The 57671-nt window shown below is 35.4% G+C and carries 63 protein-coding genes (2 of these 63 cut by a window edge); 40 read left to right on the top strand and 23 right to left on the bottom strand.

What is annotated here, in order from left to right; translation table 11 throughout:
* Positions 1-1068, top strand: the 3' portion of a protein-coding gene (locus tag PXC01_RS01040; protein ID WP_276470522.1) for a Do family serine endopeptidase. 447 nt of this gene lie to the left of the window's left edge; the window shows 1068 of its 1515 coding nt (coding positions 448-1515); the start codon falls outside the window, past its left edge; it ends in the stop codon at positions 1066-1068.
* Between the two features lie 78 nt (positions 1069-1146).
* Positions 1147-1920, top strand: coding sequence for a patatin-like phospholipase family protein (locus PXC01_RS01035; RefSeq protein WP_276470521.1), 774 nt, complete (start codon positions 1147-1149; stop codon positions 1918-1920).
* Between the two features lie 4 nt (positions 1921-1924).
* Here the strand turns inward: PXC01_RS01035 and PXC01_RS01030 are convergent, their stop codons facing one another.
* Both PXC01_RS01030 and PXC01_RS01025 read right to left on the bottom strand, forming a co-directional pair.
* Positions 1925-3772, bottom strand: a complete 1848-nt coding sequence (locus tag PXC01_RS01030; RefSeq protein ID WP_276470520.1) for an SLC13 family permease — start codon at positions 3770-3772, stop codon at positions 1925-1927.
* Positions 3773-3931: 159 nt separating this feature from the next.
* On the bottom strand, positions 3932-4981 hold the full coding sequence (locus tag PXC01_RS01025) for a ferredoxin--NADP reductase (RefSeq protein WP_276470519.1): 1050 nt from the start codon (positions 4979-4981) through the stop codon (positions 3932-3934).
* A gap of 455 nt (positions 4982-5436) precedes the next feature.
* On the opposite strand from PXC01_RS01025, the gene PXC01_RS01020 reads away from it, so the two are divergent.
* The 27 genes from PXC01_RS01020 (at position 5437) to PXC01_RS00895 (ending at position 29083) form a co-directional block, all read left to right on the top strand.
* Positions 5437-5775: a PadR family transcriptional regulator gene (locus PXC01_RS01020; RefSeq protein ID WP_276470518.1), complete on the top strand. Its 339-nt coding sequence runs from the start codon at positions 5437-5439 to the stop codon at positions 5773-5775.
* A 5-nt stretch (positions 5776-5780) separates the two neighbouring features.
* Complete coding sequence (locus PXC01_RS01015; RefSeq protein ID WP_276470517.1) at positions 5781-6422, top strand: hypothetical protein; 642 nt, start codon at positions 5781-5783, stop codon at positions 6420-6422.
* A gap of 246 nt (positions 6423-6668) precedes the next feature.
* Positions 6669-8138, top strand: coding sequence for a DUF5687 family protein (locus PXC01_RS01010; protein WP_276470516.1), 1470 nt, complete (start codon positions 6669-6671; stop codon positions 8136-8138).
* Between the two features lie 216 nt (positions 8139-8354).
* The gene (locus tag PXC01_RS01005) at positions 8355-9074 is read left to right on the top strand and encodes an ABC transporter ATP-binding protein (protein WP_276470515.1); all 720 of its coding nucleotides are present in this window, start codon (positions 8355-8357) and stop codon (positions 9072-9074) included.
* A 410-nt stretch (positions 9075-9484) separates the two neighbouring features.
* Entirely contained in the window at positions 9485-11995 is a 2511-nt protein-coding gene (porW, locus tag PXC01_RS01000; protein ID WP_420828578.1) for a type IX secretion system periplasmic lipoprotein PorW/SprE, read from the top strand.
* Between the two features lie 3 nt (positions 11996-11998).
* Entirely contained in the window at positions 11999-12415 is a 417-nt protein-coding gene (locus PXC01_RS00995) for a bactofilin family protein (RefSeq protein ID WP_276470513.1), read from the top strand.
* Positions 12393-12620 carry an AtpZ/AtpI family protein gene (locus PXC01_RS00990; RefSeq protein WP_276470512.1) on the top strand — a complete coding sequence of 76 codons (228 nt, stop codon included), beginning with the start codon at positions 12393-12395 and terminating at the stop codon, positions 12618-12620. Before PXC01_RS00995 ends, PXC01_RS00990 begins: the two co-directional genes overlap by 23 nt.
* A 3-nt stretch (positions 12621-12623) precedes the next feature.
* Positions 12624-13016 carry a DUF6168 family protein gene (locus tag PXC01_RS18440; RefSeq protein WP_420828574.1) on the top strand — a complete coding sequence of 131 codons (393 nt, stop codon included), beginning with the start codon at positions 12624-12626 and terminating at the stop codon, positions 13014-13016.
* Between the two features lie 93 nt (positions 13017-13109).
* The gene (gene atpB / locus PXC01_RS00985) at positions 13110-14285 is read left to right on the top strand and encodes a F0F1 ATP synthase subunit A (protein ID WP_276471244.1); all 1176 of its coding nucleotides are present in this window, start codon (positions 13110-13112) and stop codon (positions 14283-14285) included.
* 38 nt (positions 14286-14323) lie between these two features.
* Positions 14324-14518, top strand: coding sequence for an ATP synthase F0 subunit C (atpE, locus tag PXC01_RS00980; protein WP_027065438.1), 195 nt, complete (start codon positions 14324-14326; stop codon positions 14516-14518).
* Positions 14519-14607: 89 nt separating this feature from the next.
* On the top strand, positions 14608-15108 hold the full coding sequence (locus PXC01_RS00975; protein WP_276470511.1) for a F0F1 ATP synthase subunit B: 501 nt from the start codon (positions 14608-14610) through the stop codon (positions 15106-15108).
* An 8-nt stretch (positions 15109-15116) separates the two neighbouring features.
* On the top strand, positions 15117-15656 hold the full coding sequence (gene atpH, locus PXC01_RS00970) for an ATP synthase F1 subunit delta (RefSeq protein WP_276470510.1): 540 nt from the start codon (positions 15117-15119) through the stop codon (positions 15654-15656).
* A gap of 1 nt (position 15657) precedes the next feature.
* Complete coding sequence (locus tag PXC01_RS00965; RefSeq protein WP_276470509.1) at positions 15658-16467, top strand: hypothetical protein; 810 nt, start codon at positions 15658-15660, stop codon at positions 16465-16467.
* Positions 16468-16496: 29 nt separating this feature from the next.
* Positions 16497-18074: a F0F1 ATP synthase subunit alpha gene (atpA, locus tag PXC01_RS00960; RefSeq protein ID WP_276470508.1), complete on the top strand. Its 1578-nt coding sequence runs from the start codon at positions 16497-16499 to the stop codon at positions 18072-18074.
* Positions 18075-18149: 75 nt separating this feature from the next.
* Complete coding sequence (atpG, locus tag PXC01_RS00955) at positions 18150-19010, top strand: ATP synthase F1 subunit gamma (protein WP_276470507.1); 861 nt, start codon at positions 18150-18152, stop codon at positions 19008-19010.
* A 137-nt stretch (positions 19011-19147) separates the two neighbouring features.
* Positions 19148-20368: a TCR/Tet family MFS transporter gene (locus PXC01_RS00950; protein WP_276470506.1), complete on the top strand. Its 1221-nt coding sequence runs from the start codon at positions 19148-19150 to the stop codon at positions 20366-20368.
* A gap of 74 nt (positions 20369-20442) precedes the next feature.
* Positions 20443-21285 carry an alpha/beta fold hydrolase gene (locus PXC01_RS00945; protein WP_276470505.1) on the top strand — a complete coding sequence of 281 codons (843 nt, stop codon included), beginning with the start codon at positions 20443-20445 and terminating at the stop codon, positions 21283-21285.
* A complete protein-coding gene (locus PXC01_RS00940) occupies positions 21285-21779 on the top strand; it encodes an RNA polymerase sigma factor (RefSeq protein ID WP_276470504.1) in 495 nt (164 codons plus the stop codon). Before PXC01_RS00945 ends, PXC01_RS00940 begins: the two co-directional genes overlap by 1 nt.
* Positions 21772-22332, top strand: coding sequence for a hypothetical protein (locus PXC01_RS00935; protein ID WP_276470503.1), 561 nt, complete (start codon positions 21772-21774; stop codon positions 22330-22332). The genes PXC01_RS00940 and PXC01_RS00935 overlap by 8 nt, the downstream gene beginning before the upstream one ends.
* 79 nt (positions 22333-22411) lie before the next feature.
* Entirely contained in the window at positions 22412-22789 is a 378-nt protein-coding gene (locus PXC01_RS00930) for a hypothetical protein (protein WP_276470502.1), read from the top strand.
* A gap of 114 nt (positions 22790-22903) precedes the next feature.
* Entirely contained in the window at positions 22904-24361 is a 1458-nt protein-coding gene (locus PXC01_RS00925) for a lipopolysaccharide biosynthesis protein (protein ID WP_276470501.1), read from the top strand.
* Complete coding sequence (gene dut, locus PXC01_RS00920; protein ID WP_276470500.1) at positions 24358-24792, top strand: dUTP diphosphatase; 435 nt, start codon at positions 24358-24360, stop codon at positions 24790-24792. Before PXC01_RS00925 ends, dut begins: the two co-directional genes overlap by 4 nt.
* A 15-nt stretch (positions 24793-24807) precedes the next feature.
* Entirely contained in the window at positions 24808-25740 is a 933-nt protein-coding gene (locus PXC01_RS00915; RefSeq protein WP_276470499.1) for a tetratricopeptide repeat protein, read from the top strand.
* 30 nt (positions 25741-25770) lie between these two features.
* On the top strand, positions 25771-26535 hold the full coding sequence (lolB1, locus tag PXC01_RS00910; protein ID WP_276470498.1) for a lipoprotein insertase outer membrane protein LolB1: 765 nt from the start codon (positions 25771-25773) through the stop codon (positions 26533-26535).
* A gap of 4 nt (positions 26536-26539) precedes the next feature.
* Positions 26540-27763 carry a murein hydrolase activator EnvC family protein gene (locus PXC01_RS00905; RefSeq protein WP_276470497.1) on the top strand — a complete coding sequence of 408 codons (1224 nt, stop codon included), beginning with the start codon at positions 26540-26542 and terminating at the stop codon, positions 27761-27763.
* An 11-nt stretch (positions 27764-27774) separates the two neighbouring features.
* Positions 27775-28620 (top strand): aldo/keto reductase, encoded by an 846-nt coding sequence (locus PXC01_RS00900; protein ID WP_276470496.1) that lies wholly within the window; start codon positions 27775-27777, stop codon positions 28618-28620.
* 151 nt (positions 28621-28771) lie between these two features.
* The gene (locus tag PXC01_RS00895) at positions 28772-29083 is read left to right on the top strand and encodes a hypothetical protein (protein WP_276470495.1); all 312 of its coding nucleotides are present in this window, start codon (positions 28772-28774) and stop codon (positions 29081-29083) included.
* A 63-nt stretch (positions 29084-29146) separates the two neighbouring features.
* Here PXC01_RS00895 and PXC01_RS00890 read toward each other — a convergent pair whose 3' ends face one another.
* The 4 genes from PXC01_RS00890 to PXC01_RS00875 form a co-directional block, all read right to left on the bottom strand.
* A complete protein-coding gene (locus PXC01_RS00890; RefSeq protein ID WP_276470494.1) occupies positions 29147-30070 on the bottom strand; it encodes a hypothetical protein in 924 nt (307 codons plus the stop codon).
* 105 nt (positions 30071-30175) lie between these two features.
* Entirely contained in the window at positions 30176-31009 is an 834-nt protein-coding gene (gene lgt, locus PXC01_RS00885; RefSeq protein ID WP_276470493.1) for a prolipoprotein diacylglyceryl transferase, read from the bottom strand.
* A 167-nt stretch (positions 31010-31176) separates the two neighbouring features.
* The gene (locus tag PXC01_RS00880) at positions 31177-31689 is read right to left on the bottom strand and encodes an acyl-CoA thioesterase (protein ID WP_276470492.1); all 513 of its coding nucleotides are present in this window, start codon (positions 31687-31689) and stop codon (positions 31177-31179) included.
* A gap of 60 nt (positions 31690-31749) precedes the next feature.
* Entirely contained in the window at positions 31750-32721 is a 972-nt protein-coding gene (locus PXC01_RS00875) for an HU domain-containing protein (protein ID WP_276470491.1), read from the bottom strand.
* Positions 32722-32813: 92 nt separating this feature from the next.
* Between PXC01_RS00875 and dprA the strand changes: the two genes are divergently transcribed.
* Positions 32814-33938 (top strand): DNA-processing protein DprA, encoded by a 1125-nt coding sequence (dprA, locus tag PXC01_RS00870; RefSeq protein ID WP_276470490.1) that lies wholly within the window; start codon positions 32814-32816, stop codon positions 33936-33938.
* 181 nt (positions 33939-34119) lie between these two features.
* Here dprA and trpS read toward each other — a convergent pair whose 3' ends face one another.
* Complete coding sequence (trpS, locus tag PXC01_RS00865) at positions 34120-35088, bottom strand: tryptophan--tRNA ligase (RefSeq protein ID WP_276470489.1); 969 nt, start codon at positions 35086-35088, stop codon at positions 34120-34122.
* 71 nt (positions 35089-35159) lie between these two features.
* Between trpS and PXC01_RS00860 the strand changes: the two genes are divergently transcribed.
* Positions 35160-35900 (top strand): lysophospholipid acyltransferase family protein, encoded by a 741-nt coding sequence (locus tag PXC01_RS00860; protein ID WP_276470488.1) that lies wholly within the window; start codon positions 35160-35162, stop codon positions 35898-35900.
* Here PXC01_RS00860 and PXC01_RS00855 read toward each other — a convergent pair.
* The 5 genes from PXC01_RS00855 to recA form a co-directional block, all read right to left on the bottom strand.
* Positions 35897-36451: a DUF3575 domain-containing protein gene (locus PXC01_RS00855; protein ID WP_276470487.1), complete on the bottom strand. Its 555-nt coding sequence runs from the start codon at positions 36449-36451 to the stop codon at positions 35897-35899. The genes PXC01_RS00860 and PXC01_RS00855 overlap by 4 nt on opposite strands.
* Before the next feature lie 9 nt (positions 36452-36460).
* Positions 36461-37981 (bottom strand): porin family protein, encoded by a 1521-nt coding sequence (locus PXC01_RS00850; RefSeq protein ID WP_276470486.1) that lies wholly within the window; start codon positions 37979-37981, stop codon positions 36461-36463.
* Positions 37982-38013: 32 nt separating this feature from the next.
* Positions 38014-38580, bottom strand: a complete 567-nt coding sequence (locus tag PXC01_RS00845; protein ID WP_276470485.1) for an RNA polymerase sigma factor — start codon at positions 38578-38580, stop codon at positions 38014-38016.
* Between the two features lie 15 nt (positions 38581-38595).
* Positions 38596-39021, bottom strand: coding sequence for a hypothetical protein (locus PXC01_RS00840; protein ID WP_276470484.1), 426 nt, complete (start codon positions 39019-39021; stop codon positions 38596-38598).
* A 78-nt stretch (positions 39022-39099) separates the two neighbouring features.
* Positions 39100-40107 (bottom strand): recombinase RecA, encoded by a 1008-nt coding sequence (gene recA, locus PXC01_RS00835; protein ID WP_036151063.1) that lies wholly within the window; start codon positions 40105-40107, stop codon positions 39100-39102.
* A gap of 373 nt (positions 40108-40480) precedes the next feature.
* Here recA and trhO point away from each other — a divergent pair, with 373 nt between their 5' ends.
* From trhO to PXC01_RS00790, 9 genes are all read left to right on the top strand, one after another.
* Positions 40481-41512 (top strand): oxygen-dependent tRNA uridine(34) hydroxylase TrhO, encoded by a 1032-nt coding sequence (gene trhO / locus PXC01_RS00830; protein ID WP_276470483.1) that lies wholly within the window; start codon positions 40481-40483, stop codon positions 41510-41512.
* 243 nt (positions 41513-41755) lie between these two features.
* A complete protein-coding gene (locus tag PXC01_RS00825) occupies positions 41756-42952 on the top strand; it encodes a PSP1 domain-containing protein (RefSeq protein WP_276470482.1) in 1197 nt (398 codons plus the stop codon).
* Positions 42945-43430 (top strand): gliding motility lipoprotein GldH, encoded by a 486-nt coding sequence (locus PXC01_RS00820; RefSeq protein ID WP_276470481.1) that lies wholly within the window; start codon positions 42945-42947, stop codon positions 43428-43430. The genes PXC01_RS00825 and PXC01_RS00820 overlap by 8 nt, the downstream gene beginning before the upstream one ends.
* Positions 43431-43433: 3 nt before the next feature.
* Positions 43434-45779 carry a transglycosylase domain-containing protein gene (locus PXC01_RS00815; protein ID WP_276470480.1) on the top strand — a complete coding sequence of 782 codons (2346 nt, stop codon included), beginning with the start codon at positions 43434-43436 and terminating at the stop codon, positions 45777-45779.
* Positions 45780-45884: 105 nt separating this feature from the next.
* On the top strand, positions 45885-46583 hold the full coding sequence (locus tag PXC01_RS00810) for a CoA transferase subunit A (protein ID WP_276470479.1): 699 nt from the start codon (positions 45885-45887) through the stop codon (positions 46581-46583).
* A gap of 4 nt (positions 46584-46587) precedes the next feature.
* The gene (locus tag PXC01_RS00805; protein WP_276470478.1) at positions 46588-47241 is read left to right on the top strand and encodes a CoA transferase subunit B; all 654 of its coding nucleotides are present in this window, start codon (positions 46588-46590) and stop codon (positions 47239-47241) included.
* 493 nt (positions 47242-47734) lie between these two features.
* A complete protein-coding gene (locus tag PXC01_RS00800) occupies positions 47735-48103 on the top strand; it encodes a hypothetical protein (protein ID WP_276470477.1) in 369 nt (122 codons plus the stop codon).
* A 144-nt stretch (positions 48104-48247) separates the two neighbouring features.
* On the top strand, positions 48248-48772 hold the full coding sequence (locus PXC01_RS00795) for a GNAT family N-acetyltransferase (RefSeq protein WP_276470476.1): 525 nt from the start codon (positions 48248-48250) through the stop codon (positions 48770-48772).
* Between the two features lie 16 nt (positions 48773-48788).
* The gene (locus PXC01_RS00790; RefSeq protein ID WP_276470475.1) at positions 48789-49937 is read left to right on the top strand and encodes a serine hydrolase domain-containing protein; all 1149 of its coding nucleotides are present in this window, start codon (positions 48789-48791) and stop codon (positions 49935-49937) included.
* 9 nt (positions 49938-49946) lie between these two features.
* On the opposite strand, the gene PXC01_RS18395 is transcribed toward PXC01_RS00790, so the two are convergent.
* The 11 genes from PXC01_RS18395 to PXC01_RS00740 form a co-directional block, all read right to left on the bottom strand.
* A complete protein-coding gene (locus PXC01_RS18395) occupies positions 49947-50492 on the bottom strand; it encodes an aminotransferase class I/II-fold pyridoxal phosphate-dependent enzyme (RefSeq protein WP_338089433.1) in 546 nt (181 codons plus the stop codon).
* The gene (locus tag PXC01_RS18390; protein ID WP_338089431.1) at positions 50473-51105 is read right to left on the bottom strand and encodes an aminotransferase class I/II-fold pyridoxal phosphate-dependent enzyme; all 633 of its coding nucleotides are present in this window, start codon (positions 51103-51105) and stop codon (positions 50473-50475) included. The genes PXC01_RS18395 and PXC01_RS18390 overlap by 20 nt, the downstream gene beginning before the upstream one ends.
* A gap of 84 nt (positions 51106-51189) precedes the next feature.
* Positions 51190-51735 carry a type 1 glutamine amidotransferase domain-containing protein gene (locus PXC01_RS00780; RefSeq protein ID WP_276470474.1) on the bottom strand — a complete coding sequence of 182 codons (546 nt, stop codon included), beginning with the start codon at positions 51733-51735 and terminating at the stop codon, positions 51190-51192.
* A gap of 131 nt (positions 51736-51866) precedes the next feature.
* Positions 51867-52349, bottom strand: coding sequence for a very short patch repair endonuclease (locus tag PXC01_RS00775; protein WP_276470473.1), 483 nt, complete (start codon positions 52347-52349; stop codon positions 51867-51869).
* Between the two features lie 65 nt (positions 52350-52414).
* Positions 52415-53161, bottom strand: coding sequence for a succinate dehydrogenase/fumarate reductase iron-sulfur subunit (locus PXC01_RS00770; protein ID WP_276470472.1), 747 nt, complete (start codon positions 53159-53161; stop codon positions 52415-52417).
* 10 nt (positions 53162-53171) lie between these two features.
* Positions 53172-55172 (bottom strand): fumarate reductase/succinate dehydrogenase flavoprotein subunit, encoded by a 2001-nt coding sequence (locus tag PXC01_RS00765; RefSeq protein WP_276470471.1) that lies wholly within the window; start codon positions 55170-55172, stop codon positions 53172-53174.
* A gap of 12 nt (positions 55173-55184) precedes the next feature.
* Positions 55185-55865, bottom strand: coding sequence for a succinate dehydrogenase cytochrome b subunit (locus PXC01_RS00760; protein ID WP_276470470.1), 681 nt, complete (start codon positions 55863-55865; stop codon positions 55185-55187).
* 180 nt (positions 55866-56045) lie between these two features.
* Entirely contained in the window at positions 56046-56465 is a 420-nt protein-coding gene (locus tag PXC01_RS00755) for a hypothetical protein (RefSeq protein WP_276470469.1), read from the bottom strand.
* 109 nt (positions 56466-56574) lie between these two features.
* Positions 56575-56964, bottom strand: a complete 390-nt coding sequence (locus PXC01_RS00750) for a DUF2721 domain-containing protein (RefSeq protein WP_276470468.1) — start codon at positions 56962-56964, stop codon at positions 56575-56577.
* Between the two features lie 12 nt (positions 56965-56976).
* Entirely contained in the window at positions 56977-57315 is a 339-nt protein-coding gene (locus tag PXC01_RS00745) for a cupin domain-containing protein (protein WP_276470467.1), read from the bottom strand.
* A 4-nt stretch (positions 57316-57319) separates the two neighbouring features.
* Positions 57320-57671 carry the final stretch of a WD40/YVTN/BNR-like repeat-containing protein gene (locus PXC01_RS00740; RefSeq protein ID WP_276470466.1) on the bottom strand. The gene runs 2495 nt beyond the window's last position, so only the last 352 of its 2847 coding nucleotides appear in the window; its start codon lies off the right edge, out of view — the gene reads right to left on this strand; it ends in the stop codon at positions 57320-57322.

The raw sequence follows: 57671 nt of genomic DNA, 5'->3' as shown, positions 1-57671 counted from the left end.
GATGAAGTTGAGGTAACCCTGTATAATAATCAATCGTACAAGGCAACGGTAATAGGTACGGATCCTACTACAGATTTGGCGCTATTACAGATCAAAGCAGATAATTTAAAAACCATGTCTTTGGTAAATTCCGATGATGTTGAAGTAGGTGAGTGGGTATTGGCCGTTGGTAATCCTTTAGGGTTGAACTCTACGGTTACTGCAGGTATCGTTAGTGCCAAAGCAAGAAGTATACATATAAATACCGATAAGTTTGCGGTAGAGAGTTTTATTCAGACAGATGCTGCCATTAACCCAGGCAACAGTGGGGGTGCATTAGTAAATTTAGACGGAAACCTAGTAGGGATCAATACGGCCATTGCAAGTACTACGGGTACGTATACAGGATACGGATTTGCAGTCCCTAGTAATATTGTTACCAAAGTAGTAGAAGACCTGTTAAAATTCGGTAATGTGCAACGTGGTATGTTAGGGGTAACCATTAGAACTATGGATAGCAACTTGGCAAAAGAAAAAGATGTTGATTTTACCAAAGGTGTTTGGGTAGAGCAAGTTGGTGAGGATAGTGGTGCAGATTTGGCAGGAATGGAATCTGGTGATATTATCGTAAGCGTTGACGGAAAGGAAACGGCAACATCACCTAGACTTCAAGAAATTATTGCCGGTAAAAGACCAGGTGATAAGGTTACAATAGTGGTAAATAGAAACGGAAAGGAAAAGGAGTTTGAGGTTGAGTTACATAATTCTCAAGGTGGGACCAATTTTATCAAGAAAGAAAAGAAAGAGGTATTTAACCTTTTAGGAGCGGATTTTGAGAATGTGGATAAGGAAATCGCTAAAAAACTGAAAATAGATGGCGGTGTTAAGGTTTCTAAACTTTACCCGGGTAAAATTAAGAAGGAAACACAAATGCGAGAAGGGTTTATCATAACACATATAGACGGTAAGCGTGTCAATGATATTGAAGATGTAGCCACTGTTTTGGAAAACAAAAAAGGCGGAGTAATGTTAGAGGGCGTTTATGAAGACGGAAGTAAATATTATTATGCCTTCGGATTGGATTCTTAGTCCGTATTTATGATTAATTTTATGCCAAGCGAATAATAGTATTCGCTTGGCATTTTTTTTGAAATTAATTTTAGATAGATGCAAATAGGTTCTAAGTCCATAGGTTTGGTACTTTCGGGCGGAGGTATTAGAGGCATGGCGCATATAGGTGTGATCAAGGCAATGCAAGAATTCGGTCTTGAGGCTAATGTGGTTTCAGGTAGTAGTATAGGTGCCTTGGTAGGTGCTTTGTATGCTGCGGATAAGCCCGTAGAAGACATGCTTCGGTTTTTTAAGGAAACGCCACTCTTTAAGTATAATTACTTTGCGGTTGCCAAACCCGGTTTGCTCAATAGTGAAAGTTATATTACTTCTTTTAAACAGTACTTTCCAGATGATAGTTTTGCGGCCTTAAATAGGGAACTACATGTAGTAGCAACCAATTTACAGAAAGGTGAAGAGTTGTTTATTCATGAAGGGGAGCTTATAAAGCCCTTATTGGCCTCCGCTGCATTACCACCTGTTTTCAGTCCTGTGGAATATAATGGAGAATTATATGCAGATGGTGGGATCATGAACAACTTTCCTTCTGAACCGGTTTTGCCCAAGGTAGATTTTGTTATTGGAAGTAATGTATCCGTCGTATCTCAATTGGAGAAAAAGCACTTAAACAACTCATTTCAATTAACGGGCAGGGTTACCGGTTTGATGATTTACGCCATTAACCGACAAAAGATCAATAATTGTCATTTGGTGCTTGAATCTAAAGAATTGGAACATATTGGCTTGTTAGATAGAAGGGGTATAGAAAAAGCCTACGCCATTGGCTATGAAGCTGCTGTTAAAAAGTTCGAGGAGGTATTTACCAAATAGTTGATTACAACATTGCACTTAAAAGTAAGGTGCCCACGATCCAAAGCACTACGGATATAACCCCGCCGATTACTAAAAAGTGTTTGAATTTATAAATTCCCATACTGTAGATAAGCGCATTTGTTTGATATCCTAAGGGAGTAAAGAAACTGAAATTTGCCGCAAACATTACACAAAGAATAAATGGCTTGGGATCAAGACTTAATCCGCTGGCCAATGAAATCCCAATAGGTGCCATTATAATTGCCGTAGCATTGTTTGATACTACACTACTTAGTATCATGGTCGTTAAAAACAACAATCCGATAATGAATATAGGTTGCTCACCGGACATTAATGCCAACAGTTCTTCCGTGATCCATGTATCTGCCTTGGCATTGCTCATTGCTATACCTAGTGGTATCATACCTGCCAATAAGAAAATAATTTGCCAATTGATCTTCTCATAAATACGATTTAACTCTACGCACTTAAAAAGGAGCATAGCTAAGGTTCCTGTAATTACACTTGTCATTACTTCAAAAACTCCGGTAGCTGCCATGGCAATGGTGGCAATTAATATAAGGATGGATAAGTTTCTTTTAAACGGCGTGGCAGGTGCACGACCTTCATATTGGTTTAATACCGCTAGATTATTGCTGTTTTCAAAATTAGATACGTACTCGGGCTTGGTTTGTATCAATAATCGATCTCCTACATGAAGCTTTGTAAACTCATGATTGCTTTGATGTAAGCGGTTCTGAAGAATACGTAGCTTCTTTCGCTTGTTTACCGCTAAAGGGATTGCCCTTGGTATCAACATGGTTTTTAATTCAGATAAGTTTCTGCCTAAAAATTTAGAACCGGGTAACAGCAATAATTCTAACAAAAGGCTTTCATCATCTTCCTCATTATTTTCATCATTCTTTACTTGGGCATCACTAACTTTTTTGATTTGGGTATTTTTAGTGGATGTAAAATGGTCTTTGTCTTCCGAATCCACTTCAAAATAACCTTCGGCACGCATTTTTTGAAGGTTTTCCAAACTACAGTGCAGAAGAATTACATCATTAGGTTGAATTAACAAATCATGATTCAATAAGTTTTGGTCAAAGCCTTTTCGTGTTAGTCGCAAAACGGTAATGTCAATTTCTTTGAACATGAAACTTTCACCTATTGGTTTATTTACCAAAGGAGAATCACTTTCTACCGTCACCGTCAAGAGATATCGATCAAGGTCATAATTATCTGAAAGTTTACCAGTGTCTTTTGGCAAAAACCGATAAAAAAGGGCAATAATTCCCATTGAAATTCCTAAAAAAACAATGCCGGTCAATGTAAATTCAAAGAAACCCAATTTTTCACCGGTATACCTTGCGGCTATATTGCTTACCAAAAGGTTGGTAGATGTTCCCATTAGGGTACAACTGCCCCCTAAAATACTTGCAAAAGAAATAGGTAATAACAATTTGCCTGGGGGTAACTGATATTTTTCGCGCAGTTCTGCAACAATTTTAATAAACACAATGACCACGGCAGTAGAGCTTACAAAGGCAGAAATACTTCCCGCAATCAGCATAATAGCGACCATGGCCAGGACAACCGGCCAGTTCTTAAGCACCTTTAAGCCTTTTGCGAGATAAGATATGGCTCCATTTTCTTCAAGTCCGATTGCTAAGATCATTAGACAAAGAATGGTGATTACGGCTTTGTTAGAAAATCCGCTGACGGCTTCTTGGGGTGAAACCAAGCCGGTCAATAGTAATGCGGCAATAATGCAGAAAGCGATTTTATCCATCGGAAAAACCTCAAAAGCAAATAAAATTATAACTACCGCAATGATGATAAAAACACCAATGATTTCTATAGACATACCTTTAGCGAATTGAAAATACTATTAAAGATATTTCAACCCCTTAAAAACAATAACGCAATCCAATTTAATTTTGCCTTTGAAAAGGTAGACCGGGAAATAAAAAAACGCCATTACTATATTATAATAATGGCGTTTTATAATTATACTAATATAGATTTATACATCATCAAAATCTACCTTTATTGTAGGTGTGGTGGCATGCGCTTGACAGGTTAAAATAAATCCGTCCGCAATTTCTTTATCGGTCAAAATTTGGTTCATGACCATTTCAGCATTTCCTTCGGTTACTTTGGCTATACAGCTGCTACATACTCCGCCTTGGCAAGAATATGGTGCATCAATATTTTCTTTAAGAACAGCATCAAGAATTATGGTTTTTTTGTCCATCGTAAACTGAAATTCTTCATCATCAACAAGTACGGTAACTGCTGTTTGACCATCGGCCTGTATAGGTAGTTCCTCTTTTATTTCAGTGGGTGTAAAAAGTTCAAAACGGATTTTATCCTTATCAACTTCATTATCTATTAAAGTATCTTGTACCAAACGGATCATCTCCTCTGGTCCACATAAATAGTATCCATCAAAATCAACGTCCTTATGCTTGTTCAATAGTGCATAATTTACGGTTGAGGTATCTATTCTACCAAATAAAGCCTTGTCTTCACGAGTTTGACTATTGGTAAAGTACACAAAAAACCGATTGGCATATTCTAATTCCAATTTCACCAAATCTGTATAGAACATAGTCTCTTCGTAAGATTTGTTTCCGTAAACCAAAACAAATGTATTCTTTGGGTTACTGTCTAAAACAGACTTTACAATACTCATAATAGGGGTTATACCACTACCTGCTGCAAATGCGGCAATGTTCTGTACCTCTTTTGTTCTTTTAAAAACAAAACGACCTTCTGGTTCCATAACCTCTAAAGTATCGCCTACCTTTAATTGTGAGTTGGCGTAATTGGAGAATCCGCCATTGTCTACTTTTTTAATTCCAATGGTGATACCATCCTTGTCCGTAGATGAACTAATAGAATATGCTCTTCTAAGTTCTTTGCCCTTTATTTCTTTTTTTATGGTGATATACTGACCCGCCGTAAAGGTGAAAGTCTGTGCCAATTCTTTAGGAATTGAAAATGTAACGGCAACAGATGTTGGCGTTAATTTCTTAATATGTTTTACCGTTAATGGGTGAAATTGCGACATATGTTCATTTCTTTAAATCGATCTACAAAATTAAGCATGCTTTTGCGATATCATATGACATTTGTCAAAAAAGTAGGTTTTGTTAATTTTTGTTTAACTTTTAAGATTATATAATTGGTTTTATTTTGCTAGTGCTCGTCTGTGACGAGTACCGTACCAATTAAGTACAAGTATACAATATCAATAAAATATAATTTCCACACTGAACCCATTCTAGCGTTAACTAACTAATGACATACAGTGGAGGTCAGTAGTTCCAAACTGAAGGGAGTGGGGATAAAGAACTAGCAATTTCTTTTTTAGATAAAGCACTTTTAGAAACTTCAAATACCTTAGAAAGGATTTTTTTGACGGGTAAGAAAGATACTTTTTTCTAAAAAACAAATAGAATACTTATATATAATATTCTTATGCATAAGAAAATTATGTATATTTCTGCTTTAGTTTAAACAACAATGGCAAATTCCAAATTATATAAAGGCAGTTTAAATACCATCATTCTTAAATTATTAGATGAAGGCGAAAAAATGTATGGTTACGAAATTACCCAAAAGGTAAAAGAGATAACAAAAGGGGAATTAAAAATTACCGAAGGTGCTCTTTATCCTGCACTGCACAAATTAGAAGCAGAAGGTTTATTAGATGTTGAGGTTAAAAAGGTTGATAATAGGTTGCGCAAGTATTACAAACTTACGGATCAAGGTGTTAGAGAAAAGACCAATCGATTAGCAGAACTTGAAGAGTTCATTAGAAATATGGAACAATTAGTCAACCCTAAATGGAGTATTAATTAATTTTTATGAAGTTAGCACAAGAACAATTGGACTTTATTAGTAGTTACTTATGTAAAAAAGAATTGGTTCAAATTGATTTAAAAATGGAGGTTTTAGATCATATGGCTAATTCAATTGAAAAAAGAATTGAAACATATGGCGATACTTTTTCGGATGCTTTTAACGCTGAGGCTCTAATTTGGGAAAGAGAACTTTCAAATAGTACTAATCCAATCATCGGTTTTTTATACTCTGGACCAAAAATGTTGATTGATAAATGTGCAAGAAAACTTAAGTTTTTTTATTTATATACTTCTGTAGTAGCCTTATTCTTTACAATATTTTTTGGTTTTATTCTAAAGGACTTAAATTCAAATATTGTTTTTGAGTTTTTAAGATATTTATATGGATGTGTTTTCACCATAATATTATCCGTTATTGTTATTATCCATTTCGCAATAAAAAAAACGCAAATTAAATCCTCATTTAGTTTTTTATACAAAACTCAAGCTGTGGGGTTTGCTTTTTTTTACTTGATATATAATCCTCTTTTTTTAGATATACTTGGTCTATTTAAGAATGGAAATTTTACATATATTTCGTTTTTGATTTACAATGCAATGCTATTTTTTCTCCTATTTATTTCTTTATTTATAAGGAACATTTAAGAGTATTAGAAAAATTTAGCCACCTTAAAATTGCAGATTTATAGATAAATCCATCATGCATTTAGGTAGCTCTAAAATTTCATCGGCATAAGATTTAGTACATTACTATTAAGTATTTCTATCTAATTTTATAATAAAAAGACAATATTTCTTATGGAATTTAAATAGTTTAAGAATATATGTAAAACATCTTGTAACAAATTCAAGATTTTTCTTACTTATATCCTGAATCCTAAAACCAACCGAATGTTTAAACGATTTTCTTCCTTACAATGGAAATCTTTTTTTAGATCCTCTAATCTTGGTAAAAGTCTAGGAATAAAAATAGTAATGGGATTTTTCGGAGTTTACATGCTACTTTCACTCGCTGTTGCCGGTGGTGGAATGTACTTTCTTTTAAAAGAAATATTCCCAGATCAAAGCCCTATGTGGACTATAAGCCAGTATTTCATTTACTGGATTTTAATGGAATTATTCTTAAGGTATTTCATGCAGAAATTACCGGTGATGGATATAAAACCATTCTTGACCACACCGGTAAAGAAAAGCACCATTGCACATTATATCTTAGGTAGATCTGCCGCATCTATATATAATTTATTGACGCTATTTTTTATAGTTCCGTTTGCAATAGTGTTACTATTTAATGGCTACCCTGTACTCAATGTTTTACTTTGGATAGTGGGTATTATAGGTATTGTTTTGAGTATAAATTACGTAAACTTGTTAGTAAATAAGAATGATAAGGTCCTTATTGGAATAGGTAGTATTCTTGTCTTAGGTTACGGATTGGACTATTTTGGAGTGTTCTCTATAAAAGAGTTTTTTGCTCCTGTTTTTCATGCACTTTACGCATATCCAATTACGGTTTTGATACCTATTGCGTTTGCAGTCGCTATGTACTATGTAAATTATAAATACTTAAAAAATAAAATTTACCTAGATGCAAAGCTCAAAGCAAAATCGGTACAGGCAAATACCTCAGATTTAGCTTGGACCAAACGCTTTGGCGAAATGGGCTCTTTTCTTCAGTTAGATCTTAAAATGATTTGGAGAAATAAAAGAACCAAGTCACAAGTGTATATTTCGTTATTGTTTGTCTTTTACGGTCTGGTATTCTATACCCAGGAGATATATAGTAGCATGATGCCTATGAAAGCCTTTGTGGGTATATTTATGACAGGTATTTTCTTAAGTAATTTTGGTCAGTTTATTCCGGCTTGGGATAGTAGTTACTATAGTATGATGATGTCGCAAAACATACCTATGCGAAAGTATCTGGAGTCAAAGGTTTCACTAATTACAGTGAGCATTGTAGCTATGTTTTTATTGACGATACCCTACGTTTACTTTGGTTGGGATGCCTTGGCAATTAATTTTGGATGTGCCTTATACAACTTGGGTGTAAACATACCCGTCATATTATATTTTGGTTCATTTAATAAGAAAAGGATCGAGTTAGATCAAAGTCCGTTTGGTAATATGCAGGGTGCAAGTGCTACCCAGTTTTTGGTTATGCTTCCGGTATTAATTGTACCGATCATTATATTCTCCATCTTTTACTACATCTTTAGTTTAGAAGTGGCAGTAGGAGTATTATCTGTTCTAGGCATCATCGGTTTTGCCATGAAGAATCACTTGTTAGGTTTAATTACGGAGCAATACAAGAAAAAGAAATATGGAATGATTGCAGGTTTTAAAGAAAAGGCGAGTTGATTGATAAGTACCGAGTATTAAGTAATAAGTACAAAGAAAAAAGCTTATTTAGGAAAACTTAAAGAATTCAGTAAGGAATATAAAGTTGCAGGAATAAGTAAATTAAATGTCGGCTAATTGTTAATAAGCTATTCAGACAGATAAATTGGATTTATTTCTTTTAACCAATAACGAACTAAAAGGCTGCTGAGCATAGCCAAAGTAAATAACACGATTATGATTACAATAGAAAATTTATCAAAAATATACGGTGCACAACAAGTATTGAATATAGAGAACCTAGAAATACCAACAGGACAAAGCTTTGGATTGGTAGGAAATAACGGCGCGGGTAAAACTACGCTGTTTAGTTTGTTGCTAGACTTAATACAACCAACTACAGGTCATATTATCAATAATGAAGTTCAAGTAAACACCAGTGAAAATTGGAAACCGTTTACATCTTCCTTTATTGATGAAACCTTTTTGATCGGGTATTTGACTCCCGAAGAATATTTTTATTTCATAGGGGACCTACGTGGGCAAAATAAAGCCGATGTAGACGCGCTTTTAGCACAGTATCAGGACTTTTTCCATGGCGAAATATTAGGTCAGAAAAAGTACTTGAGGGATTTATCTAAGGGAAACCAGAAGAAAGCAGGTATAGTGGCCTCTTTTATTGGCAACCCCAAAGTGGTGATTCTAGATGAACCTTTTGCCAATTTAGATCCAACAACGCAGATTCGCCTTAAGCAGATTATTAAAGATCTGGCTGCACAGCAAGATGTAACGGTATTGGTTTCTAGTCATGATCTAATTCATGTAACCGAAGTATGTGAGCGTATTGTTGTACTTAGCAAAGGTGAGGTGGTCAAAGACATTGAAACATCTGCCGAGACTTTAAAAGAATTAGAAGTTTTCTTTGGGTCTGAAAAGACTGAGGTAGTTGTTGAATAATTTAAAAATATATGTCCGTTTAGAGCGCAGTTAAGAACTACATATGGTATAATTTAACTGGTTTTAAATAAAACGTACTATAGTTAGTGTAAAAACTTAAAACCGACCATTAGGTCGGTTTTTCTTTTCTAAGTTTTAACCCAAGTAAGATAAAATCCGACGAAGTTGCATTTGATCAGATTATCTGCAGTAAACTCAAAAGCTCGTGATCATTTTAATATAAAACAAACTATATGGTCGGTAAAAATTTGGTTTTGCGGTTCATAAATGGTGACACGACTTAAAAATAAATATGCAGTTTACCGATAAACGGTATAATAATCTGGTTGTTTTTAAGTTAAACATACATACGTAGATTATCTATTTTGAATCTTAGAAACAAACTTATTTTATCCGGTGTTTTAACGAGTATGCTTTTTAATGCATGTTCCGTTAAGAAAGACAAGTTCGTAAACCGAAATTGGCACGCGCTCAATACCAAATACAACACCTTGTATAATGGTAACATTGCTTTTGAACAAGGGCGAGAAACGTTGAACGATACTTATCAAGATGATTATTTTGAAGTTTTGCCCATAGAACGTTTAGAAGTTAGCGGCGAAATAAAATTAGATTCAGAAGACAACAATCCTAATTTTCTTATTGCAGAAGAAAAAGCTACAAAGGCTATTCAAAAGCATAGTATGGATATTAAGGATGAAGAACGCAACCCTCAAATAGATGAGGCTTTTCTATTGTTAGGTAAAGCTCGTTATTTTGATGAACGCTACATTCCTGCATTGGAATCCTTCAATTACATTCTCAATAAATATTCGGAAAGTGATAAGCTTAATGAAGCAAGTATTTGGCGAGAAAAGGTAAATATTAGGTTAGAGAATGATGATTTAGCGATAAAAAATTTAAAACGCTTAATGAAATATGAGCGTTTAAAAGATCAAGAATATGCAGATGCAAGGGCAATGTTGGCACAAGCCTATATAAATCTTAATGCTCCGGATACTGCGGTTCAAAACCTAAAAATTGCATCGCATTACACAAAAAAGAATCCTGAAAAAGGAAGGTACTATTATATTATTGGTCAGTTGTACAATCAGTTGGGTTATAGGGACAGTGCCAATTATGCTTTTGATAAGGTGATCGAGTTGAATAGAAAGTCCCCTAGGATTTATATGATCAACGCCAAAATCGAAAAATTAAAGAATACCCAGGTCACTGGTGAGAATAAAGAAGAAATCTTGGAATATTTAACCAAGATGGAGCTAAATAGGGAGAACAGACCTTACTTAGATGGCATTTATAGGCAATTGGCAGAGTTTTACTTAGAACAAGAATCCGATAGTTTGGCAATATTGTATTTCAACAAATCGCTCAGAGCATCGCAAAACAAGCCAAAATTGAATGCGCTCAACTATGAGAATTTAGCAGAATATAATTTTGATGAAAGTATCTATAAGCCCGCAGGTGCCTATTATGATAGCGTATTGACCAACCTTGACGAGAATACCAAGAAATTTAGGGCAATCAAGAAAAAAAGGGATAACCTTGAAGATGTTATTAAGTACGAAGACATTGTGCATTATACTGATAGTGTAATTACGGTTTACCAAATGCCAAAAGATGAGCAATTGGCATATTTTGGTAAACATATTGAAGAGCTACAAAAAGCTAAGGAAGCTGCGCAGAAAAAAGAGAAGGAAAGAATTACAGATGGTTTTGCTGCTTTTAACAACAGCAAGGGCGGTAAAGAGAATAAGGGTAAATTCTATTTCTATAACATTACTAGTTTGGGCTATGGTCAAAACGACTTCAAAAACCGTTGGGGCAATAGAGAATTGACAGATGATTGGCGATGGTCTGATAAATCGGTTATCAATAGTGAGAATATCGCACTACAGAATGCATCCGGTGTTAACGATAGTTTAAGTGTGGTTAGTGAGGATGAGAAATTCTCGTTAGACTATTACATGGATCGTTTACCTACAGATGTTGCTATAATTGATAGCTTAAAGACAGAACGTAATTTTGCCAATTATCAATTGGGGTTGATATATAAGGAGAAGTTCAATGAGAATCTTTTGGCTGCTGCCAAATTAGAAAACGTATTGGCAAGCAATGCAGAAGAGCGTTTAATTCTTCCTTCAAAATATAATCTTTATAAAATATACGAAGAAGTAGATAGTCCTTTGAAAGAGACGATGAAGGCAGATATTATTGCCAATCATTCAGATTCTAGATACGCTGAAATACTGTTAAACCCTCAAGCGGTTCTTGCAGATAGTTCAGATAGTCCAGAGAAACGCTATGAAAGTTTATTTAAACAATATAATGAACAGCAGTACTTACAGGTAATTACTGGCGCAGAAGAAAATATCAATAAATTTACAGGTGATCCAATTGTTCCAAAGTTTGAAATGTTGAAGGCAAATGCCATTGGTAGGCTGCAAGGTTTTAAGCCCTTTAAAGAAGCATTGAATTATGTGGCGTTGACGTATCCTAATAATCCTGAAGGAAAAAAAGCCGAGCAAATGATTGCAGAGCAACTACCGAAGTTGGAACAGAAAGAGTTTTCACCAGAGACAGATTCTAAAGGAACATCGAACTGGAAAGTAGTCTTTCCGTTTAAAAGAAGTAAAACGGAACAAGCTATAAAATTGATGGAATTGTTAGAGCAATCTATTATAGACTTGAAATATAAAAATATTGTTTCTAGGGATATTTATAACCTAGAAGATCAATTTGTAGTCGTACACGGATTTAAATCTAAAGATTTTGCCCTTGGGTATGCCGAGCTGCTAAAAAATAATAAGGATTACCGTGTGGCTGATGAGAATTTTGTAGTTTTATCAGAGAACTATAAGATTGTACAAGTTCATAAAAATTTAAACGAATATAGAAGTACGCTTTTAACCCCAAAACCGTGAACAATGTTTTCAGACAAACAAAAACCTAGAGCTATGAATGAAGTAGGAGGCCAGCCTAATAGAATAGAGAAGAACACCAAAATTAAAGGAGATATTATATCTGAAGCGGATTTTCGTATAGATGGTAAGCTAGATGGTAATGTAAAAACTTCCGGTAAAGTGGTGATCGGTAAAGATGGCTACATTCATGGAAAAGTAGAATGTGTAAATGCAGATATAGAAGGCAGTTTTAATGGAGAACTTTTAGTATCCGATCTATTATCCTTAAAATCATCTGCAGTTATAGAAGGTACCGTTTCTGTAAGTAAATTGGCTGTTGAACCGGGTGCTACATTTAACGCATCTTGTACCATGGGTGGTGGTAAAGCTGCGGGTACAGGTTTTAAATCTTCAAATAATGGAGCCGCAAAAGCCTCGTAATGATAATTCTGAACTCTTAAGAAATGCCGCAAGCTTATCTGGTGTTGCCATACAAATGGGTGTCACTATATACTTGGGCAATCTTTTAGGAGAGTGGTTAGATCAAAAGTTTGAAAAAACGTTTTTAGAGGATACATTTACATTACTTGCTGTATTTTTGTCTATCTATTTAGTCATAAAAAAAGTTATGGCGCTAAATAAATAAACGTTGCTAAAAAATATCACTTTATATATAGTCGTGTTCACTGTTGTGGGCGCGACTTCTTATTTTCTACAAAATCTTGCCTTATTAGATCCGCCAACCTATTTAGGTCCGCTATTGATCAAGGCCTATACATTTCATTTTTTGTTTTCCCTTACACTGGTCATCATTTTCTTAATTGCCTCTAAAAACAATTCCTTTTTTGAACAATTAGGTTTTATCTATATGGGTGTACTTGTTTTTAAGATTACAATTTTTGCGGCACTATTCTATCCTTACCTTTTAGGAGAACTGATTATGCCTCAAATATATAGGGGTGGGCTACTTATACCGGTGATTATTTTTTTGTTTCTAGAAGTGTTTTTTATTTCGAAAATTATGCGCAAAAAAAGACTCTAAATTTTAAAGCTTTAAAATTGGGTAGTTTATGCAATAATTAACTACTTTTGCGCAAAATTTCTAGGAGCTAAATTTTTTGATAAAGAACTAATGATGCAAGTTTCAAATACGATTAAAACCTTATTACAACTTCTAATACTTTGTTTTTCATTACAAAGTTTTGCTATATCTGATACTGAGCCAGAAGGAGTGGTAAGTGGAAAGGAACAGGTTGACGCCTATATTTTACATCACCTTAAAGATTCTCACGATTTTCATTTATTCTCATATACTAGTGATTCAGGTGAAAGAAAACATGTTGGTTTTCCCCTTCCGGTTATTCTTTGGTCAAGCAATGGATTAGTGACTTTTATGTCCTCAGAATTTCACCATGATGATAACGGGCAAGTAATTGTTGAAAAGAACGGTTCTAAATTTGTAAAACTTCACAGTAAAATTTATGAGTTGGAAGCAGGCGCTTCATCGGTTAGTTTTGATGAAGAGCATCATGCAACAAATGCGCATAAAGTTTTAGATTTTTCAATTACTAAAAGTGTTGTTGGTGTGTTGTTGGTAGGTTTGTTGATGTTGTTGGCCTTTTCTTCTTTGGCGAAACAATATGGTAAGAAAAATATACCTACTGGTTTCGGTAGAGTGTTAGAGCCATTGGTGCTTTATGTAAGAGATGAGATTGCAAGACCAAATATTGGTGAAAAGCATTATAGAAGATTTACGGGTTACTTGTTAACCGTGTTCTTCTTTATCTGGGTGTTAAACTTGTTGGGACTTACCCCATTTGGGTTTAATGTTACTGGACAAATAGCGGTAACGGCTTGTTTGGCAATTTTCACTTTAGTTATTTATACGGTTAGTGGAAATAAAGATTACTGGATGCACATTTTATGGATGCCGGGTGTACCTGTATTTGTAAAGCCTATTTTGGCTATTATAGAATTAGCTGGTGCATTTATCATTAAGCCATTTTCATTGCTAGTACGTTTGTTCGCAAACATATCTGCGGGGCACATTGTGGTAATGAGCTTAATTGCGATCATGTTTACCTTAAAAGAGAGTTTGGGGGTAGCGGGTGCTACAGGTTTATCATTGGTATTATCATTTTTTATTACGCTTATTGAGGTTTTAGTAGCCTTTTTGCAAGCATATATTTTTACTGCACTTTCTGCTTTATTTATAGGTATGGCAGTTGCAGAGCATGACCATGATCATGAACACGATGAGGCGGGTCACGAGGTAGCCGATACGGAAGATGTAAGGGCGGACTTCATTTAATAAGAGTTTTTTTAATTTAATTATATAAATCAATTAGTATGGTAACTTACAATTTAATTGGAGCAGGTTTAATCGTTATCGGAGCAGGTCTAGGTCTTGGTCAAATCGGTGGTAAAGCAATGGAAGGTATTGCTCGTCAGCCAGAAGCGGCAGGAAAAATTCAAACTGCGATGATTATCGTAGCTGCACTTTTAGAAGGTTTGGCATTCGGTGCTTTGTTCTTAGGAAAATAAGAACACGAAAACCCAAAGACATCTTCCTGTAACGGTTGGTTACAGGAAATGTTTTTTAATTATTTGATTTAGATTTTAAAGATTAGGATATGGAAGTTTTATTGAACGATTTTTCACCAGGTTTGTTTATAGTTCAAACAATATTATTATTAGGATTAATATTCTTGATGGTAAAATTTGCTTGGAAACCAATTTTAAACTCTTTGAACGAAAGAGAAACGGGTATTGAGGAAGCATTGGCCGCAGCTGAGAAAGCAAAGGCAGATATGCAGAACTTACAGGCCGATAACGAAAAGATGCTTCAAGAAGCACGTGCAGAACGTGAGGCTATGTTGAAAGAAGCTCGTGAAATCAAAGAAAAAATGATTTCTGACTCTAAAGAACAAGCAAAGCTTGAAGGTGATAAAATGTTGAAGCAAGCACAGACTGCAATCGAAAGTGAGAAAAAAGCTGCTGTTGCCGACATTAAAAGTCAGGTTGCAGAATTGTCTGTTGCTATAGCAGAAAAAGTATTGAAAGAGGATTTATCTAACAATGACAAGCAATTGAAATTGGTAGATACAATGTTGAGCGATATAAAACTTAACTAAAAGAAATAATGAGCGAATCTAGAGCTGCATTACGTTACGCAAAGGCAATATTGGATATGGCCAAGGAAAACAAGGCCTTGGATGCTGTTGAAAAAGATATGCGTTCAATCGCCGCTACTATTTCAGATAGTAAGGAACTTAAAGATGTATTGGCTAGTCCGGTTGTATCCGGTACTATGAAAAAGAATGCTCTACTTGAGATTTTTAAGGGTAGTCATTCGATCACGGAAGGCACTATTAATATGTTGGTAGACAACAAGCGTTTGGGAATGCTAAACGAAGTTGCCTTAAAATACATTATTCTTAATGAGCAACAAAAAGGTAAAGATGTGGCTTATGTTACCACTGCAGTACCTTTAGATGCCGCAATGGAAAAGAAAATATTATTGAAAGTTGCTGCACTTACCGGTAATGAAGTTACCCTAGAAAGTAAAGTGGACGAAAGTATTATTGGAGGCTTCATATTAAGAGTTGGAGATTTACAGTATGATGCTAGCGTAAGCAACAAGCTTAATAATTTAAAAAGAGAATTTTCAAATAGTCTATAATATGAATAGAATAGTTTTTGGACTGGTTTTATTTTTTAGTGTGTCTATTAGTGCTCAAAAAATAGGCTTTAAAAAAGGTGCTATATTAGTGGACAAGGTTGCCATTCCTATAAAGATGGAAACTGAGCATAGAGCTACAAAGACTATGGGGGATTATGATATTTTGTATTCATTTACGAATTCAAATTCATCAGAATTGTTTCTTCAAGTAAATAGTATAGGAAGAATGTTGGTTCCAAATGGGGCTAAAGAGAGCTGGTTAGAGATTTCAAATGCGGATTTTTCCAAAACTAATGCTATAGATATCGATCCTGATTATGGGACTGGTAAAAAGAAAATTATAAGTTTTTTAATTGAGAAGCTTCAGTTTTTTGATTTGTCGGGAAATGTAAATGCCGAAAAAATTTCTACTTTCCTTGATACTAAAACTGAAAGTACCGCAAAAGAGAAGGTTAACAAAGTTAAAAATCAAGACAAGGAACTAGATGCAAAGGTTGCAGCGATTAATCCATTTGTACAAAATGATTTAAGTATTACTAAAGGTGGTAGAATGGGAACTGACGTAATTGGAAAAGTTACCTCACCTGATGAATATTCTGGTACAAGATCAACGCCTATTAAAGTGTATGATGTTGACGGAAACTTAATTGCAACAGCAACAACAGATATTCAATCACCAGTAAAAGTTTCATTGCAAGATGGGTCTAGTTTTGAATATAAAGCAAAAAGACAATTAAGTAAGGTGACCAAACAAGAGTTTTTGACCGAGTTAATTGGAGAGTTGATTAAAAAAGGTAATAGTCCTTGGTAAAAATATTACAGTAAAATAATAAGTAAGATATGGCAGGAGTAAAAGCCGCTGAAGTATCAGCAATTTTAAAGAAACAATTATCAGGATTTGATGCTACCGCTACTTTAGACGAAGTAGGTACTGTATTACAAGTTGGTGATGGTATCGCAAGAATCTACGGATTAGCGAACGCTCAATATGGAGAATTGGTTGAGTTCGAAGGCGGACTTGAGGGTATCGTTCTTAACCTTGAAGAAGATAACGTTGGTGTCGTTCTTTTAGGACCTTCTAAATCAGTTGGTGAAGGTGATACGGTTAAACGTACACAACGTATTGCTTCTGTAAAAGTTGGTGAAGGTATTGTTGGTCGTGTAGTGGATACTTTAGGTAACCCTATTGACGGTAAAGGACCTATTTCTGGTGATACTTATGAAATGCCTTTAGAGCGTAAAGCTCCAGGGGTAATCTACAGAGAACCTGTAACTGAGCCAATGCAATCAGGTATTAAAGCAATTGATGCGATGATTCCAGTTGGTAGAGGGCAGAGAGAACTTGTTATTGGTGACCGTCAAACTGGTAAGACTACAGTTTGTATCGATACCATTTTGAATCAAAAAGAGTTTTATGATGCTGGTGAGCCTGTTTACTGTATCTATGTTGCCATAGGTCAGAAAGCATCTACCGTTGCCGGTATCGCTCAAGTATTGGAAGATAAAGGTGCAATGGCATATACTACCATTGTAGCTGCAAATGCATCTGATCCTGCGCCAATGCAAGTATATGCACCGTTTACCGGAGCATCTATTGGAGAATATTTCCGTGATACAGGTCGTCCTGCATTAATTATATATGATGATTTATCTAAACAAGCGGTTGCTTACCGTGAGGTGTCTCTTTTGTTAAGAAGACCACCAGGACGTGAGGCTTACCCAGGTGACGTTTTCTACCTACACTCTAGATTATTGGAGCGTGCTGCAAAAGTTATCAATGATGATGATATCGCAAAAGAAATGAACGATTTGCCAGAGGTGTTAAAACCAATGGTGAAAGGTGGAGGTTCTTTAACGGCATTACCTATTATTGAAACACAAGCGGGTGACGTTTCTGCTTATATCCCAACCAACGTAATTTCTATTACTGACGGACAGATATTCTTAGAGCAAGATTTATTCAACCAAGGTGTAAGACCTGCAATTAACGTTGGTATTTCTGTATCTCGTGTTGGTGGTAACGCTCAGATTAAATCAATGAAGAAAGTATCTGGTACATTGAAATTAGATCAAGCTCAGTTCCGTGAATTGGAAGCCTTTGCTAAATTCGGTTCAGATTTGGATGCGGCTACGTTGAACGTAATTGAAAAAGGACGTAGAAATGTTGAGATATTAAAGCAAGCACAGAACGATCCTTATACTGTTGAAGATCAAGTTGCCATTATCTATGCAGGTTCTAAGAACTTGTTAAGAGACGTGCCGGTTGAAAAAGTAAAAGAATTTGAACGTGATTACCTAGAGTTCTTGAATGCTAAGCATAGAGGTGTTCTGGATACATTGAAGTCTGGTAAATTAACCGATGAGGTTACAGATACGTTGACTTCTGTTTGTAAAGAGCTTTCAGCGAAATATAAATAAGTTTAAAAAGTACTGAGTACTGAGTAAATAGTACAAAGATTATTGCTTTGTACTATTTACTAAATACCGAAAAAAATGGCAAATTTAAAGGAAATACGTAATAGGATTTCATCGGTTTCTTCAACGATGCAGATTACCAGTGCTATGAAAATGGTATCTGCTGCAAAATTGAAAAAAGCACAAGATGCTATTACTGCTATGAGACCTTATGCCGATAAGCTTACTGAACTATTGCAGAATTTGAGCGCTAGTTTGGAAGGTGATTCTGGTAGCGTTTATGCAGATAATCGTGTGGTCAATAAAGTGTTGGTCGTTTCAGTTACTTCTAATAGAGGTCTTTGTGGTGCTTTTAATACCAATATTTTAAAGCAGTCAACTCATCTGGTCGAAAATGTTTACGCTGGTAAACAAGTAGATTTCGTTGCAGTTGGTAAAAAAGCCAATGATTATTTGGAGAAGCGTTATAAGGTGATTGCTAATTATAGTGAGGTTTATGACGATTTAACTTTTGACAATGTTGCTGAAATTGCTGAAAGTTTAATGGCCCTTTTTACCGATGGTGAATATGATCGTATTGAAATTGTTTACAATAAGTTCAAAAATGCGGCTACTCAAATTGTTATGACAGAACAGTTTTTGCCAATTGTTCCGTTAGAAGTTGAAGAAACTGCGAGTGCCGATTATACTTTTGAACCATCAAAAGTTGAAATCATAGAACAGTTGATTCCTAAGTCCTTAAAAACACAATTGTACAAAGGTATTAGAGATTCTTTTGCTAGTGAACACGGTGCACGTATGACGGCAATGCACAAAGCAACTGATAACGCAACAGAAATGCGCGATCAATTAAAATTAACATATAACAAAGCTAGACAGGCAGCTATTACCAATGAAATTTTAGAAATCGTTGGTGGTGCAGAGGCATTGAACAATTAAAAATGTTCATATATAGATGACTTCTTGTTGTCTAAGCTTAATACGCTTTTAACTATATATAAAAACCCCACTCTCCAGTGGGGTTTTTGTTTTTATTCCATTTATTTTCCTTTTTTTACCCGACTTTTGTCTTGACCATGAAATCTAAGAAAACCGCGTTACTTTTTATTTTCATTACCATCTTAGTGGATGTTATAGGTATAGGTATCATCTTACCGATAATTCCCGATTTGATTATGGAGTTAACAGGCGAGGGCAATCACATGGCAATTATCTACGGTATGTGGCTAACGACCGCTTTTGCGGGTATGCAATTTCTATTTTCACCGGTATTGGGTGAAATTTCGGACAGATATGGTAGAAGACCTATATTACTTTTGGCGCTTTTAGGTTTAAGTATAGATTACTTAATTCATGCCTGGGCACCCACAATCACCTGGTTGTTTCTAGGTCGTTTTTTAGCGGGAATAACCGGAGCTAGTTTTACCGTTGCTTCTGCATATATAGCTGATGTAAGCACCAAAGAGAATAAGGCAAAGAACTTTGGTTTAATAGGAGCCGCATTCGGAATAGGATTTATAATAGGTCCCGGTATTGGTGGATTTTTCGGAGAGATAGATATTAGACTCCCATTTTATATTGCTGCAGGCCTAACATTTGCAAATTTCCTTTTTGGTTATTTCTTTGTGCCTGAATCTTTGACTCCGGAGAATAGAAGGCAAATCAACTTTTCAAAGATGATTCCTGGGGTTTCTTTATTCGCTTTGCGTAATTATAAGGGTATCTTATTACTGATTTCTGCATTCTTTTTGGCAAACCTTGCAGGGCAAGCTTTGCCATCTACATGGTCGTATTATGGCATTGAACGTTATGATTGGAATCCGAAACAAATAGGATTATCTCTTATGGTAGTTGGTCTACTTGTTGCTATTGTACAGGGCTATCTAGTTGGGAAAATTGTAACGAAATTTGGAAAGCGTAAAGTAATTACATTTGGTTTTTTACTTTGGACAGTGGGTATGTTTCTATTTGCATTTGCCAAAGAACCTTGGATGCTTTATGCATTTTTGATCCCGTACGCATTGGGAGGAATTGCTGGTCCAACCGTACAAGGGGTTATTTCTAATCAGGTTTCTGAAAAAGAGCAGGGAATATTGCAAGGATCTATAACCGGTTTGGTAAGTATAACGGCAATTTTGGGTCAGTTTATCTTCGCACCCGTATTTTATTATTTTATCCGCCCAGAGGCGTCCATTTACTTTCCTGGCGCACCATATGCTTTGGCAGCTTTATTTCTTTTAGCGGCTTTTATTTTAGCATCCACAGCCATAAAAAGAATGGATGTAGAGCCGGAATAATATTTTTTTCAAATAAAAAGGTAACATTTTTTAAAATTTGAATCTAAAGGGTGAACAAACAAAAAACTCTTTCGATGAAAACAATTCAACTTTTAGTATTCTCATTATTTATTATTTCCTCTCTTTCAACAACTGCACAAGACTATCCTTTTAAAGTTATAGTAATTGGTAAAGGCGAACCAATACTTTTATTTCCAGGCTTTGCATGTACAGGTGATGTTTGGGACGCTACAGTTGCAGAGCTAGCAAAAGATTACGAATGTCATGTATTTACATTTGCCGGCTTTGGAGATGTACCTGCTATTGAAAAACCTTGGCTTCCCAAAATAAAAGAAGGAGTTGTGAAATATATATCAGAAAATAAATTAGAGAACCCTACTTTACTGGGTCATAGTCTAGGTGGCGCACTAGCACTTTGGATGGCTACTGAAAGTGAATTTTATAAGGAATTGATTATTGCAGATGCATTACCGTCAACGGGTGCATTGATGATGCCTAACTTTAAAAGTGATTATATAGTATATGATTCGCCATATAACAAACAAGTACTGGCAATGAATGCAAACGATTTTGAAGCTATGGCAACTCAAATGGCTAATGGTATGACCAAAGAAAAGGTACATCAAGAAAAAATTAAAGATTGGATGACAATAGCTGACCGAGAAACTTATGTTTATGGTTATACCGATTTGTTAAAGTTAGATTTAAGAGAAGATTTGGCTGAGATTAATACGCCGGTTACAATACTTGCCGCTACGGAACCTCATGGTTTAGAAATGGCCAAATCTACTTATGAACTACAATATAAAGCGCTTAATGAATATAGCATTGAATTTGCTAATGGGGCATCTCACTTTATCATGTATGACCAACCACAATGGTTTATTGAGAATGTTAAAACTGCGTTGAACGACTAATGGGTAACAAAGAAAACACATATCAGAAGATATATGATGAAAATTACCCTAAAGTAATGCGATTATGCATGGGGTATACTGGGGGTAACGAGTCTCTAGCTAAAGATTTGGTTCAGGAAACTTTTATAAAAATTTGGCAAAATTTAGACCAATTTAGAAATGAAAGCGCAATAGGTACTTGGATATACCGTATTTGTGTAAATACTTGCTTAGCCGAAATAAAGCGGGAACGTAAAAAGGACAGGGAACTTCAAATTGAAAGTCTTCAGGTTAGTAATAGTGATGATATTTCTGTTGAGAAAGAAGAAATGTTAATTCAATTGTATTCATGTATCAATAGCTTGAACAGTACTAATAAGGCAATTATTTTATTGGAACTGGAAGGATTGCCTCAACTGGAAATTTCGGAAATAATCGGGATTAAGCATGAAGCTATCAGGACTAGGGTACATAGAATAAAACAACAACTTACAAAATGTGTAAACAATGGATAATTTTAAGGAATTGCAAAATAAATGGCAGAACCAAACAAAGGTATCTGCAACCGAAGATGGGTTTCAAACGCTTTTAAAAAATGTAAAATCTATAGAGAACAAGCAAAAAACCGGTAATATAGTTTTAACGCTTACTATTATAATATTGGTTTCTTTCTTAATATACGTATCAGGATATAAGAGTGCTACATTCATGCTTGGTATCGGCTTAATGATCGGTAGTTTAGTAATAAGAATTGCTGTTGAATTATTTAGTTTAAAGAAATTGAGGAGAATAAATTTTAATAAGGATTCCAGTACTTTTAAAAGTGATTTAACCAACTATTATAGTTTCAGAAAATATACCCATTATTTAATTACCCCTATAGCATTGGTAACCTACGTTATTGGATTTGTAATTTTATTACCGCAATTTAAAGCTACGTTATCTCATGGATTTTATCTTTATATATTGTTCTCGGCAATTGTGTTACTAATAATTTTTTGTTTTTTTATGTATAAACAAGTTAAAAACGAACTTGGTAAATTGAAACAATTACAAATACAGGATTAATGGTTATTTATGATAGCAATGTTAAATGACCAATTATACCCATATTACTTCATATCTTTATAAGAATAATATGGTTTCAATGAAATATTTAAATAGTTGTTTTTTACTTTTTTGCCTTTGTCTAACAAGCTGTACTTCTCAGAAAAATTTACAGACAGAAATACCTTTTGAAATAGGGAAAGCTACTTACCAACAGTACATTGGTGGAAGAGAGGAAAGTGGTTCCGGTATTGAATTAAGAATTCCCGTATCCTTAATGGATAATTCTGAGATTAAGGTAGGTGAAGTTTATTTTAGGGGTAAACAAGTAAAAGCTTTTATGGATACTATTGAAGATAACAAGGTGATCGTTGTTAGAATGCCCGATAATAGTCCAGAATCGTCGGAAACAAAGAGTTTTTCATTAAAAATCGATGAAGCAATTGTTAGTTATCTTGAAAATGGTGAAACAAAATAAACCAAGGTAGAGGGTATAAAACAAAAGCAACCATTAATTTATAAGGGCGCACCCAAAAACTAACTTTGTAACTAGGCTTTTAATAGGTACTTTTATCACTTGAACGTATAGTGCTTGAATCCACTCAAAAAACTTTTTAAACAAACTGCGATCTATGGCTTGGCAACTGTCTTGCCTAGGATGCTTAATGTCATACTAGTGCCCATTTATACGGGTGTTATGTTGCCAAGTTCTTATGGGCAGGTGGTGGTGATTTATGCATATTTTGCCATATTCAATATTTTTTTGGCATATGGTATGGAAACTGCTTTTTTTAGATTTTACAAGGATTCTGAAAATAAGAAAAGGGTTGTTTCCACTTCTTTATTGTCCATTTTAGGCTCCACATTGATATTTATGATTGTTGGATTTTTGTTTAAGTCTCCACTATCAAATTTTCTGGAAATATCAATAGAATATATTGGTTATGTCTTTTGGATTTTAGCTTTGGATGCTTTGGTCATCATACCTTTTGCATGGTTAAGGGCCAATGAAAGACCTATGCGCTTTGCCATAATTAAATTGATCAATGTAGTTTTGAACTTAGGGCTCAACTCCTTTTTCTTACTATTACTGCCAAAAATTGCAATGGACAGTGATGGTTTTCTAGCTTCAATATATAAACCGGATTATGAGATTTTGTATATTTTAATTTCAAATCTTGTATCAAGTGCCGTTACCCTTATGCTAATGTTACGGGTATATCTAAGAAGACCTTATGTCTTTGATGTCGATATTTGGAAACGTATGATAAAATACGCCATGCCGGTAATGGTGGCAGGTATTGCATTTACCGTTAATGAAGTATTGGATAAAATCTTGCTCGAGAAAATTTTACCAGTTGAAATAGCTAGTGAAGAAGTGGGTAAATATGGTGCTTGCGTAAAGTTGGCAGTGTTCATGACATTGTTTATTACTGCGTTTAGAATGGGTATTGAACCTTTCTTTTTTAGCCACTCGGATACCAAGTACCCTCAAAAGGCATATGCCCAAATAACGAATTATTTTGTGGTACTGGGAAGTATTATTTTACTAGCGGTAATTGTTTTTTCTGATGTCTTAAAAGTGCTCTTTGTGCGCGATGAAGCTTATTGGGAGGCCATGCCAGTAGTACCGTTAATTTTGTTGGCCGCTTTCTTCTTAGGAATTTACCATAACCTTTCCGTTTGGTATAAAGTTACGGATCGCACCAAATTTGGAGCCTATATATCAATGATCGGTGCCGTTTTGACCATCATTGTCAATTTAATTTTCATTCCGTATTTTGGGTACATGGCATCGGCAGTAGCCACGTTAATGGCTTACGGAACCATGATGTTGCTTTCCTTTTATTTTGGGCGTATGTATTATCCTATTCCATATAACTTTAGAAAAATTATCTTTTATTTAGGAATTTCCGTCTTGTTTTCTATTCTTTCATTTTACATTTTTGATAGAAACCTATTTGTTGGTATACCGTTATTAATTTTGTTCTTGGGCTTGGTCTATAAACTGGAGTTTGAGAATCTTAAAAAACTATTTTTAAACAGATGAACATAAAAATTATTAATAAGTCAGCCCATGATTTGCCGCATTACGAAACAAATGCATCTGCTGGTATGGATTTGAGGGCAAACCTTACGGAACCTATAGTTCTTCAGCCTATGGGCAGAGCAATAATACCAACGGGTCTTTTCATTGAATTACCCGTAGGTGTTGAAGCTCAAGTAAGACCAAGAAGCGGTCTGGCCGCAAAGAAAGGAGTAACCGTACTTAATGCTCCCGGTACAGTAGATGCTGATTATAGAGGTGAAGTGGGTGTAATTTTAATCAACCTGGGTAGTGAAGATTTTATAGTGGAAAATGGTGAACGTATAGCGCAATTAGTTATTGCAAAACATGAGCGTGCGGAGTGGAACCCAGTTGATAGTTTGTCTGAAACTGCCAGGGGCGAAGGCGGTTTTGGTAGTACGGGTGTCAAGTAGTTTTATAGTTAAAAGATGAATAAATTGACTTTTTTGGGCTTTCTTTTCGGTGTTTTAGTTACACCGAAATTCATACATGCGCAAGAAAATCAAGAATTGGAAGTTGAACAAAGCTCAGAGGTTTTTCTGGAAGAATACTCAGATGCTTTTCAAGAAAATTTTTTTGAGGGCTTAAAGCAAATGGGCATTAGAAATTATGACCGTGCCATCACCTATTTTTTAGAATGCAAACGTCTGCAGCCTCAAAATACCGTTGTTTCTTTTGAACTTGCCAAATTTCATTTATATGATAAGCAACTGATACTTGCTCAAGAGTATGCACTGGAGGCGCTTAATGGTGAGCCAGAGAATTATTGGTATGCAGAAACTTTGGTTGATGTAGTAGATGCCAATAAATCTGCCATTGAAGAGGTAAAGGGAAATTTACCGTGGAGTAATGTTGCACTTAGAGGAAATTTGGCGGAAATCTATTATCTAAATGAAGATTACCTTACCGCTAAGGCAATGTTGAAGGGAATTAAAACTTCCAAAAAACAGGAATACCTTGAGCGTAAAATAAATGACTCCATTGCGCATCAACAAAAGAAGTTGGTTCCCGGTATAAAGCCCAACAATGTTATTGCTTCAAAAGAATTAAATAATGTAGAGGGCTATACAGCTAAAATTGAAAGTCTGTTGGCATCAGCCAGTGACAATGTTAAATTGCTTGCTACAACTGAAGAGGCTATAGAACGTTTTCCCTCTCAGCCTTATTTTTATTATGCAAACGGTACAGCATTAAATAAAAACTTAAAGCATAATGACGCTATAGAAATTTTAGAAGCAGCTTTAGATTATCTTATTGATGATAGGCCTTTAGAGAATGCCATTTATATAGAATTGGCAAATGCATTTACGGCAATCAATAATACCTCTAAAGCAAATATGTACCTTAGTAAAATTAAATAGGCATTTTAGATAACGAAGTTTTTGGATACAATGAAGATAAAATATGTTTTACTGCTGGTAGTTATTGTTTTTACCGCATCTTGTAAAAGTACAAAGGTAATTTCCGGTGGTACAGTAGATGCTAAATTGTCCTCTAAATCGGTTATAAAAGCGCATTACCAAAATGAAGCCGGTTTTAAAACATTGGCAGGGAGGGTAAAAATTAACTATTCTGATGGTGAATCTTCTCAAGGTGTTTCCGTCAGTTTACGAATGGAAAAGGATAAAGCTATTTGGATGAGCGCACCCTTAGGTATTGTTAAGGCATATATTACTCCAGATAGGGTATCGTTTTACAACAAATTGGAAAACGAATATTTTGATGGCGATTTTTCCTATTTAAGTGATTTGTTAGGGACCGAGGTAGACTTTTCAATTTTACAAAATCTATTGACCGGACAGGCAATAGTAGATTTAAGAGAAGAAAAATATAATATTGGTATTTCTGAAGATGCCTATAAGCTTACCCCAAAGCAGCAAGGTACTTTGTACAAAACCTTGTTTCAAATAGAGCCTAAAAATTTTAAAATGGCATTGCAACAGCTTTCTCAACCCGCCGATAAGCGATTGTTGAAAATAGCCTATAAAAATTATCAAAGTATAGATAAAGAAATTTTGCCAAATGAGATTATGGTAAAGGCTATTAGTAAGGATAAGGATAATACGATAGACCTTGAGTTTAAGAATTTAGAATTGAACGGAAAAGTTAACTTTCCATATTCAATTCCAAAAGGGTTTAATGAAATAGAGTTGTAAGAGAATGTTGTTCAAAATAAAGTTTGTTTCTTTTCTATTGGTCCTGTTCACTACTGTATCTGCTTTTGCGCAGACCAGTGAGCAAAAAGCTTTGGAGGAAAAACGAGCGCAACTTCAATCAGAAATACGTGATATTAACCGGTTGCTCTTTGCCGAGAAAAAGGAAAAAGGAAATGTCTTGGATCAAATGGAGGCATTGGATAAAAAAATTACCGTACGTCAACAACTAATTCGGGTTACCAATCAACAATCTAATTTGTTGAACAGGCAGATAAATACCAATATCAGAAACATTGGCAAGTTAAAAACAGAACTGCAAGAAGTAAAGGACGAGTACGCTAAAATGATTCAGAAATCATATCAGAACAAATCCAAACAGAATAGATTAATGTTCTTGTTATCTTCAGAAAGCTTTTTTCAGGCATTTAAAAGGCTTCAGTATATGAAGCAATATACAGATTATAGAAAAGAGCAAGGAGCTCAAATATTAGCTAAAACCGAGGAACTTTCGCGTTTAAATTCAGATTTGAACGAAGAGCGAAAAGTGAAAGAGGTTTTGTTGGCTCAAAACAAAAAGGCAAAAAACCAATTATTTGCTGAAATTCAGGCCCAGAAAGCTTTGTTAGGTGCTATTCGCAAGAACGAGAGCAAGTATACAAGTGCCATTGATAAGAAAAAGAAGGAAGCTAGAAAGATCGATCAACAGATAGAAAAGTTGATTAGAAGCGCCATTGCCGCATCAAACAAAAAGTCGGGTAGTTCTACCAAAAATTCTAGCAAGTTCGTATTAACTCCTGAAGCTACCGTAATTGCAAATAATTTTTCTGCCAACAAGGGTAAATTGATCTGGCCGGTTGAGAAAGGTGTAAAAAGTCAAGGTTTTGGAGTATATGCCGATCCGGTCTATCCGGGAATTAAGCACCAAAGTAACGGAGTTATCATTGCTACCGATGAGGGTTCTAAAGCTCGCGCTATATTTGAAGGAGAAGTCATTGCTATTTTGGCCGTACCAGGTGGTAATAAGGGTGTTCAGATCAAACATGGTAACTTTATTAGCACCTACTATAACCTTTCTGAGCTATATGTTAAAAAGGGAGATAAAGTAGCCAGTAAAGAAGAACTTGGTATCGTTTATACCAATAAGAACAATGGTCAGACCAGATTAAAATTCTATCTATATCAAGATACATCTCGTCTTAACCCAGAAGAGTGGGTGTATCGCCTTTAAAAAATACTACGATGAAAAACGAACTCAAGATTACAGATATTAAAGGAAGCTTTGAACTGCGTAACGGGGTTCAAATGCCATATCTAGGTTTAGGTACGTACTTATCAAATAATGATCAAGAAGTTGTAGATGCCGTTAAAAGTGCACTTCAGTTAGGCTATAGTCATATAGATACCGCCGCAGCTTATAAGAATGAAGAGGGCGTAGGTAAAGGTATACGTGAGAGCGGAGTAGATAGAAATGATATTTTCCTGGTATCCAAAGTCTGGAACGATGATCAGGGATATGAAGAAACACTAAAGGCTTTTGATGCTAGTTTAGAACGTTTGGGTGTAGATTACTTGGATCTTTATTTAATTCACTGGCCGGTTAAAGGTAAATACAAAGATACTTGGAGAGCTTTAGAGCATTTGTACGCGCAAAAAAAAATTAAGGCTATTGGTGTCAGTAATTTTCTAAAACATCATTTAGAGGATGTCATGAGTGATTGTAAGGTAGTGCCTATGGTAAACCAAATGGAGTTTCATCCGCATTTAGTACAACAAGACCTAATAGATTTTTGTGTCGATAACGGAATTCAATACGAATCTTGGTCTCCTTTTATGCAGGGCAAGGTCTTTAAATTGGATATTTGTTCAGATTTAGCCGAAAAATATAATAAGAGCGTAGCACAGATTATTTTACGCTACAATCTACAAAAAGGTGTTGTTGCTATTCCCAAATCTGTACATGCAAAACGTATTGCTTCTAACGCAGATATTTTTGATTTTGAGCTTTCTAATGAAGATATTGCCTTTTTAGATGGAATGGAAACTGGCGAACGTACAGGTCCGGATCCCGATAACTTCAATTTTTAGCAGGTAATTTTATCAGTATTATTTTTTTGGTATTTGAATAATATCAATTCTTTAAATTAGTGTTATCATATTGATTTTCATTGGATTATGTGGTTGTGGGTTGATTAATTTTTCCGAATTTTACAGTATTAATCAGTAAAACGGAACTATCATGGGCAACACGATCACTTTAAATTCAGAGTCTACTCAAAATCAATTAGATAAAAATACGAAATCACCTAGTTTTAATTTAAGCTGGTCGCTTAGACCAATAGTAGTTTATGTTGTTTTCTTAGCAACATGTTTAACTTTGGCTTTTGGCGGACTAGTTGCTTTTTCTATTGCCTTTTTCATAATAGGGAGCATAGGTTTGGCTGCACTTTATATCTGGGACAATGCAACAAAAATGGAAATGGACCTTTCCTTTAAGGTTGATTTAGAGCAGTCAGAATTGGAAAAAGATTTGTACAGAGAGGCTATTTAGTCTGTAATGGTTGAAGATTGGATTATGTAGTTTGATTTTACCGAACAAAGTTCGGTTATAGTCTCAGTCGTTTATCCAGTTCATCAACTCATGTTTATCAATTATAGACCAACTATGCGGATGCCTTTCTCCGTTAGCTCGATACCCCTTATTCTGTGTTGGGATGTATTCTATTGGGTTAAACCCTGCTTCTTCTAAGTCTTTAGAAAGGCTTTTGATGTAATAACTGTTCAATTGGTCATAATCTGCCATTCTGTTCTTTTTCCACCAAATGGTATCTGGTTCAGTATAAAGTCGAATTTTCGTGTTTTTCAAGCCCATTAGATTATTGATGGTATTAGTTTCAGAAGTATAGACTGCATATTGCTGATATGTTATAATATTGTCTTTAGGATTACCTAATTTATTTTCTAGATTTTCAATAATCCAGGTACTTTCTGCAACAGACACTTCAGAAAATTTTCGTTCTAAATACTTTTGAGAGCTTTTATATAGCGCTAACAAATCAATTGGTGAGTCCACTATAAAAACTCCTTTAGGTGCTAGTTGAAAGCGCTTTTGTTGATTTAAATATGAACTTATTAATAAAGAAACGTTTCCACCGCTTGAATATCCACCAATATAAACATCATTTGTAGGCAAGTTGTTTTCAGTAAATATGTTTTTTAGTTGCTCTGCCAGTGCAATCTTTTCATTTTCTTCTAGCCACAGTTTTTGATTGTAGTTCATGAAAATAACTGCAAGGTTACTCTCTTCCGTATATTTAAGTATTTTGAATTCTTTTTTAGTGTCTTCCGCTTTGTGAAGATAACCTGGAAAAAGAATCAATACTTTTTTTAAGTTTTCAGTTGGTTTAATTAGTTGATATAAGTCTGTATTTATTTCTTGATATCCTGTATTTGCAATAGGTTTTTCTTTCTTTTTAAGGATGTTTTCACAAGAAATTAAAATAATAATTGCTAATATGATTCCGACAATTTTTTTCATGGATACCCTGTTTAATACATTTACCACGTTTTAATTTAAATTAGTTGATAAACTTAAATAAACGGCTTTCTGCAACCCTTTTTGATTTACTCTTAAAATTAAATTTTAATGGGAATAAGCATTTTTATATTTTTTGCTGTAGATAGTAATCGATATTCCTAAAAGGATAAGTGGAATACTTAGAATTTGACCCATATTTAAAGTTAAAGAATCTTCAAATTCAACTTGATTCTCTTTAACAAATTCAATCATAAACCGTGCTGTAAACATTAAGATAAAAAGAACACCGACCATAAGACCATTTTGCTTTTTAATTTTTTTGGAGTTATAGATAAATAAAAGAACACAAAAAATAAACAAATAAGATGCAGCTTCATAGAGTTGTGTTGGGTGCCTTGGAATTAGGTCATCTCTTTCGAAAATTACGCCCCAATTACCGTTTGTTGGTTTTCCATAAACTTCTGAATTCATGAAATTACCTATCCGAATACATGCAGCTGTGACAGAAGTTCCAAGAGCTATTCTGTCCATTATCCATAATATATTTGTTCTGCTTTTTCTAGCATATAAGATTATTGCCGTAACGATTCCTATTAATCCGCCATGGCTTGCAAGTCCTTGAAATCCGGTAAATTCGAAAGACTCTCCAATTTTTCGAATTGGTAATAGAATTTCAAGTGGATTTTCAAAATAGTATTGTGGCTCATAGAAAAAGCAATGCCCAAGTCGTGCTCCTAAAAATGCACCTGCGATTATATACATTGTCAGTTGTTCTAAATTTTCAAGAGGTATATTTTCTTTTCGATAAATTTGTTTGACAATGAAATAACATAAGGCGCAGCCTAGTGCCCAGGATAAACTGTAGTACCTAATAGGAAACGTGTTGAATAACGTAAAGATTTCAGGGTCAACATTCCAGTTTATAATCCTGTCTTTCATTATAATTTTATTTGTAATAGTCTGGACGAGAAATTCTTCTTCACATGATTTATCTTCAAATGAAAAATCAAATTAAGTAAAAACACGAATTTAGAACTTTATCAGTCAATTATTACTGCTAAAACTAAACTAACAACCGAAATTATAAAAATAAAACAGAGCGCTATTTACTTCGTAAACAAAGCTTTAAGTTCGGTAGCATTATCCGGTTTCATTTTACCTGCCAATACTAAACTTAATTGCTTTCTACGTAGTGCACCTTCAAAACGGGTAATTTCTAGAGGGGTTTCTGGTGTCAGTTCAGGTACTTCAGTTGGTTTTCCTGTTTCATCAACGGCAACAAAAGTATAGATAGCTTCATTTGCCTTTGTTCTCTTTCCGCTGTAGCGATCTTCTATCCAAACATCAATATATACCTCCATAGAGGTGTTATATGCTCTAGAAACCGCTGCTTCTACGGTAACGACACTACCAAGTGGAATGGCTAAATTAAAAGCTACATGGTTTACGGATGCGGTCACGGTAATTCTACGGCTATGTCTTCCGGCGGCAATACTGGCGGCACGATCCATTCGCGCTAATAATTCTCCACCAAATAAATTTTGAAGTGCATTGGTTTCACTTGGGAGAACCAAATCGGTCATTGTTGTACGTGATGCTGCAGGAGTCTTTGCTTCCATTAATCTGAAATTTTCCGCAAAGATACGGGCATCAATACTACTTATAAAATGTGTACGTGTTTATTTTTCGGTTAATAACCAAGCATCTTTAGACTGCGTACGTTTAATTTCACGCAAGGCATTTAAAGCATCGTTTGCATTGGTATAACTATCAAAAGTTACCATATGAAGACCATATGCATTAGTGCCATAATAACCGGCATTAAATCCATTTGCTTTAAGTTGTTCTATTTTTCTATCTGCATTGCCCTTAACCCTAAATGCACCTGCAACTATAAAATGTGTTGCTTCACCTTTGTTTGTAGCAGGTCTTGTTGCTGAAGTTGTTGTGGCATCAACAGTAACCGTTGGCAATTCTAAAGGAGATAAATCAAAAAAGGTTGCTTCTTGAATTTGTTTGTTTACAAACTCTTCAGCATCCTGTCTTGCTACTTGTTCGTTTGTATGCTGCTGTTGGTAAGCACGGTAACCGGTTATGCCAGTAGAAAATGCCAACATTAAAATAGCGGCATATTTTAAATAAGGTCTAAAACCTTTTGTTTCTCTGCGCTCAGGACTGATAACGAACGGTATTTTTTCTTCAATTTCTTCTACTTCAACCTTTAAAACTTCTCTGGTTACAGGTATAGAATTAAAGTTAGAAAGACCAAATGATGATGTTAAGTAGTTTGTTTCGTTAGCAGGTTGAAACAATATTTTATCTTCTTCATTTCTGGTTAGAGAACCAATATTCTTTAGGTGTAAAGAAGTTTCTTTAATTAAAACCTCTTGCCAAGATTTTACCTGTTTTTCAATTTCAACCAATGCAGTTTCATAAGAAACCTTCTCTGCATTTGACACATAAGAAACCAAAAGCCCGTCATTAGAGATGAGTTGTCTATTAAAAACAATAGATTTATTTGGCGCGCTAAACGTGTTTGTAACCACATTTAATTGGGCTGAATTTTTTTGAGTAAGGAATGCTCCAAAACCAGGAACAACAACACAGTTGTACCTATAAAGTAAATCGCTTATATAGTGTTCTAAAACCATAGGATCACAAATATGAAAAAAATAAAGAGGTATAAAAACCCCTTTGGTAACTTTTTATTAACATATTTTTTTCGCTTATTTGTGAACAAGAAATGAAAACTACACAACATACTGCTGATGAACTTGTTGCAATTCTTCGTTTGCAACATGTACCAAATATTGGAGATGTACTTGCAAAGAAATTAATTTCGCATTGCGGTAGTCCATCCGCAATTTTCGAAGATAAAAAGCAAAATCTACTTAAAATTGATGGTATAGGTACACATACGATCAAGCATTTATTTGATGTGGAGCATGTAGAGGCCGCGGAGTCTGAATACAATTATATTTTAAAGGACGATATAAGTTGCACGTATTTTTTAGATGATGACTATCCTAAGTATTTAAAGCATTGTATAGACGGTCCTATTTTGTTATTCAAAAAAGGAAATATTGATTTACAGAACCGTAAACTTATAAGCGTAGTAGGCACACGTAAGATTACCAGTTACGGAACGTCTTTTTGCGAAAAGTTTATTGAGGAGGTGGCGCCATTGAATCCTGTAATCATTAGTGGTTTTGCATACGGCGTTGATATTTGCATTCAGAGAGAGGCCATAAAGCATGGTCTGCAAACCGTAGGATGTCTGGCCCACGGCTTAAATCAAATCTACCCAAAGGTACATGCCAAATATCAGGCAGATGTTTTAAGAAACGGCGGTTTTTATACCGAATTTTGGAGTACAAGTAATCCTGAACGTGAAAATTTTTTAAAGCGTAACCGAATAATTGCCGGGATAAGCGAAGCTACCGTGGTAGTGGAATCTGCAGAAAAAGGCGGAAGCTTGGTTACTGCCGATATTGCCAACAGTTATAATAGAGATGTTTTTGCCGTACCAGGCAGAACAACGGATAAATATAGTCTGGGCTGTAATAACCTGATCAAGCAGCAAAAAGCTCATGTAATGACATCGGCTGCAGATTTAATTTATTTGTTGGATTGGGATATTGAGGAGAAACAGAATAAGAGCAAGAGCATTCAAAAACAATTGTTCATTGAATTGGATGATATAGAACAGAATATTTATACCTACTTACAGAATAACGGCAAGCAAATTTTAGACAGTATCGCCCTAGATTGTAAGCTGCCAATTTTTAGAACATCTTCTACCTTGTTGACCATGGAAATGAAGGGCGTAGTACGACCGCTGCCTGGTAAATTGTTCGAGGCTATTTAAAAATTTTACAAACCACTCAGTTTGTTTTTTGAATTTTAAAAGAACAGCAGGAACTAATTCAGCACTTTGTCGATAAAATGCTGTTTTATATCAGAAAACTAGAAGAACACTCAAGTGTCATTGAAACAAAAAACCGACCACTAGGTCGGTTTTTTCAATATGATGTTTTTTGAAGTATCTATCAATAACCTAACTTTTCACGAACTCTTTCCAGTACTCCATCAGCAACTTTTCTTGCTTTTTCCGCACCTAAGGCTAAAGCATCGTCCAGTTCTTCTAAGTGATTCATATAGTACTCAAACTTCTCGCGAGGTTCTTCAAATTTATTGACGATGACTTCGTACAGTGCTTGTTTTGCATGCCCATACCCATAGTTTCCTGCTAAATAATTGGCGCTCATTTCTTCTATTTGGGGTTGACTGGCCAATATTTTATAAAGGGCGAATACATTATCGTTCGTTGGGTCTTTTGGATCTTCCATTGGGGTACTATCCGTTTGTATGCCCATAATCTGTTTGCGTAGTTTTTTATCCGATTGAAACAGACTGATCAGATTACCCTTGCTCTTACTCATTTTGGCGCCATCCGTACCAGGTATATACATGGTTTCTTCTTGTACCTTGCCTTCCGGTAAAACAAATGTTTCTCCCAATTGAGCATGAAAACGAGAAGCAACATCCCTGGTCATTTCTATGTGTTGCATTTGATCCTTACCTACAGGTACAATATTTGCATCATACAACAATATATCCGCAGCCATTAACATTGGGTAGGTAAATAGTCCGGCATTTACGTCGTCCAATCTATCTGCCTTGTCTTTAAAGGAATGGGCAAGTGTTAAACGTTGGTATGGAAAAAAACAGCTTAGGTACCAAGATAACTCGGTAGTCTGTGGTACATCGCTCTGTCTATAGAAGACAGTATTTTCTATATCTAACCCAAAAGCTAGCCAAGTTGCGGCAACGGCATAGGTGTTATGGCGTAATTCCGCGCCATTTTTGATCTGGGTCAATGAGTGCATATCCGCTATAAATAGAAAAGATTCGTTAGAAGGGTCATTTGCCATTTCAATTGCCGGTTTGATCGCCCCAAGAATGTTACCTAAATGCGGAGTTCCTGTACTTTGTATGCCTGTTAAAATTCTTGCCATTTTCTTTATTCTAAAAAAGCAAAGGTAAAAACAAATACAAAAAAACTATCGTAAATACCTACTTTTGATTTATGCTTAAATTGGTAAAACACGCCGGTCAAACAATATATCGAATTTGGTTTTATATTCTTGTGGCCATTCCTATCCTGATCTTTTTCCCGTTTCTTGTCATATTCGCTTCTAGAGAAGCGTGGTATCCACAATTTTTTTGGATGGCCAGAAATCTATGGGCCAGATTTATACTATATGGTATGTTTTGCTTTCCAAAAGTAACCTACGAGCAGAAGTTGATTAAAAATAAGAGCTATATGCTAGTTGCCAATCATACCAGTATGCTTGATATTATGCTGATGTTAATAGTAAGTAGAAACCCCTTTGTTTTCGTTGGAAAAAAGGAATTGGTTAAAATACCTTTATTCGGCTTTTTCTATAAACGTGTATGTATTATGGTAGATCGTGATAATACCCAAAGTAGAACCGCGGTTTATAGACGTGCTCAAAAAAGATTACAACAGGGTTTAAGTATCTGTATTTTTCCTGAAGGAGGTGTGCCAGAGGAGCATGTGCTGTTAGATAAATTTAAAGATGGAGCCTTTAAAATGGCTATTGCCCATAAAATACCCGTAGTACCCATGACCTTTTATGATAATAAGCAAAGGTTTTCATTTACATTTTTTAGCGGTGGTCCGGGTAAATGTAGGGCAAGGGTACATTCCTTTGTTGAGACGCACTCTATACGCCCAGAAGATACGGCAGAGCTTAGAAATAACGTTAGGGAAACAATACTGAAAGATTTAACCGCTAATGGCTAAAATCTATAACCTAAATTTATTCCACCTTTTCCAATGATAGTAAAGTCCCTATCGTTTTTAAATAGGTTACGGCCTATGCCCAAATCTATTTCTACAATAAAACCTCTCTTGGTAATTAATTTTACACCCGTGCCAATACCCAGGGCAACATCTACAACGTTGTCATCATAACCGGAATTTGAATAATAGGTGTCAGTTAGTTCGTCATAATAGGAGTCGTAGGTGTAATCATCCACGGAATTAAGCATTCCAAAGGCTTCCACAAAAAATCCTGTTGCATACTTCTTACCAAAATATTGACGGTAGTAAGGGGAAACATAGTAGTTGATATCAATAGTTTCGTCATCAAAAGCAAATAAAACATCTAGGCCTATGGCAGACTCTTCATTAAGTAAATATTGATAATCTACTTCAATGGCGCCCAAGATTAAAAAAAGGCCGTTTACTTTTAATTCGTGACGTTCTTGTGATGTGGCGTACTCATTATCTTGGTCTTGAGAGTAGGCAAAAACAGTAAAAAGACAAAGACAGCTCAAAATATATTTTTTCATATGTATTCTTTAAAATTGAAAGGTGAGTCCGCTGTAAACTCCAACCGAATATGGTCTAAACGTTCCGTTTACATCAGAAAAGGTATTTAATTGATATTTAAATATTGGTTCTATATTTAACCTAATTTTCTGTGAGAAACTATAGTTAAGTCCTAGGCCCATATTTGCACTAAAGTTTAGGTCGTTTATATTATTTGCCTCTCCAATTTCTGTAGTTAAATCTCCAGAGGTCAAGGATACCGTATTATCAATTAAAAATAGCGAGCTTACACCACCAATAAGATTTACACCTAACTTTTTATCGATTAAGGCATAATTTAATTCTACAGGTAGTTCAACATAACCGAATTGTTGGGACATATAACCTTCTCTTGTAGGGCTTTTTGCGGTAATATCTTGGGCAGAATTCATAGTGTTGAATTTATCTGAAGCAACCCTATTACTAGAAATTTTTAAGGTGCTAGATGTTTCTGCATAATTAATTGTTGTCAGTTGGCCTTCATTTGAATCTAGACCGGCCGTAGATGAAAAAGCTACATCTTCGGTGTCATAACCGTAATCAACTTTATTGATACCTGAACGTATCGTCAGTTTTTTAGTTACTGCATAAGCTACCGATACACCGTAGCTCATATTTACATTACCTGATTTTGCATTGGGACTAAAAATAGAGTTTACCGGTGAACCTTCGCCAAGTGCATTAAAATATACCGGTGCAACATTAGGTCCTGCAGACCATCTGTTATTGGCAACTTTTTCCTTTTTCAATTCTTTTTGGTCCTCTATTTCTTCAAAAATAGATTTCTTTTCAGGTTCAAGTTTTTTGGCAGTATCTTCAGTAGAAGTATTTGCAGCAATATCGTTTTCTTTACTTATAATATTTGGGTCTGACTGAATAACAGCATCCGCCTTGTTAATAGCTACTGTTTCATTTGTATGTTGAATATTGGAAAATGAATTTTTGCTATCACTCTCGTTCATTGCAGTGCTCAAAGTATTTTTAGTAATCAAATCTTCTTGGGCCAAAACATTGTTTTCCGGACTGTTTTTCTTCTGTTCGGCTACAGCATTTGCAATACCTGAGTTCTTATACGTGTCAGTTTTTCTAATGGTTACCGCAGCATTGTTAGATTCGTTTTCAGTGTTAGACAAAAAATTCTCGTTACCTGAAGACTGTTTTTCATTGACCCTGGTAGTTTGTTCAACTATTTGGTCAGTGTTTTTGTTTATAGTATCAACATGAGCATTAGCTTCTGTAGTGGGTTGAATGTCTTCTATTATTTCAGATTTATTATCTGTATCTACCAAAATCTCATTGGTAGTGTGTTCTTCTGTAAAAGGATTAAATACTAATAGACCGATCACTATAGCGGCAGCTATACCACCAAATGACCACCATAAGGGTATAATTCTTTTCTTTTTACGTTTGTCCAGTGACGCATCAATCGCACGCCAAACTTTATTGTCAGGGGTTTGCTTGAAATCCGATAACTTATCTCGGAAAAGTTCGTCTATATTTTTCTTCTGCATCTAGTACTGTTTCTATTTATAGTTAAATTGAACTATAAAAAGTGTGTTGATATTATAATTAAGATACTTACAATAGATTTTGTAATCTTAGTTTCTATTTTTTCTTTTAACAATGCACGGGCCCTGGCAAGATTAGATTTAGATGTGCCAACTGTTGTTCCCATCATTTCGCTAATTTCTTTGTGTGTGTACCCGTCCATAACATAAAGGTTGAATGTAGCCCGATATTTATCGGGTAATTCCTGTATGTAGCTTAAAAGTGTTTGTAAGCTAATGTCGCAAAAATCATTATCTACTGTTACCTCTTCTTCCGTATTGTCCGTAACTACGTTTAAATATTCTTGTTTTCTATATTTTTGTAGCGCCGTGTTTACCGTAATTCTTTTCATCCACCCTTCAAAAGACCCTTTATTTTTAAATTGGCCAATTTTATCATAAATGGTCATAAAGCTGTCATGTAGGGTATCTTCTGCCTGAGATTTGGATTTGGAGTATTTAAGGCATATACCAAATAGCGTAGTGGCATAGGCTCTATATAATAGTTCCTGTGCTTTACGGTCACCTTTTTTGCAATTATGTATGAGTTCTTCTAGACTCACAAATGGTTGGTTGTTTTAAGGGTTGTTTACTGGAACTACAATTTCCATATATTCTGCCTCTCCGTCACTATTATCGCCTTTATAAAATTTAAATGTATAAGGTTCTTTATAAATTACTTGGAAGTTGAAAGACGCTGTTTCTTGAATTATTTCTTCCATACAATCATCAAAATCAGTTCTTACTGCCCCAATGGCAACAACACTTCTAACGGTCAGGGAATCTTTAACAACGTCAAAACCTTCATAGTACGTACAACTATCGGGTTTTAAATAATTTACAGAAATCGTATAAACCTCGTTAAGGTCAAAAGATTCCGGTACTTCTGCATCAACAATCTCCAATGCCGTGAAATGGAAATTGGCATCATCATCATCAATAGAACAACCATTGCATAAAGATGCTAAGACCAATGTCAATAACATCAACTTAATTTTCATCATACAACTATTTTGTAGTAAGATGAAAATTAGACGCAATGGTTGCGTAAACTAAATTATGTTTGCTTAATTCAAATTAAATTAAGCATTTAAAGCTGCAATGGCTTCTCTGATCTTACCATCTAATTCCTCGAACAATTCTGGATTGTCTAAAAGTAGATTTTTAACTGCATCACGCCCTTGCCCTAATTTTGTATCTCCATAGCTAAACCATGAACCACTCTTTTTAACTATTTCGTATTCAACACCTAAGTCGATCACTTCCCCAACTTTTGAAATACCTTCACCATACATTATGTCGAACTCGGTTGTACGGAAAGGGGGGGCTACTTTATTTTTTACGACTTTAACCCTGGTCTTGTTACCTTGAACATTTCCATCGGTATCTTTTATTTGTGTTGACCTTCTAATGTCTAAACGAACAGATGCGTAAAATTTAAGTGCATTGCCACCGGTAGTTGTTTCTGGGTTACCGAACATAACGCCAATTTTTTCACGTAACTGGTTTATGAATATTACGGTACAGTTTGTTTTACTGATAGAACCGGTAAGTTTTCTAAGTGCCTGTGACATTAAACGAGCATGAAGACCCATTTTAGAATCTCCCATCTCGCCTTCAATCTCACTCTTTGGCGTTAAAGCGGCAACAGAATCGACTACAACGATATCTATAGCTCCAGATCTAATTAGGTTATCTGCAATTTCTAAAGCTTGCTCCCCATTATCTGGCTGAGAAATAATCAAGTTGTCAATATCTACACCTAGTTTTTGAGCGTAAAAACGATCAAAGGCATGTTCCGCATCTATAAACGCTGCAATCCCTCCATTTTTTTGTGCTTCGGCAATTGCGTGTAAGGTAAGGGTGGTTTTACCTGAAGATTCCGGACCGTAAATTTCTATTACACGACCCCTTGGGTAACCACCTACGCCTAATGCTATATCTAAACCTAAAGAACCAGAAGGTATTACTTCCACATCTGCAACAACACTATCTCCTAATTTCATTACAGCGCCCTTACCGTAGGTTTTATCCATCTTGTCAAGGGTCAACTTTAACGCTTTTAATTTTGCTTCTTTTTCAGAACTCATTCTCTATTTTTTTGGAAAGCTAAATTACCAAATCTTTTTTGAATTGAACAATATTGAAATGATTACGCAACCAATTTTAATAAACATCATCTTTTATTAAATATAAGTTACTTAATTGGTTATCAATCACTTTTTAGAGTAAGTGATTATAGGTGGTTATCTCCTTCATGTATGTTTTTCAAGAAAGCTATGAAAAAGAGAAGAATGGAATAACCAATAAAGAGTCTTGTTAACATACAAGGCTCTTTTTTTAATTTAAAGATGGTTAACCTTAATCAAAAAAGGTGCTTTTTTCATTATTATACCTATTTTTGCCATTCAAAAATTTTCTATAAATCTTCTGCCTAATGGCAGCTTAAATTATTAGTATAGCATGCAACTGTACAATACGTTAAGTGCAATAGAAAGAGCGGCTTTAATTGAAGAAGCGGGCAAAGAGCGCCTTACAATCTCTTTTTATACCTATGCACACATTGGTAATACCAATATATTCAGAAATCACCTTTTTATTAATTGGAACGAGATGGACGTTCTTGGGCGAATTTACGTGGCTCATGAGGGCATAAATGCCCAGCTTTCCGTTCCTGCCGAAAATTTCAATGTTTTTAAAGAGCATTTAGATAGTATTTCTTTTTTAAAGAATGTGAGACTTAATATTGCCATAGAACAAGACAATCTTTCTTTCTTGAAGTTGAAAGTGAAAGTTAGAAATAAAATTGTGGCAGACGGTCTTGAGGATAATTCATTTGATGTAACCAATAAAGGTATTCATGTTGGTGCAGAGAAGTTCAATGAGCTTATAGAAGATCCGGATACTGTTTTGGTAGATATGCGTAACCATTACGAAAGTGAAATAGGACACTTTAAGAATGCCATAACTCCCGATGTTGATACATTTAGAGATTCCCTTGATATTATTGAACGTGATTTGGCCGATCATAAGAAAGATAAGAAACTTGTGATGTACTGTACCGGTGGTATTCGATGTGAAAAAGCTAGTGCATATTATAAGCATAAAGGTTTTGAGCAGGTATATCAGTTAGAAGGTGGAATAATAGAATATACAAGACAGGTAGAAAAAAATAATCTTGAAAATAAATTTAGAGGTAAAAACTTTGTATTTGACCATAGAAGGGGAGAACGTATTAGTGATGATATAATTGCCAATTGTCATCAATGTGGCCAGCCGTGCGACGATCATGTAAATTGTGCTAACGAAGCTTGCCACCTATTATTTATTCAATGTAAATCTTGTGCGGAAAAAATGAACAACTGCTGTTCAGATGACTGTAAAGAAGTACATGAGCTGCCCTATGAAGAGCAAAAAGCTTTGAGAAAGGGAAAAGTGGTCAGTAACAAAATATTTAAAAAAGGACGATCAGAAGTATTGAAATTTAAAAAATAAACTACTTGGTATAAATAGATTTAAGAGCTTAAACAGAACAATTAAGTATAAAAAAATGGCTATTTATGCCGTTTTTTTATGTTATAGAAATGGTCCTTGTTTTTTGCTGATGTCTCTATTTAAAACCATCACCGCCAATTTCACTTTTATTTCACATTAAAAAAACTGTATCTTTACCTATAAGTTTTTTATGAACCTTTTTTGGTGAATTTTATATAATTCGACCAAACCAATATATAAAATATGAGTTGTAGTAGTTGTTCTACCGGTAAGGATGGACAACCAAAGGGATGCAAGAATAACGGTACTTGCGGTACAGATGGTTGCAATAAACTGACAGTTTTTGACTGGCTTTCAAATATGTCGCTCCCCAACGGGGAACGACCATTCGATTTTGTTGAAGTAAGATTTAAAAATAGTAGAAAAGAGTTTTTTAGAAATACAGAGAATCTCTCACTTTCCATAGGCGATATAGTTGCTACACAGGCACAATCTGGTCATGACATTGGTATGGTTACCTTGACCGGTGAACTTGTTCGTGTTCAAATGAAAAGAAAAAAAGTTTCTTTCACAGATGAAGAAGCGCCTAAGGTTTACCGAAAAGCTAGCCAGAAAGACATTGATATTTGGCAGAAATGTAGGGACAGGGAAGAAGAAATTAAGAAAAGAGCCCGTGAAATTGCTATTATCTTGAAGCTTCAGATGAAAATTTCTGATGTGGAATTTCAAGGAGATGGCTCTAAAGCTACGTTCTATTATACGGCAGATGAACGTGTAGATTTTCGTCAGTTGATAAAAGACATGGCAAAAGCTTTCGGTATTCGTATTGAAATGCGTCAAATTGGGTATCGTCAAGAAGCTCAACGACTTGGTGGTATTGGTTCTTGTGGTAGGGAATTGTGTTGCTCTACCTGGCTTACGGATTTTAGATCGGTAAGTACTTCGGCGGCACGTTACCAACAACTGTCATTAAATCCACAGAAACTTGCTGGTCAATGCGGTAAGTTAAAGTGTTGTTTAAATTATGAGCTGGATGTGTATTTAGATGCACTTAAAGATTTTCCTTCCCAAGACACAAAATTGTTTACCGAGAAAGGACTCGCTTTTTGTCAGAAAACAGATATTTTTAAAGAAATGCTCTGGTTTTCATATAAAGAGGATCCAGGTAACTGGCATGTTCTTTCTAAAGATCAGGTAATTGAAATTTTAGCGAAGAACAAGAAAAAAGAAAAAGTTTCTAGCTTGGAGATGTACGCAATGGAAGTTGTAGTAGAAGAAAAAGTTGTTTTTGAAAATGTAGTTGGTCAAGATAGCCTTACCCGTTTTGACAAGCCTAAAGGCGGAGGTAACAGAAATAAAAACAGAAACAAGAACAAGAATAGAAACCGCAATAAGAACAAGAACAGAAATCGTAATAGAAATCAAAAGAAGAATGCGTAGTATATTTTGTTGTTTTTTAGCACTTGTGCTCTTTGCTTCTTGTGACAGCAATATTATTAAAACAGAATACCAAACCTTAGAAGATGGGGTTTGGAACAAAGACAATGTTCTTGAATTCTCATTGTCTAAAATGGATACCGTTGCACCTCATGATATCTTTATCAATGTACGTAACGATAATTCTTTTCCGTATAGCAATTTATTCATTATTGCAGCTTTGACCACTCCTGAAGGTGAAGTAACTACGGACACTTTAGAATATGCAATGTCTTTGCCAGATGGTACTTGGCTTGGTAAGGGCAGTGGCAGTATCAAGGAAAATAAATTATGGTATAAAGAAAACATCGTTTTTTCATCTTCTGGCGTATATACTATTGAGGTATCCCAGGCGATGCGTAAAAATGGTAATGTTTCTGGAATTATTGGTCTAGAGGGCATTACAGATGTAGGTATAGAAGTAACAAAAAGCACCCCGTAAACAATGGCAAAGCAGGTAAAGAAAAAAACAACGAATAATTTTTCGAAATTTATATTATGGTTTTGGATTTTGTTTGCATCGGGTATTGCTATTGTGGCTTTGATATTTTTATCGGCCTCATGGGGATTGTTCGGTGAATTACCGCCTTATGAATATTTAGAAAATCCGCAGACAAACTTGGCTTCACAAATCATCTCTTCTGATGGTAATTTGTTGGGTAAGTTCTATTTAGACGATAACCGTACAGATGTAAAGTTTGATGAGTTGCCAGATAACTTGGTAAATGCCTTGATTGCGACTGAAGATGCACGTTTTCAAGATCACTCCGGTATTGATGCTAGAGGTACTTTAAGGGCATTTGCTTACTTAGGTAGTAAAGGTGGAGCAAGTACCATTTCTCAGCAATTGGCACGTCAACTTTTTGTGGGTGTACGCTCAAGAAGTAAATTCGATGCTGTAAAACAAAAGATAAAAGAGTGGGTGTTAGCCATTAGACTTGAGCGTAGTTATACCAAAGAAGAAATCATTAGTATGTATTTTAATATTTATGATTTTGGTAATAATGCCGATGGTATTCGTTCTGCTGCCCGTATTTATTTTGGTAAAGAACCTAAAGACCTTAAAATTGAAGAATCTGCCATGCTAGTTGGTATGTTCAAAAATTCATCCCTATTCAACCCTATGCGTAGGGAAGAAATGGTTAAGGACCGTAGAGATGTAGTACTCGCCCAAATGGCAAAATATGAGTACATCACCGAAACAGAGAAAGATTCGCTACAGGCATTGAAGATGGATATTAACTATAATCCAGAAACACACAGTGTAGGTTTGGCTACTTATTTTAGAATGTATCTACAGCGCTTTATGAAAGATTGGATAGATAAAAATCCAAAACCAGCAATAGGTGATGAACCAGATAAGTATAATCTGTATTTAGACGGACTAAAAATCTACACGACTATTGACTCTAAAATGCAAGCTAATGCAGAAGAGGCGGTCAATGAGCATATGACAAAACTGCAAGCCGAGTTTTTTCATCAAAATACACCAGACAGGAATAAAACAGCACCTTTCTTAGATATTACCCCAGAGGAAACCAAGAGTATAATGGAACGTGCCATGAAGAATTCTGAGCGTTGGAAAATTATGAAAGCCGCAGGAAAATCTGAAAAAGAGATTCGTGAATCGTTTGATAAAAAGACCGAAATGACCGTTTTTGATTGGAAGAGCCCTACTAAAGAAAAAGATACTGTTCTTACTCCAAGAGATTCCATTCGTTATTACAAAGCTTTTTTAAGAACGGCGATGATGTCCATGGAACCACAAACGGGTCATGTAAAGGCATGGGTAGGTGGTATCAATTACAAACATTTTCAATATGACAATGTTATACAAGGCGCAAGACAGGCAGGTTCTACGTTTAAACCTTTTGTCTATGCTGCGGCAATAGATCAATTACGACTATCACCTTGCGAAACTCGCCCAGATACGCAATACTGTATCGAGGCTGGTAAACACGGTAATGTTGAACCATGGTGCCCAAGAAACTCCAACCTTAAATATTCTGGTAAAAGCTATACCTTAAAAAAGGCATTAGCAAACTCTGTAAATACGGTTACTGCCCAATTAATTGATGAGGTTGGGCCAAAATCAGTGGTCAGTATGGTACGTAATTTAGGACTAAGCGGAGATATCTTGGAAGTACCTTCAATTGCGTTGGGTACTGTAGATGTTAACGTCTATGAAATGGTAGGTGCCTATGGTGCATTTGCCAACCAAGGGGTGTATGTGAAACCGGTAATGGTAACCCGTATAGAAAATAAAGATGGTACCGTTTTATATGAATATGTTCCTGAAACTAAAGATGTGTTGAGTAAAGATGTTTCTTATGCCATACTAGATTTAATGAAAGGGGTTACCCAAGGTGGTTCCGGTACGCGGTTACGTACCACGGGCTTTAATAAGTGGAGACCGGAATATGATGAAATTATTACAGGGTATCCTTATAAGCTAACGAATCCTATTGCAGGTAAGACGGGTACTACGCAAAATAATAGTGATGGGTGGTTTATGGGTATGGTTCCTAATCTAGTTACCGGTGTTTGGGTAGGAGGTGAAGAAAGAGCCGTACACTTTAAAAGTATTACATACGGTCAAGGAGCATCTATGGCACTACCAATTTGGGGCTTGTATATGACCAAGAATTATGCAGACGAAGAGTTGGGTATTTCAAAAGAGGATTTTGAAAGACCTAGTAATATGTCAATAGAAATAGATTGCGATAATTTTACCGAAGGTGTTGAAGAAAACAATGATATTGAAGATGATCTAGAAGATTTAGATTTCTAAAGGTTTTATAGAATTATATAAAGAAGGTCTTGGCGAATGCTGAGACCTTTTTTATTTTATACCGTTTATATTCGGTATTTTAGTAACAAGATAATTAATGACAAAATGATACGTAAAACAGTAGCAAATGTAACTGAAGCTTTAGCGGGTGTACAAAACGGAATGACCTTTATGTTGGGTGGATTTGGACTTTGTGGTATTCCTGAAAATGCCATTAGCGAATTAGTAAGATTAGGAGTAAAGGATATTACCTGCATTTCTAATAACGCGGGAGTAGACGATTTTGGCTTGGGGTTATTGTTGCATCAACATCAAATTAAAAAAATGGTGTCTTCCTACGTTGGGGAGAATGATGAATTTGAAAGACAAATGCTAAGCGGAGAACTAGAAGTAGAACTTACTCCCCAGGGTACGCTAGCGGAAAAGTGCAGGGCCGCACAAGCAGGTTTCCCTGCTTTTTATACTCCAGCAGGTTATGGTACGGAAGTGGCAGAAGGAAAGGAAGTAAGAGAATTTAATGGTAAAATGTATATTCTAGAAGAAGCATTTAGGGCAGATTTTTCTTTTGTTAAAGCTTGGAAAGGCGATGCTGCCGGTAATCTGATTTTTAAGGGGACGGCGCGCAATTTTAACCCTTGTATGTGTGGTGCGGCTACTATTACCGTTGCTGAGGTTGAGGAATTGGTGCCAGAAGGTGAACTGGATCCTAACCAAATACACATTCCAGGAATATTTGTGCAACGCATATTTCAAGGAAAGGATTATGAGAAGAGAATAGAACAAAGAACTGTACGTCAAAAATAAGCTCATGTTAGATAAAAACGGAATTGCAAAAAGAATTGCACAAGAAGTAGAAAACGGTTATTATGTTAATCTAGGTATTGGTATCCCTACCTTGGTCGCAAATTATGTGCGTAATGATATTAGTGTTGAATTTCAAAGTGAAAACGGTATTTTAGGTATGGGACCTTTTCCTGTTGATGGGGAAGAAGATGCAGATTTGATCAATGCCGGTAAGCAAACCATTACTGCATTGCCCGGGGCATCCTATTTTGATTCTGCTACTAGCTTTGCCATGATTAGAGGCAAACATGTAGAACTTACCATATTAGGGGCAATGGAAGTCGCTGAGAACGGCGATATTGCCAACTGGAAGATCCCTGGTAAAATGGTTAAAGGGATGGGTGGTGCAATGGATCTTGTGGCATCTGCAGAAAATATTATCGTGGCCATGATGCATACGAATAGAGCGGGGGAATCCAAATTGTTGAAACGCTGTAGTTTGCCATTGACAGGGGTAGGCTGTGTTAAGAAGATTGTAACCAATTTGGCGGTACTTGAAGTCACAGAAGACGGCTTCTTGTTATTGGAGCGCGCGCCTGGTGTATCAGTAGAAGAAATAAAAGCAGCTACGGAAGGGAAGTTAATTGTAAAAGGAGAAGTTATGGAAATGAAGGTGTAATAACTATAGGTAATTCATCGGTAAAATTGGGATTTTTTTTTTTTCACAACAGCTTGGGTTCGGTACACAACAATTATGATATAAATTCTAAAGAACAAATGTATTTTTGTCACTCAAACAAACCCATAACATATTAATTACTTAACCGTCATGAATTCTCAAATAAACCACGCTGCAAACGAACATAAGGTACAAGTGTATAGAAATGATTTCTTTAGTGGATTTCTAAGACTTACCAAAAAGTTATTTATGTTTTAGATTATTTTAAAAAAATTAAAAAAGAGCGACTTAAAAAGTCGCTCTTTTTTTTTGCATGTTGTTTTTAATGCAACTTTCCATTCATATAATGCATTACTTTAATAAACTAACTTCCCTAAGTTCACCACATTTTTAATAAGTTTTACCACAAATAATTTATTGTAAGAAAAAGACTACATATATTTGTATTGTAATAAAAAGTGAATCCCAAATCGCTTTTAAAACTTAGCCTAAAATGAAGTACGTATTTAGTTGCCTAATCTTGATGGTATTTATTACCTCATGTTCAAAAATTGAAGAGAATAATGATCCTATAATCGGTATTTGGAACCATACGGTTAAAACGGCTACCAATACAAATAAGATGGTTGTTGATAATGAAGAGTGGATTTTTAATGATGTATACTTAGGTAGATTCCATGGCTATAAAGATGGGCAGGTTGTTTACTTAACAGATTTTAACTGGACCGTTAACGGTGATGTTTATATAGTTAGCTACCCAGGAACAGATTTCCCCGATGATTTAGTGAAAATGCAAGAAACTGAAAAAGGCACTATTCTATTAAGAACAGAAGGTGAAGTCTTTGCGGAAAAACAAAAATAAACGCGTAAATGAAAAATGCCCATGAGTATTACTATTTGTAATAGATGATAGTATGAAGAACAGATAAGTTATCAAATCAACCTTTTTATAATATTTCCCCCGATTAGGAGCAAAGTAATTTGCTCCTTTTTTTATTTTAGGACTATGGAACTAAAATTTAAATTGTGTACACTTAGTAATCTTCATCAATTAAGACTTATTTCTGAACAAACCTTTGTAACGGCTTTTGAGAAAGATAATGATCCTATAGATTTCAAAAAATATATTGAACAAGCTTTTGCATCCGTAAAAATCAAGAATGAACTTTTAAATCCTGAAAGTGAATTTTACTTTGCATATAAAAATGATGAGGTAGTCGGTTATTTCAAATTAAATGTAGGTGAAGCACAATCAGAACTAAAACATGAATACAGCATTGAATTAGAGCGTATTTATGTGTTAGAAAGGTTTCAAGGTATGGGTTATGGAGAACAGTTTCTTCAGCACATAAAGTATATAGCTAAGAACAGTAGTAAAGATATTTTATGGTTAGGTGTGTGGCAAAAGAACAAACGAGCTATACGGTTTTATGAACGTCACGGTTTTTATAAGTTTGATACTCACCCTTATTTCATAGGCTCAGATAAGCAAACAGATTGGTTAATGCGTTTCAATTTAAGTACCTTGTAACAACAAACTAAATCTCATGAAATTACATCTTATTACTTTACTTGTGCTTTTTGGCATTCTTAACCTACAAGCACAAGAATACTATTTTCCAGAACGCAATGTTGATTGGGAAGTAAAATCTCCTGAAAATTTTAAAATAAATAGTGCAAATCTTAAAGAAGCAGTAAATTTTGCAGAAGCAAATGAATACTCTGGTTCTAGAGACTTACGAATTGCAATTGTAAAAGGATTTGAAAAAGAACCGTTTCATAAAATACTAGGTCCGACAAAAAAGAGAGGTGGTCCTGCAGGTATGATTCTCAAAAAAGGGTATGTAGTTGCACAATGGGGAAATACTAAAAGAGTAGATATGACTTTTAGTGTCACCAAGAGTTTTTTAAGTACTATGGCAGGTCTTGCAGAAGACGAAGGAATTATTACTAACACCAAAAATTTGGTAGGTGAGTATATTTGGGACGGTACTTTTGACGGAACGCATAATTCCAAGATTACTTGGGAGCATCTGTTGCAGCAAAATTCCGCTTGGTCTGGTGAACTGTGGGGAGGTAAAGATTGGGCGGATAGACCACCAAGTAATGGAGGTATTGATGATTGGAAGTTAGCTACACCTAAAGAACCGGGTACAGTTATGGAGTATAACGATGTGCGAGTAAACGTATTGGCATATTCGTTAACACATGTATGGCGCAAACCAATACCGTTAGTCCTGAAAGAAAAAATTATGGACAAAATTGGTGCTTCATCTACATGGCGCTGGTTTGGCTATGATAATGCTTGGACAGAAATTGACGGGCTACAAATGAAATCTGTTACCGGTGGCGGTCATTCTGGTGCTGGAATGTTCATTAGTACACAAGATATGGCACGTTTTGGTATGCTTTTCTTAAATAATGGTAAGTGGAAGAATGAAAGATTGATTTCAGAAAGCTGGATTAAAAAGGCTACTACACCATCAATACCTAATGCTAATTATGGGTATATGTGGTGGTTAAATAAGAAAGGGGCTAGACATTGGGAAGGACTATCTGAAAACATTTTTTACGCTGCCGGTTTTGGGGGTAATTTCATTATCGTAGATAAAGAAAATGATGTTGTTGTGGTTACACGCTGGTTAGAGCCTAGTAAAGTTGGCGAGTTTATGACCAAGGTAAATGATGCTTTTTAACAATACCCTTTAGAGTTTGCATAAAATCTCTACTGCTTGCTCTAAGGTTTCTTTCTTTTTGGCGAAACAGAAGCGTAGCATGTAATCATTTCTGTTATCAACGTTAAAAGAAGAGATAGGAATAGATGCTATGCCGTTTTCTATAATTAAACGTCTGACAATAACTTCATCTTCTTCTTTGGAAATGTTAGTATAATCTAATAATTGAAAATAGGTTCCTAGAGAAGGTTTGAACTTAAATTTGGACGATTTTAATCCATCTAGAAAGAAATCTCTTTTTTCTTGGTAAAAATTGTTCAAATCTAAATAATGTGATGGGTACTTTAAATAATCAGCCATTGCACGTTGTACCGGATGGTCTACACAGAAAACCGCAAATTGATGTACTTTTCTAAATTCGGCCATCAATTCAGCAGGAGCTATGCAATAGCCTATCTTCCATCCGGTTACGTGAAACGTTTTTCCAAAAGAAGCACAGACAAAACTTCTACTGGCTAAATCAGGAAATTTTGAAGCACTTTCATGAACTTGTCCATCAAAAGTGATATTGCTCATAAACCTCGTCGCTCAAAAGGATGATATTGGTGGGTTTTAATATCCTTTCTAACTCTTCCATATCGGATTTGGTTAGAACGGTACCGGTGGGATTGTGGGGTGTATTTAAAATTACCATTTTGGTTTTATCGGTAATCTTATTTTCAAAGGCTGACCAATCTATTTTATAATCTGGGGCATCTAATTGGATATAAACAGGTATTCCTCCATTTAACGTAATTGCAGGCTCATAACAATCGTAGGCTGGTTTTATAATAATTACCTCATCACCTTTGTTGATAAAGGCTGTAATGGCGGTAAAAATAGCTTGAGTGGCTCCTACAGTTATAGTTACTTCATCAGCGGGAGAATAAGTACGTTGACGTAACGATGCGATTTTCTCTGAAATAATCTCTCTTAGGCCAAAATATCCTTGCATGGGTGCATATTGGTTATGACCATTAATTAATGCATCGCTAACCAATGACATTAATTTCTCATCTGTCTTAAAATTGGGAAAACCTTGTGAGAGATCAAGTGAAGCATGCTTTCTCGCAAGGTTGCCTACTATAGTAAATATGGTAGTTTTTACATCTGGTAGTTTTGATGCCCGTTTGTACTGATCATAATCCATAGTAGTAAAAGTAATAATTTTAATTACGGATATAAAAAAAAGCCCAACCAACTGGTTGAGCTTTTTTTGTTTTAATCAATTTAATTAGGCATGTTGCATTTCATGCTTTCCTTCTTTAATTTCCTCAATTAATTTAGAATTAAAAGCTGGTAAGTCATCAGGATTTCTACTGGTTACAAATCCTTCATCAACTACGACCTCTTGGTCTACCCAATTAGCTCCGGCATTTATCAAATCATCCTTAATAGAATTAAATGAAGTCATTTTTCTTCCTTTAACTACACCTGCACTTATCAATGTCCATGGTGCATGGCAAATAGCTGCTACAGGTTTTTTCAATTTAAAAAAGTCTCTTACAAAATCTAATGCCGTCTCTTCCCTTCTTAGTAAATCAGGGTTTATTACCCCGCCTGGTAACACCAATGCGTTGTAGTCCTCTGCTCTAACTTCGTTCAAGGTTTTATCTACAGTGTAGCTGTTAGACCAGTTTCCATCTGCCCAACCTTTTATTTCTCCATTTTCTAAACTTACTATTTCAACATTAAAGCCTTCTTTTTCCATGGCTTCTTTTGGAGATTTTAATTCACTTTCCTCAAATCCATTTGTAGCTAATATTGCTATCCTCTTCATAATATATAGTTTTTAACGATTAATAATTTCTTTGATACTAAGTTACATATCATAGAAGGCAATGTCCGTTAAAGGTCTATTAATAAAGGGATGGCAAGGGTTAAACATTTATTAAATGAACTTGATAAAATTCAGTATGTGCTCATTTGCACTCTATTTAAGTGTCGCAAGGTCTTTTCTAAACATTGTTCTAAGTTTTTTTTGATATCTGTTTCCCAAAATCTAATTACGGTATAACCCATAGCGATTAGTTTTTCGTTTACTTCAGCGTCTCGCTGCATATTGCGTTCTATTTTGGCTATCCAAAATTCTCTGTTAGTTTTTACTTTAGGTTTACGTTCTTCCCAATTTTTACCATGCCAATATTCGCCATCTATAAATATGACCGTTTTATATTTGGGTAGTGCTATGTCAGGTTTGCCTATTAACTTTTTATAATCGATACGATATCTATATCCGGCGGCATAAAGGGCTTTTCTAAAAGCAAGTTCCGGTTTTGTGTTCTTGCCTTTAATTTTACTCATTATTTTAGAGCGTTGTGGCGTGGTATAGAAACCGGACGCTTCGTTGAACCTCGGTACTTTTATTCGTTCTGTGGAATAGTCTTTGGACATCTCTTAAAAATAAAAAATCTCGAACCTTTACGGTCGAGATTTTTTAAAACTTTATGATTCTAAGCTTAACTTTTTACATTAGCGCTTAAAAATTCTCTATTCATTCTTGCAATGTTTTCCAAAGAAATTCCTTTAGGACATTCAACTTCACAGGCACCTGTATTCGTGCAATTCCCAAAACCTTCTAGATCCATTTGGGCAACCATATTCTTAACACGGTCAACAGCTTCTACCTGACCTTGTGGCAATAAAGCATATTGTGACACTTTTGCACCTACAAATAGCATAGCCGAAGCATTTTTACAGCTTGCTACACAAGCACCGCAGCCAATACAGGTTGCTGCATCCATAGCCTCATCAGCTGCATGTTTGGAAATAAGTGTTGCGTTTGCATCTTGCGTATTACCTGATGTATTTACAGAGATATAACCTCCGGCGTGTTGTATACGATCAAAAGCACTTCTGTCAACAACCAAATCTTTTATAACCGGAAAGGCTTTTGCCCTAAAAGGCTCAATAGTTATGGTATCACCGTCTTTGAACATTCTCATGTGCAATTGACAAGTGGTTACTCCTCTATCCGGTCCATGAGCCTCACCATTAATGAACATAGAGCACATACCACAAATACCTTCCCTACAATCATGATCAAAAGCTACAGGCTCTTCTCCTTTATTTATTAATTGTTCGTTAAGAACATCCATCATTTCTAAAAAGGACATGTGTTCAGATATTTCTGTCACTTTATAGTCGACCATTTTACCCTTGTCGTTCGCGTCTGATTGACGCCAAATTTTAAGTGTTAAGTTCATGTTACCTTCTTTATTTATAACTTCTTTCTTTAACTTCTATATTTTCATAAACGAGTTCTTCTTTATGCAATACAGCATCTTTTGGTTCTCCTTTATATTCCCATGCAGAAACAAATTGAAACTCTGATAGTCTTTTTGCTTCACCTTCTTCTGTTTGGTGTTCTTCCCTAAAGTGGCCACCTGCAGACTCTTCCCTAACAAGTGCATCTTTAGCGAATAATTCTCCTAACTCCAAGAAATCTGCAACTCTTCCTGCTTTTGCTAATTGCTCGTTGTATTCGGTTGTTGTTCCCGGAACATTTACGTTTTTCCAGAAATCTTTTCTAAGGGCCGATATTTCATCGATTGCACTTTTCAATCCTTCTGCATTACGTGACATACCACATTTATCCCACATGATCTTACCTAATTTCTTATGGTAATAATCTACAGAATGTTCTCCTTTATTATTGATAAAAAAGTTTATTCTATCGGTTACTTCTTTTTCCGCGGCATCGAATTCTGGTGTGTCGGTAGGTATTTTACCTGTTCTAATGTCATTAGATAAATAATCGCCAATAGTATAGGGTAAAACAAAATAACCATCGGCCAAACCTTGCATAAGTGCAGAAGCCCCTAATCGGTTTGCACCATGATCGGAGAAGTTGGCTTCACCAATAGCATAACACCCAGGTATTGTAGTCATTAAATTGTAATCTACCCAAACACCTCCCATGGTATAATGAACAGCTGGGTAAATCATCATAGGTGTCTTATATGGGTCTTGATCAACGATTTTCTCATACATTTGAAAAAGGTTACCGTATTTTGCTTTTACGATAGCGGCACCTAGTTCATAAATTTTGTCTGCAGATGCATTATTGATACCGTGTATCTTTGCTTGCTCTTTCCCGTATCTTTCAATAGCGGCTGCAAAATCCAAATAAACAGCTTCACCTGTTGCATTTACTCCGTAACCGGCGTCACAACGTTCTTTTGCTGCTCTAGATGCAACATCACGTGGTACTAGGTTACCAAATGCAGGGTACCTTCTTTCTAAGTAGTAATCTCTTTCGTCTTCAGATAGATCGGTCGGTTTTTTCTTGCCTTCACGTATTGCCTTAACATCTTCAAGATTTTTAGGAACCCAAATACGTCCATCATTACGTAAAGACTCTGACATTAACGTAAGTTTAGACTGGTAGTCACCTGAACGCGGAATACACGTTGGGTGAATTTGAGTATAACATGGGTTGGCAAAAAAAGCTCCCTTTTTATGTATTTTCCAAGATGCGGTAACGTTAGATCCCATTGCATTTGTAGATAGGAAATATACATTTCCATAACCACCTGATGCTATAACCACTGCATGTGCGGAATGACGTTCTATTTCACCGGTAACCAAATTACGGGCAATAATACCACGTGCCTTGCCGTCTATCTTTACAACATCTAACATTTCATGACGGTTGAACGGAGTAATTTTACCTCGTGCAATTTGTCTGTTCATGGCAGAATAGGCACCTAATAATAATTGTTGTCCTGTCTGTCCTTTTGCGTAAAAAGTTCTTGAAACCAATACACCACCAAACGAACGGTTGTCTAGTAGTCCGCCATAATCACGTGCAAAAGGAACCCCTTGTGCAACACATTGGTCAATAATATTCGCAGAAACTTCTGCCAATCTATATACGTTTGCTTCTCTTGAACGGTAATCACCACCTTTTACGGTATCGTAAAATAAACGGTAGGTAGAATCACCATCTCCTTGATAGTTCTTTGCAGCGTTAATACCACCTTGTGCAGCAATAGAGTGCGCTCTTCTTGGAGAATCTTGATAGCAAAATGTTTTTACATTATAGCCTAATTCCGCTAAAGTTGCGGCAGCGGAACCCCCTGCCAATCCTGTTCCAACAACTATAATGTCAATATTACGTTTGTTGGCAGGGTTAACCAAATCTATATGATTCTTATAATCGGTCCACTTCGTTTCCAACGGACCTTTAGGTACTTTTGAGTCTAATACAGACATAAGTAATAGGTATTAATGATGATTAAAATGATGAAAAAGAGCAATGAAAATAAAACCTAAAGGAATTATTATAGCATACGCTTTACCAAACAATTGTAATTTTTCTTTTCTCATACTAGATGCACCTGCAGATTGAAATGCAGAACTAAAACCGTGCATTAGATGAAGCGATAAGAATACGAAGGCTATTACATAAGCGCCAACACGTAATGGGCTTTCGAATTTATGGGCAAGTTCCTCATAATAACGAAAACCTTCACCGTTACCCAATAATCCGGACATATCACCCTGAATGTATTTGGTGTTTATTTCTGGAAACCAGAAATCTATGAAATGCAGTACAAGGAATGCCAAAATGCATAAACCACTGTAAATCATGTTTCGGCTCATCCAAGATGAATTGGCAGCCCCATTGTTCTTAGCATATTTTTTCACTCTTGCACTTCTATTTCTGGCTTCTAAAATGAAACCCATCACAAAATGATAGATAACACCAAAAATTAAAATTGGTTGCAAAACATATTGTACGGCCCAAAAGGTCCCCATAAAATGCGATGCTTCATTAAACGCATCGGGGCTAAAAACCGATAAGATGTTTATTGCAAAATGCTGAAGTAGAAAAAACATTAAAAAGAAAGCAGAAAGTGCCATTGCGTACTTTCTACCGATCGAAGATTTAAAAAATCCGCTCATTAGTCGTTAATTTTATATGCGAAGTTACATCACAAGCTAGTTATTAACAAGAATTAAGCAGTTTTAGTATATCAATTTAGATTGATTTTAAAATCAATTTTGTAGATGTTTAATAAATTTTGAAAATATATGCTTCTATTTTGGTAAACATTCAACAAAAAAAATTGGCATCTCTGAATTTTATTTTGATTTTTTTGAAATCTCCAGTGCCCAAGCAACAGCTTCATCCAAATCTGTGAATGATTTGATTCTTTTTGGGAAAATTAATTTCTTTATTATGGAACTTAATAAATTGTTTTTCAATGGCCCTACCGAAGCTATATACTGCATGTCGAAACGATTTTTATGATACTTGAACCATTCAAAAGGAGCTACACGATATTTGTTTACCCTGTTGGCAATATAGATTAGTGGAATGTCATTATCATATATTTCCTGGGCGGCGTACACTGTTTTTTTTGCATTTTGCCATTTAAAATGTGCTCCCTCATTCATTTCAGAGATGACAATACCTCCTTTGAAGAAATAGAATACACCAAATTCAAATTCTCTAATCTCCTTAATTTGATTAATCAATTCGAGTTCTCGAACTCTTTTCATGCCTATTATTGTCAGATGTCAAAGATACTGGTTATTAAGCCAATAGCTTATAAAAACATCGACGAACGGTATGGTTATTAGTTAGGAGCCTTTTCTAGATATGTATCAATTATTTCTCCATATCCTTCAACTGAATTTCTAATGCTTTGGTCGATAATTGAACCTCGATCAATGACAAGACCAACGATACCATCAATGCGAATAAACTAATACTAAATATCAAATTAGCCCAAAATGCAAGTTCTACGTAAATTAAGGTCATTGTAATTACTGCCAATAAAAAGCTAAAAATGGCAGTGGCTTGCATGTTTTTGATAATGGTGAGTCGTTTACGTAATTTTTGAACTTGTAGCCCAACGGATTGTGACGCCGTTTCTTGATATTTTTGATGTAATTGGCGTATTAATGCGGCAATGGCCAAGTATCTTGCATTGTATGCCAACATTGTTAATGAAATGGCAGGGAAAAGTAGTGCCGGTATGCCTAAAGTAAGTTCCATAATTAATAATTCTTAATCTGTAGCTATTCCAAAATAGGTCCAAGTTACATTTTGGTCAAATGGGTTATGTTGGCCATGTAATTCACCAGGGGCTATGGTGATGCATTTTCCAGGACCAACCTCATAATCCTTTCCTGAAATAGTAAATACGGCTTTACCGGTCTGTATATGAAAGACTTCAAACATAGTATCATGTTTATGAAGCTCAACTTTTTGACCAGGTTTAAAAACAGCGGTACCATACATCATTAATTGTGGTATTTCACCACGATTTATCAATGTCTTTTTCTTAATACTTGGGTCATGGCTAACACCTAGTTCCGGTAACTCGTTCCAATCTACTATTTTCATTGTGCTATTCTATATCAAAAGTTGCTTTTTCAACAGTTCCGTTTCCTTTAATTTCTACGGTATAGGTTCCCTTTGGTAAATAGGTACTTCCATTATCAGCTTGTTTTAAAACAGTTTTGTGCTTTTTAAGGTAATTCATCTTGCCAATTTTAGAGAAAGCAACATCATATGATAAAACATTTAAACCTTTGTCCGCAATAATTTCAGTTTCACTGACTACGATATCATCTGAAGATAGTATTTTGGCTTCATACACATCATCACTATCAGAGTAGAAGGTGACGTCTAATCCTGGTGTTCTAGGTTTTGACCAAGAGCTCCAAGAATTACCCCAACGTGAAGAATGTTTACTATTT

Origin of the sequence: Maribacter huludaoensis, from assembly GCF_029350945.1 — a bacterium.
Lineage (GTDB): Bacteria > Bacteroidota > Bacteroidia > Flavobacteriales > Flavobacteriaceae > Maribacter > Maribacter huludaoensis.
The sequence above is the reverse complement of the archived record's forward strand: the minus strand, read 5'-3'. Positions and strand labels throughout refer to the sequence as shown.

What these genes read in the sequence shown, in the direction of transcription:
- PXC01_RS00880 (WP_276470492.1), bottom strand. Translation starts at nt 31,689, where the DNA reads ATGGAAGCAAAGACTCCTGCAGCATCACGTACAACAATGACCGATTTG.
- PXC01_RS01015 (WP_276470517.1), top strand. Translation starts at nt 5,781, where the DNA reads ATGAAGTTAGCACAAGAACAATTGGACTTTATTAGTAGTTACTTATGT.
- PXC01_RS00795 (WP_276470476.1), top strand. Translation starts at nt 48,248, where the DNA reads ATGGAACTAAAATTTAAATTGTGTACACTTAGTAATCTTCATCAATTA.
- PXC01_RS00800 (WP_276470477.1), top strand. Translation starts at nt 47,735, where the DNA reads ATGAAGTACGTATTTAGTTGCCTAATCTTGATGGTATTTATTACCTCA.
- PXC01_RS00950 (WP_276470506.1), top strand. Translation starts at nt 19,148, where the DNA reads ATGAAATCTAAGAAAACCGCGTTACTTTTTATTTTCATTACCATCTTA.
- PXC01_RS00755 (WP_276470469.1), bottom strand. Translation starts at nt 56,465, where the DNA reads ATGAAAAGAGTTCGAGAACTCGAATTGATTAATCAAATTAAGGAGATT.
- PXC01_RS00820 (WP_276470481.1), top strand. Translation starts at nt 42,945, where the DNA reads ATGCGTAGTATATTTTGTTGTTTTTTAGCACTTGTGCTCTTTGCTTCT.
- PXC01_RS00770 (WP_276470472.1), bottom strand. Translation starts at nt 53,161, where the DNA reads ATGAACTTAACACTTAAAATTTGGCGTCAATCAGACGCGAACGACAAG.
- atpG (WP_276470507.1), top strand. Translation starts at nt 18,150, where the DNA reads ATGGCAAATTTAAAGGAAATACGTAATAGGATTTCATCGGTTTCTTCA.
- PXC01_RS00945 (WP_276470505.1), top strand. Translation starts at nt 20,443, where the DNA reads ATGAAAACAATTCAACTTTTAGTATTCTCATTATTTATTATTTCCTCT.
- trhO (WP_276470483.1), top strand. Translation starts at nt 40,481, where the DNA reads ATGCAACTGTACAATACGTTAAGTGCAATAGAAAGAGCGGCTTTAATT.
- PXC01_RS00905 (WP_276470497.1), top strand. Translation starts at nt 26,540, where the DNA reads ATGTTGTTCAAAATAAAGTTTGTTTCTTTTCTATTGGTCCTGTTCACT.
- PXC01_RS00860 (WP_276470488.1), top strand. Translation starts at nt 35,160, where the DNA reads ATGCTTAAATTGGTAAAACACGCCGGTCAAACAATATATCGAATTTGG.
- lolB1 (WP_276470498.1), top strand. Translation starts at nt 25,771, where the DNA reads ATGAAGATAAAATATGTTTTACTGCTGGTAGTTATTGTTTTTACCGCA.
- PXC01_RS01030 (WP_276470520.1), bottom strand. Translation starts at nt 3,772, where the DNA reads ATGTCTATAGAAATCATTGGTGTTTTTATCATCATTGCGGTAGTTATA.
- PXC01_RS00750 (WP_276470468.1), bottom strand. Translation starts at nt 56,964, where the DNA reads ATGGAACTTACTTTAGGCATACCGGCACTACTTTTCCCTGCCATTTCA.
- PXC01_RS18395 (WP_338089433.1), bottom strand. Translation starts at nt 50,492, where the DNA reads ATGAGCAATATCACTTTTGATGGACAAGTTCATGAAAGTGCTTCAAAA.
- PXC01_RS00790 (WP_276470475.1), top strand. Translation starts at nt 48,789, where the DNA reads ATGAAATTACATCTTATTACTTTACTTGTGCTTTTTGGCATTCTTAAC.
- PXC01_RS00895 (WP_276470495.1), top strand. Translation starts at nt 28,772, where the DNA reads ATGGGCAACACGATCACTTTAAATTCAGAGTCTACTCAAAATCAATTA.
- PXC01_RS01025 (WP_276470519.1), bottom strand. Translation starts at nt 4,981, where the DNA reads ATGTCGCAATTTCACCCATTAACGGTAAAACATATTAAGAAATTAACG.
- PXC01_RS00890 (WP_276470494.1), bottom strand. Translation starts at nt 30,070, where the DNA reads ATGAAAAAAATTGTCGGAATCATATTAGCAATTATTATTTTAATTTCT.
- PXC01_RS00935 (WP_276470503.1), top strand. Translation starts at nt 21,772, where the DNA reads ATGGATAATTTTAAGGAATTGCAAAATAAATGGCAGAACCAAACAAAG.
- PXC01_RS00995 (WP_276470513.1), top strand. Translation starts at nt 11,999, where the DNA reads ATGTTTTCAGACAAACAAAAACCTAGAGCTATGAATGAAGTAGGAGGC.
- PXC01_RS00745 (WP_276470467.1), bottom strand. Translation starts at nt 57,315, where the DNA reads ATGAAAATAGTAGATTGGAACGAGTTACCGGAACTAGGTGTTAGCCAT.
- PXC01_RS00965 (WP_276470509.1), top strand. Translation starts at nt 15,658, where the DNA reads ATGAATAGAATAGTTTTTGGACTGGTTTTATTTTTTAGTGTGTCTATT.
- PXC01_RS00775 (WP_276470473.1), bottom strand. Translation starts at nt 52,349, where the DNA reads ATGTCCAAAGACTATTCCACAGAACGAATAAAAGTACCGAGGTTCAAC.
- atpB (WP_276471244.1), top strand. Translation starts at nt 13,110, where the DNA reads ATGCAAGTTTCAAATACGATTAAAACCTTATTACAACTTCTAATACTT.
- PXC01_RS00930 (WP_276470502.1), top strand. Translation starts at nt 22,412, where the DNA reads ATGAAATATTTAAATAGTTGTTTTTTACTTTTTTGCCTTTGTCTAACA.
- trpS (WP_276470489.1), bottom strand. Translation starts at nt 35,088, where the DNA reads ATGGCAAGAATTTTAACAGGCATACAAAGTACAGGAACTCCGCATTTA.
- porW (WP_420828578.1), top strand. Translation starts at nt 9,485, where the DNA reads ATGCTTTTTAATGCATGTTCCGTTAAGAAAGACAAGTTCGTAAACCGA.
- PXC01_RS01010 (WP_276470516.1), top strand. Translation starts at nt 6,669, where the DNA reads ATGTTTAAACGATTTTCTTCCTTACAATGGAAATCTTTTTTTAGATCC.
- PXC01_RS00940 (WP_276470504.1), top strand. Translation starts at nt 21,285, where the DNA reads ATGGGTAACAAAGAAAACACATATCAGAAGATATATGATGAAAATTAC.
- PXC01_RS01005 (WP_276470515.1), top strand. Translation starts at nt 8,355, where the DNA reads ATGATTACAATAGAAAATTTATCAAAAATATACGGTGCACAACAAGTA.
- PXC01_RS18390 (WP_338089431.1), bottom strand. Translation starts at nt 51,105, where the DNA reads ATGGATTATGATCAGTACAAACGGGCATCAAAACTACCAGATGTAAAA.
- PXC01_RS00760 (WP_276470470.1), bottom strand. Translation starts at nt 55,865, where the DNA reads ATGAGCGGATTTTTTAAATCTTCGATCGGTAGAAAGTACGCAATGGCA.
- dut (WP_276470500.1), top strand. Translation starts at nt 24,358, where the DNA reads ATGAACATAAAAATTATTAATAAGTCAGCCCATGATTTGCCGCATTAC.
- PXC01_RS00810 (WP_276470479.1), top strand. Translation starts at nt 45,885, where the DNA reads ATGATACGTAAAACAGTAGCAAATGTAACTGAAGCTTTAGCGGGTGTA.
- PXC01_RS00990 (WP_276470512.1), top strand. Translation starts at nt 12,393, where the DNA reads ATGGAGCCGCAAAAGCCTCGTAATGATAATTCTGAACTCTTAAGAAAT.
- PXC01_RS00825 (WP_276470482.1), top strand. Translation starts at nt 41,756, where the DNA reads ATGAGTTGTAGTAGTTGTTCTACCGGTAAGGATGGACAACCAAAGGGA.
- PXC01_RS00915 (WP_276470499.1), top strand. Translation starts at nt 24,808, where the DNA reads ATGAATAAATTGACTTTTTTGGGCTTTCTTTTCGGTGTTTTAGTTACA.
- atpE (WP_027065438.1), top strand. Translation starts at nt 14,324, where the DNA reads ATGGTAACTTACAATTTAATTGGAGCAGGTTTAATCGTTATCGGAGCA.
- PXC01_RS00780 (WP_276470474.1), bottom strand. Translation starts at nt 51,735, where the DNA reads ATGAAGAGGATAGCAATATTAGCTACAAATGGATTTGAGGAAAGTGAA.
- PXC01_RS00815 (WP_276470480.1), top strand. Translation starts at nt 43,434, where the DNA reads ATGGCAAAGCAGGTAAAGAAAAAAACAACGAATAATTTTTCGAAATTT.
- PXC01_RS00855 (WP_276470487.1), bottom strand. Translation starts at nt 36,451, where the DNA reads ATGAAAAAATATATTTTGAGCTGTCTTTGTCTTTTTACTGTTTTTGCC.
- PXC01_RS00765 (WP_276470471.1), bottom strand. Translation starts at nt 55,172, where the DNA reads ATGTCTGTATTAGACTCAAAAGTACCTAAAGGTCCGTTGGAAACGAAG.
- lgt (WP_276470493.1), bottom strand. Translation starts at nt 31,009, where the DNA reads ATGAAAGACAGGATTATAAACTGGAATGTTGACCCTGAAATCTTTACG.
- atpA (WP_276470508.1), top strand. Translation starts at nt 16,497, where the DNA reads ATGGCAGGAGTAAAAGCCGCTGAAGTATCAGCAATTTTAAAGAAACAA.
- PXC01_RS00900 (WP_276470496.1), top strand. Translation starts at nt 27,775, where the DNA reads ATGAAAAACGAACTCAAGATTACAGATATTAAAGGAAGCTTTGAACTG.
- dprA (WP_276470490.1), top strand. Translation starts at nt 32,814, where the DNA reads ATGAAAACTACACAACATACTGCTGATGAACTTGTTGCAATTCTTCGT.
- atpH (WP_276470510.1), top strand. Translation starts at nt 15,117, where the DNA reads ATGAGCGAATCTAGAGCTGCATTACGTTACGCAAAGGCAATATTGGAT.
- PXC01_RS00975 (WP_276470511.1), top strand. Translation starts at nt 14,608, where the DNA reads ATGGAAGTTTTATTGAACGATTTTTCACCAGGTTTGTTTATAGTTCAA.
- PXC01_RS00840 (WP_276470484.1), bottom strand. Translation starts at nt 39,021, where the DNA reads ATGATGAAAATTAAGTTGATGTTATTGACATTGGTCTTAGCATCTTTA.
- PXC01_RS01020 (WP_276470518.1), top strand. Translation starts at nt 5,437, where the DNA reads ATGGCAAATTCCAAATTATATAAAGGCAGTTTAAATACCATCATTCTT.
- PXC01_RS00875 (WP_276470491.1), bottom strand. Translation starts at nt 32,721, where the DNA reads ATGGTTTTAGAACACTATATAAGCGATTTACTTTATAGGTACAACTGT.
- recA (WP_036151063.1), bottom strand. Translation starts at nt 40,107, where the DNA reads ATGAGTTCTGAAAAAGAAGCAAAATTAAAAGCGTTAAAGTTGACCCTT.
- PXC01_RS00805 (WP_276470478.1), top strand. Translation starts at nt 46,588, where the DNA reads ATGTTAGATAAAAACGGAATTGCAAAAAGAATTGCACAAGAAGTAGAA.
- PXC01_RS01035 (WP_276470521.1), top strand. Translation starts at nt 1,147, where the DNA reads ATGCAAATAGGTTCTAAGTCCATAGGTTTGGTACTTTCGGGCGGAGGT.
- PXC01_RS00850 (WP_276470486.1), bottom strand. Translation starts at nt 37,981, where the DNA reads ATGCAGAAGAAAAATATAGACGAACTTTTCCGAGATAAGTTATCGGAT.